Source organism: Myroides profundi (assembly GCF_000833025.1).
GTDB classification, from domain to species: Bacteria; Bacteroidota; Bacteroidia; order Flavobacteriales; family Flavobacteriaceae; genus Flavobacterium; species Flavobacterium profundi_A.
In genome coordinates this window covers 1441785-1499455 of the sequence record NZ_CP010817.1, presented here as the reverse complement: position 1 = coordinate 1499455, position 57671 = coordinate 1441785, and the positions used below count along the sequence as shown (strand labels likewise).

At 30.2% G+C, this 57671-nt stretch carries 53 protein-coding genes (2 of these 53 cut by a window edge); 14 read left to right on the top strand and 39 right to left on the bottom strand.

All coding sequences use genetic code 11. The annotated features are described in order from the left end of the window. From MPR_RS06630 to MPR_RS06520, 23 genes are all read right to left on the bottom strand, one after another. Positions 1-541, bottom strand: the 5' portion of a protein-coding gene (locus MPR_RS06630) for a phosphoribosyltransferase (RefSeq protein WP_041890550.1). It extends 443 nt beyond the left edge of the window; only the first 541 of its 984 coding nucleotides appear in the window; the start codon lies at positions 539-541; the stop codon falls past the left edge of the window. A gap of 200 nt (positions 542-741) precedes the next feature. After that, on the bottom strand, positions 742-1740 hold the full coding sequence (locus tag MPR_RS06625; protein ID WP_041890547.1) for a helix-turn-helix transcriptional regulator: 999 nt from the start codon (positions 1738-1740) through the stop codon (positions 742-744). A gap of 10 nt (positions 1741-1750) precedes the next feature. Next, positions 1751-2539 carry a hypothetical protein gene (locus MPR_RS06620; protein WP_041890544.1) on the bottom strand — a complete coding sequence of 263 codons (789 nt, stop codon included), beginning with the start codon at positions 2537-2539 and terminating at the stop codon, positions 1751-1753. Positions 2540-2544: 5 nt separating this feature from the next. After that, positions 2545-3741: a reverse transcriptase family protein gene (locus tag MPR_RS06615; RefSeq protein ID WP_041890541.1), complete on the bottom strand. Its 1197-nt coding sequence runs from the start codon at positions 3739-3741 to the stop codon at positions 2545-2547. A 441-nt stretch (positions 3742-4182) separates the two neighbouring features. Continuing rightward, the gene (locus MPR_RS18790) at positions 4183-6171 is read right to left on the bottom strand and encodes a tetratricopeptide repeat protein (protein WP_139177135.1); all 1989 of its coding nucleotides are present in this window, start codon (positions 6169-6171) and stop codon (positions 4183-4185) included. A gap of 78 nt (positions 6172-6249) precedes the next feature. After that, positions 6250-6966: a CBS domain-containing protein gene (locus MPR_RS06605; RefSeq protein ID WP_041890538.1), complete on the bottom strand. Its 717-nt coding sequence runs from the start codon at positions 6964-6966 to the stop codon at positions 6250-6252. 1 nt (position 6967) lies between these two features. Further along, the gene (locus MPR_RS06600; protein ID WP_041890534.1) at positions 6968-7936 is read right to left on the bottom strand and encodes a hypothetical protein; all 969 of its coding nucleotides are present in this window, start codon (positions 7934-7936) and stop codon (positions 6968-6970) included. 4 nt (positions 7937-7940) lie between these two features. After that, positions 7941-10451, bottom strand: coding sequence for an AAA family ATPase (locus tag MPR_RS18105; protein WP_052472652.1), 2511 nt, complete (start codon positions 10449-10451; stop codon positions 7941-7943). Between the two features lie 18 nt (positions 10452-10469). Beyond that, complete coding sequence (locus MPR_RS06590; RefSeq protein WP_041890531.1) at positions 10470-11288, bottom strand: PD-(D/E)XK nuclease domain-containing protein; 819 nt, start codon at positions 11286-11288, stop codon at positions 10470-10472. 17 nt (positions 11289-11305) lie between these two features. After that, positions 11306-12733, bottom strand: a complete 1428-nt coding sequence (locus MPR_RS06585; protein ID WP_041890528.1) for a DUF8370 family protein — start codon at positions 12731-12733, stop codon at positions 11306-11308. Positions 12734-12739: 6 nt separating this feature from the next. Next, positions 12740-14017 carry a hypothetical protein gene (locus MPR_RS06580; RefSeq protein ID WP_041890525.1) on the bottom strand — a complete coding sequence of 426 codons (1278 nt, stop codon included), beginning with the start codon at positions 14015-14017 and terminating at the stop codon, positions 12740-12742. A 152-nt stretch (positions 14018-14169) separates the two neighbouring features. Then, positions 14170-15042, bottom strand: a complete 873-nt coding sequence (traN, locus tag MPR_RS06575; RefSeq protein WP_041890522.1) for a conjugative transposon protein TraN — start codon at positions 15040-15042, stop codon at positions 14170-14172. 22 nt (positions 15043-15064) lie between these two features. Further along, entirely contained in the window at positions 15065-16351 is a 1287-nt protein-coding gene (gene traM, locus MPR_RS06570) for a conjugative transposon protein TraM (protein WP_041890519.1), read from the bottom strand. Positions 16352-16628: 277 nt separating this feature from the next. Beyond that, on the bottom strand, positions 16629-17252 hold the full coding sequence (gene traK, locus MPR_RS06565) for a conjugative transposon protein TraK (RefSeq protein ID WP_041890517.1): 624 nt from the start codon (positions 17250-17252) through the stop codon (positions 16629-16631). A gap of 31 nt (positions 17253-17283) precedes the next feature. Continuing rightward, a complete protein-coding gene (gene traJ, locus MPR_RS06560; RefSeq protein ID WP_041890515.1) occupies positions 17284-18279 on the bottom strand; it encodes a conjugative transposon protein TraJ in 996 nt (331 codons plus the stop codon). 3 nt (positions 18280-18282) lie between these two features. Then, entirely contained in the window at positions 18283-18891 is a 609-nt protein-coding gene (locus tag MPR_RS06555; protein ID WP_489884325.1) for a DUF4141 domain-containing protein, read from the bottom strand. Between the two features lie 111 nt (positions 18892-19002). Further along, positions 19003-21489 carry a TraG family conjugative transposon ATPase gene (locus MPR_RS06550; RefSeq protein ID WP_041890509.1) on the bottom strand — a complete coding sequence of 829 codons (2487 nt, stop codon included), beginning with the start codon at positions 21487-21489 and terminating at the stop codon, positions 19003-19005. Next, positions 21473-21817: a DUF4133 domain-containing protein gene (locus MPR_RS06545; protein WP_041890506.1), complete on the bottom strand. Its 345-nt coding sequence runs from the start codon at positions 21815-21817 to the stop codon at positions 21473-21475. Before MPR_RS06545 ends, MPR_RS06550 begins: the two co-directional genes overlap by 17 nt. Before the next feature lie 11 nt (positions 21818-21828). Beyond that, complete coding sequence (locus MPR_RS06540; protein WP_006263328.1) at positions 21829-22137, bottom strand: DUF4134 domain-containing protein; 309 nt, start codon at positions 22135-22137, stop codon at positions 21829-21831. 168 nt (positions 22138-22305) lie between these two features. Further along, complete coding sequence (locus tag MPR_RS06535; protein WP_041890503.1) at positions 22306-22812, bottom strand: hypothetical protein; 507 nt, start codon at positions 22810-22812, stop codon at positions 22306-22308. Positions 22813-22815: 3 nt separating this feature from the next. Further along, positions 22816-23103, bottom strand: coding sequence for a DUF3408 domain-containing protein (locus tag MPR_RS06530; RefSeq protein ID WP_041890501.1), 288 nt, complete (start codon positions 23101-23103; stop codon positions 22816-22818). Next, entirely contained in the window at positions 23103-23528 is a 426-nt protein-coding gene (locus MPR_RS06525) for a DUF3408 domain-containing protein (protein ID WP_041890499.1), read from the bottom strand. The genes MPR_RS06530 and MPR_RS06525 overlap by 1 nt, the downstream gene beginning before the upstream one ends. Before the next feature lie 11 nt (positions 23529-23539). After that, on the bottom strand, positions 23540-24307 hold the full coding sequence (locus MPR_RS06520; RefSeq protein ID WP_041895229.1) for a ParA family protein: 768 nt from the start codon (positions 24305-24307) through the stop codon (positions 23540-23542). A gap of 782 nt (positions 24308-25089) precedes the next feature. Here MPR_RS06520 and MPR_RS06515 point away from each other — a divergent pair. From MPR_RS06515 to MPR_RS06505, 3 genes are all read left to right on the top strand, one after another. Beyond that, the gene (locus tag MPR_RS06515; RefSeq protein WP_041890496.1) at positions 25090-26163 is read left to right on the top strand and encodes a hypothetical protein; all 1074 of its coding nucleotides are present in this window, start codon (positions 25090-25092) and stop codon (positions 26161-26163) included. Between the two features lie 173 nt (positions 26164-26336). Further along, a complete protein-coding gene (locus MPR_RS06510; protein WP_041890492.1) occupies positions 26337-27101 on the top strand; it encodes a DUF5457 domain-containing protein in 765 nt (254 codons plus the stop codon). A 206-nt stretch (positions 27102-27307) separates the two neighbouring features. Beyond that, a complete protein-coding gene (locus MPR_RS06505; protein WP_041890489.1) occupies positions 27308-28336 on the top strand; it encodes a DUF4062 domain-containing protein in 1029 nt (342 codons plus the stop codon). Positions 28337-28696: 360 nt separating this feature from the next. Here the strand turns inward: MPR_RS06505 and mobB are convergent, their stop codons facing one another. Further along, positions 28697-29965 carry a conjugal transfer protein MobB gene (mobB, locus tag MPR_RS06500; protein ID WP_041890486.1) on the bottom strand — a complete coding sequence of 423 codons (1269 nt, stop codon included), beginning with the start codon at positions 29963-29965 and terminating at the stop codon, positions 28697-28699. 3 nt (positions 29966-29968) lie between these two features. Next, positions 29969-30397 carry a plasmid mobilization protein gene (locus tag MPR_RS06495; protein ID WP_002992190.1) on the bottom strand — a complete coding sequence of 143 codons (429 nt, stop codon included), beginning with the start codon at positions 30395-30397 and terminating at the stop codon, positions 29969-29971. Between the two features lie 166 nt (positions 30398-30563). Here MPR_RS06495 and MPR_RS06490 point away from each other — a divergent pair, with 166 nt between their 5' ends. Beyond that, complete coding sequence (locus MPR_RS06490) at positions 30564-31268, top strand: HAD family hydrolase (RefSeq protein WP_041890480.1); 705 nt, start codon at positions 30564-30566, stop codon at positions 31266-31268. A gap of 99 nt (positions 31269-31367) precedes the next feature. Here MPR_RS06490 and MPR_RS06485 read toward each other — a convergent pair whose 3' ends face one another. Then, on the bottom strand, positions 31368-31835 hold the full coding sequence (locus tag MPR_RS06485; RefSeq protein WP_041890477.1) for a YbaK/EbsC family protein: 468 nt from the start codon (positions 31833-31835) through the stop codon (positions 31368-31370). A gap of 166 nt (positions 31836-32001) precedes the next feature. Between MPR_RS06485 and mobC the strand changes: the two genes are divergently transcribed. Together mobC and MPR_RS06475 are read left to right on the top strand one after the other, a co-directional pair. Next, a complete protein-coding gene (gene mobC, locus MPR_RS06480) occupies positions 32002-34005 on the top strand; it encodes a conjugal transfer protein MobC (protein WP_041890474.1) in 2004 nt (667 codons plus the stop codon). Positions 34006-34205: 200 nt separating this feature from the next. Further along, a complete protein-coding gene (locus MPR_RS06475) occupies positions 34206-34676 on the top strand; it encodes a JAB domain-containing protein (protein WP_041890471.1) in 471 nt (156 codons plus the stop codon). A gap of 32 nt (positions 34677-34708) precedes the next feature. Here MPR_RS06475 and catA read toward each other — a convergent pair whose 3' ends face one another. After that, the gene (gene catA, locus MPR_RS06470) at positions 34709-35353 is read right to left on the bottom strand and encodes a type A chloramphenicol O-acetyltransferase (protein WP_041890468.1); all 645 of its coding nucleotides are present in this window, start codon (positions 35351-35353) and stop codon (positions 34709-34711) included. Between the two features lie 128 nt (positions 35354-35481). Continuing rightward, the gene (locus MPR_RS06465) at positions 35482-36366 is read right to left on the bottom strand and encodes an IS4 family transposase (RefSeq protein ID WP_235280669.1); all 885 of its coding nucleotides are present in this window, start codon (positions 36364-36366) and stop codon (positions 35482-35484) included. 598 nt (positions 36367-36964) lie between these two features. Here MPR_RS06465 and MPR_RS06460 point away from each other — a divergent pair. Then, positions 36965-37492: an antirestriction protein ArdA gene (locus tag MPR_RS06460; RefSeq protein WP_041890465.1), complete on the top strand. Its 528-nt coding sequence runs from the start codon at positions 36965-36967 to the stop codon at positions 37490-37492. A 186-nt stretch (positions 37493-37678) separates the two neighbouring features. Beyond that, on the top strand, positions 37679-37870 hold the full coding sequence (locus MPR_RS06455; RefSeq protein ID WP_041890462.1) for a hypothetical protein: 192 nt from the start codon (positions 37679-37681) through the stop codon (positions 37868-37870). Between the two features lie 63 nt (positions 37871-37933). On the opposite strand, the gene MPR_RS06450 is transcribed toward MPR_RS06455, so the two are convergent. The 3 genes from MPR_RS06450 to MPR_RS06440 all read right to left on the bottom strand — a co-directional run bounded on the left by MPR_RS06450 (position 37934) and on the right by MPR_RS06440 (position 41720). After that, positions 37934-39997, bottom strand: coding sequence for a type IA DNA topoisomerase (locus MPR_RS06450; RefSeq protein WP_041890459.1), 2064 nt, complete (start codon positions 39995-39997; stop codon positions 37934-37936). 11 nt (positions 39998-40008) lie between these two features. Beyond that, on the bottom strand, positions 40009-41322 hold the full coding sequence (locus tag MPR_RS06445) for a DUF3945 domain-containing protein (protein WP_041890456.1): 1314 nt from the start codon (positions 41320-41322) through the stop codon (positions 40009-40011). A gap of 101 nt (positions 41323-41423) precedes the next feature. Further along, a complete protein-coding gene (locus MPR_RS06440) occupies positions 41424-41720 on the bottom strand; it encodes a helix-turn-helix domain-containing protein (protein ID WP_041890453.1) in 297 nt (98 codons plus the stop codon). Positions 41721-41911: 191 nt separating this feature from the next. Here MPR_RS06440 and MPR_RS18990 point away from each other — a divergent pair, with 191 nt between their 5' ends. Together MPR_RS18990 and MPR_RS06435 are read left to right on the top strand one after the other, a co-directional pair. Beyond that, positions 41912-42037, top strand: a complete 126-nt coding sequence (locus MPR_RS18990; RefSeq protein WP_006256852.1) for a hypothetical protein — start codon at positions 41912-41914, stop codon at positions 42035-42037. A 147-nt stretch (positions 42038-42184) separates the two neighbouring features. Further along, entirely contained in the window at positions 42185-42475 is a 291-nt protein-coding gene (locus tag MPR_RS06435; RefSeq protein WP_041890451.1) for a hypothetical protein, read from the top strand. Between the two features lie 5 nt (positions 42476-42480). On the opposite strand, the gene MPR_RS06430 is transcribed toward MPR_RS06435, so the two are convergent. Continuing rightward, positions 42481-42840, bottom strand: coding sequence for a helix-turn-helix transcriptional regulator (locus MPR_RS06430; RefSeq protein ID WP_006256855.1), 360 nt, complete (start codon positions 42838-42840; stop codon positions 42481-42483). Between the two features lie 1194 nt (positions 42841-44034). On the opposite strand from MPR_RS06430, the gene MPR_RS06425 reads away from it, so the two are divergent. From MPR_RS06425 to MPR_RS06415, 3 genes are read left to right on the top strand one after another with little or no spacing between them, the layout of a single operon-like run. Further along, complete coding sequence (locus MPR_RS06425) at positions 44035-47082, top strand: SusC/RagA family TonB-linked outer membrane protein (RefSeq protein ID WP_041890449.1); 3048 nt, start codon at positions 44035-44037, stop codon at positions 47080-47082. 10 nt (positions 47083-47092) lie between these two features. Next, positions 47093-48457, top strand: a complete 1365-nt coding sequence (locus MPR_RS06420) for a RagB/SusD family nutrient uptake outer membrane protein (protein ID WP_041890446.1) — start codon at positions 47093-47095, stop codon at positions 48455-48457. Next, complete coding sequence (locus MPR_RS06415) at positions 48447-51035, top strand: alpha/beta hydrolase family protein (protein ID WP_041890443.1); 2589 nt, start codon at positions 48447-48449, stop codon at positions 51033-51035. Before MPR_RS06420 ends, MPR_RS06415 begins: the two co-directional genes overlap by 11 nt. A 33-nt stretch (positions 51036-51068) precedes the next feature. Here the strand turns inward: MPR_RS06415 and MPR_RS06410 are convergent, their stop codons facing one another. The 5 genes from MPR_RS06410 to MPR_RS06385 all read right to left on the bottom strand — a co-directional run bounded on the left by MPR_RS06410 (position 51069) and on the right by MPR_RS06385 (position 55326). Next, positions 51069-51362 (bottom strand): DUF6520 family protein, encoded by a 294-nt coding sequence (locus tag MPR_RS06410; protein WP_041890440.1) that lies wholly within the window; start codon positions 51360-51362, stop codon positions 51069-51071. 56 nt (positions 51363-51418) lie between these two features. Further along, positions 51419-52888 carry a MauE/DoxX family redox-associated membrane protein gene (locus MPR_RS06405; RefSeq protein ID WP_041890437.1) on the bottom strand — a complete coding sequence of 490 codons (1470 nt, stop codon included), beginning with the start codon at positions 52886-52888 and terminating at the stop codon, positions 51419-51421. A 74-nt stretch (positions 52889-52962) separates the two neighbouring features. Next, positions 52963-53628, bottom strand: a complete 666-nt coding sequence (locus tag MPR_RS06400; protein WP_041890434.1) for a response regulator transcription factor — start codon at positions 53626-53628, stop codon at positions 52963-52965. Beyond that, positions 53621-54385 carry a sensor histidine kinase gene (locus MPR_RS06395; RefSeq protein ID WP_041890431.1) on the bottom strand — a complete coding sequence of 255 codons (765 nt, stop codon included), beginning with the start codon at positions 54383-54385 and terminating at the stop codon, positions 53621-53623. Before MPR_RS06395 ends, MPR_RS06400 begins: the two co-directional genes overlap by 8 nt. 626 nt (positions 54386-55011) lie before the next feature. After that, a complete protein-coding gene (locus MPR_RS06385) occupies positions 55012-55326 on the bottom strand; it encodes a hypothetical protein (protein ID WP_041890425.1) in 315 nt (104 codons plus the stop codon). 184 nt (positions 55327-55510) lie between these two features. Here MPR_RS06385 and MPR_RS06380 point away from each other — a divergent pair, with 184 nt between their 5' ends. After that, on the top strand, positions 55511-56347 hold the full coding sequence (locus MPR_RS06380; protein WP_041890422.1) for an RteC domain-containing protein: 837 nt from the start codon (positions 55511-55513) through the stop codon (positions 56345-56347). A gap of 34 nt (positions 56348-56381) precedes the next feature. Here the strand turns inward: MPR_RS06380 and tnpA are convergent, their stop codons facing one another. Beyond that, complete coding sequence (gene tnpA, locus MPR_RS18480) at positions 56382-56528, bottom strand: IS66 family insertion sequence element accessory protein TnpA (protein ID WP_235280611.1); 147 nt, start codon at positions 56526-56528, stop codon at positions 56382-56384. Between the two features lie 522 nt (positions 56529-57050). Next, positions 57051-57671: the 3' portion of a hypothetical protein gene (locus tag MPR_RS06375; protein ID WP_041890419.1), read on the bottom strand. It continues 135 nt past the right edge of the window; the window shows 621 of its 756 coding nt (coding positions 136-756); the start codon falls outside the window, past its right edge; the stop codon is at positions 57051-57053.

Sequence of the window (57671 nt, the reverse complement as noted above, 5' to 3'; positions counted from 1 at the left end):
ATGCGATAATTAAAGAAAGAACTATTGAGCGTATACCTTTTTTAAAATCATAAACAAATTCAGACTGAATTTTACCAAATATAGGATCAACTAAAACATCTTCACTATAGTTCGATTTATAATCAAATAAATAATCAAATTCACAGCTATCTCCTTGATGAGTTCTAAAATCAGGTACTAGTGCACATAGTTCTTTGTATTTTGAAATAGGTAAAGACTTATCTATTTCAATCATATCAGACTCTACTGAATATTTTTCTCCCTCATTTAATTTATCTACAATATCTACAACAAAATTACTATACTCTAAATCTTTAAAAAGAATAATATTATCTTGTAACACTTGTAGGTAAAAACTCAAAAGTTGATAATCATATTTAGTTTTTATTTTACCAAATTCTCTAAGACATTTATGCAACTCTTTAATTATATTGTCCTTTTCTGCCTTAATAAATTCAATTTTCTTTTCTTGAGTTAAATCTGATTTTCCTACTAAATAGATCTTTACAAATACATTGCTTAACTTGTTATTATTTCTCATAACATTTATATTTTTTGATTAATATCATACTATCTCTTAGTATGACATTGCAAACTTATAGTCCATGTGTGCAGTGAAACTTCACACTTAAACAAAAAATAAAATACTATTTCAAAATCATTATAAATAAACTAGTTACAAGTTTTTAATAAAAAAATCCTGAGAGAAGTTCTTTCAGAATCTTTATCAAGTTAATTAAATTAGTTATATCTGCTTAAAGATTCTTCTAGAATCTGTTTTATATCATTTTTTAAACTCTCTGGAGATAACACCCTCATTGCATTGCCATAAGAGAGTATTTGCTGTTTAAGCTCATAATTGATCTTAACCTTAATGGTTAAGATATTATCCTTAATCTTTTTTTGAGATTGATGAAATGGTTTTGTTTCTATATAAGGGATAATATCATCAGACAATTCTATTTTAACTTCTTCAGCTTTATTTTCAATAAAATTAGTAACCCCTATAATCTCTTCGAAATAATCCTGGTTAAAATCTATATCACTCTTGTAATAACATTCATTGGCTATTGCTATTTTTTTTATGCGATCTAAAGCAAAGTTTGTAAGCTGTTTTTTACTTTGATTCCAAGCAAACAAAAACCATCTATTGTTGTATTGTTTAAGATATTGAGGAGAGACAATAGTTTTTTCATCCTTTTTTTGTTTAAAACTCTTATAACTGATCTCTAATGTCTGCTTGTTTTTGATATAGTTATATAAATCTCCTAAATAATTAATACCGATTAGATCAATATTTTCTTGAAAACTTATAAAGACTTCATGATTTAATAAAGCTTCATGCTCAGAATCAAACTTAACTTTTAATTCTTCGATCCATGCCGTATCCCCTAGCCCTTTAACACGTGATAAAACCATTAAAGTATCAGTTATTTGGTCCCTCTCTTCCTTGGTTAATTCTTGTTTTTCAATACTAAAGCCTTCCTCTTCATAGCGATGATATCTTTTTTTTCCATTTGGGTAAGTTTCTATAGGAGCTAAAAAACCTACTTCACTTTTCATAAACTTGATATCATCATATATTTGACGACGTGAAACACTCATTGGCTTTCCAAAGTATTCGCTTAACTCTAAACAACAAATCTCAATCAAATCCTCTATATAAAATTCTTTATAAGGATTAGAAAAACATTTATCTAATATTTTATAACGAGCATATGCATTTTTATTTATAGCCATAATCTAAACTTTATTCCTTAGTAATTCCACTTACAAACTGTTCTAATAAGTAATAGAATTTAAAATAATACTGTGATTGATTAGAGTTTATTTTATTGATTGTGTTTTCTTTATACTTCGATTTATTAACACTACCTCTATGAACCTGATTTCTACAAAGATAAACCTCTCCAAAAAGAGTCAAAAGTTGATTAAAATGATTAAATAGCTTATACTTACCTACAGTCTCATTAAACATGAACCTATACATAACAATATTGAACTTTTGATTAGGATACCATTTAATCTCTAGCTCCTTCTTTGCTCTTAAAACCATCTGTTTTTGAGTAATAAACTCACTGCTTATTGGGGTATAGATTAAATATTCTTGATTCTTTTTAGGGTCGTATTTTATCCCCATTCCTTCAATCACTTTTAGTGAATCTCTCTCCCAAGTTGGCTCTATTTCATCTTTAAATAAAGTATTTATGATATTCTCAAACTGTTGGTACGTAGCAACTGCAAAACTATAAAAGTCATTATTGCGTCTTGCTCGCTCCATGGCAATAAAATCAAGAATTAATTCTTCTTTAATATGTGATGTCTTAAAATCAGAATAAAATCCTTCTGCTTGTTTTCTTAAATTCTCTTCTAAACAATACTCATAGATATCCAATAACATAGCATCATCAGCTCCCTTTATTAAGTAACCATCCTTTTTTAAACTATATAACAACTCAGAGAACATCCAAGAGTTCTCCTCTTTTTGCATTAACTTAGATGTAAAGTCTATAAACTCACGTAATTTTTTAGTATCCATCCTTACTATTTAAAAAATAAATTCATTGCACTCTCTATATCACCTTGTTTGATTAATAGACTAATTGCTTTTTCAAACTTAATATCTTCTGAAGACTTCTTCTCTGTTAGATTCTCCTCTATCCTACCTGCTTTAATTAAACAAGCTCTTAAACGCTGATTTAATTTTATATAAGTTGGATCCTCTTGCCCCTTAACGTGTTTTAAAAATTCTATTTTTCCTTTTAAAACATTGGCTAGGTCATATTTTGCATTTAAAGGTTTTATTTCACTCTTATCAAAAATTGATTGAGCTTTTTCTAAACCATATTTCTCAATATAATGAATCCACATTCTTAATTGTTTAATAAACCCTTTGTGAACATTGACTTTTTCATTAACAACAAGTCCAGTAATTTGTTGCCTAAAAGCTTTAGACTGCATTCTAGTCTTGTCTTTATTTATCTCAAAACCTTCTTTTGTTATAATACGATCCAGTTCAGCTATGAAGTCTTTATTTTTACTAAAATCAAAATCACCAGAAAAAGTAATATCATCAGCATAACGAGAATAAAGCAGATTAAAGCGCTTGGCTAGTCCCGTTAGTTTGCGATCTAATCTATAAGATAAGATATTGGTTAATGTTGGAGAAGTTGCAGCTCCTTGAGGAAGTACTGTTTTTAATTCACCATTAATATCTAAAGGATGAGTACATAGACATGCAATAAAAAAAGCTAAAGACTCCTGATTTTTTGAAAAATCAAATGGAACATTAAAAAAACCAAACTTTACTCTTTTTAAATCAAAACAATAAAAATAATCTTTAAGATCTATATTATAAACATAAGAATGATTTAAATGATACTTTGCATTATCAACTATAGAGCGATTTTTAACAAACCCCATAGCTGCTTGATGAGGCTCAAACGAGCATTGCAAAATAAGATTTAAAGCTTTTAGAATTTTATTTAAAATAAGATGAGGGGAATGTATTGTACGTTTAGAACCTGACTTTTTTAAAATCTCAAAACTAGTATAGCGATCTTTACATACATTAGCATTAGCATAGTATGTTAGAGTTTTTAAAGAGATATATTTAAACTCTTTAGTCCCATTGTTTTGATATTTAATAGACTTATTAATCACTTTTAATAAGTCCTCTTTTGTATTAGCCTTTAAAAATAATCTTCTAAGCTCAATGACTTGTTCCTGTTCTAGTTTCATATTTAATATAAAAAACCTGCTTTTCCTTTATTCTAATAGTATGACTTTGTCAACAAATGATGTCAAGAAAAATACAATGATGATGTATTAAATCTTCATTAATTCTCTATAAATAAATTCAATACTGAGCATTGTGTTTTAAAGTAGTAAACTACTCTAAAACCAGATACCGATTATTGCTTCAATCCAAAAGGATATTGGCCAGTATCCAAAATTCAATAGTAGAAAAACAGGTTTAATTAAAAAATAGGCTTTTAATAAGTCTATTAATTTTTAAAGTATAAATGTAGATAAATACAAAGATTTCTACAACTAATACTTTTGTTTTATTAGGTGATTACTTTGATTCAATGATTAAGCTTTAATAACTAAAATAAAGAAACTTCAAGATATAAGAAGTTACTAAAATTTAAAAAGAATACTTTTGATACTCTTCTTTGTCTATAATGATTGTGCTAACTCATATTCTTTTTTAAATGGCATTCCAAGTTGATCTAGCATCTCAGGTAAAGCTATTGCCCATGAGACATAATAATAGGCTAGTACTTTATAACCTGAGAATATTTTATTTGGTATAGCCGGTAGACTATATCCATCTTTTTGAGGATCAATACCTGCCATTCCAAGTGTTGCCCAATCTATAGCGAGTTGTTTTACTTTAAATAAATCTAAGGCTTTATAATAGTTTAAAGCATCAACCATAAACATAGTTACAGCTAAATTTATACTATCACTTGTGTGAGTCTGATTAAATAAGGCTTGCGCTTTATCTTGCCAAGATTTATCTTCGTTTAAACTATAAGGATCTTGCTCTAATTCTGCTAATAACTCATCGATAGTCATCTTAGATAATTGATTCTGAGTATCATTATCCTTTACTTTGTTTATCTTATTATTTGGGTCAGGTTTTAACTCAAAATATTGACTGATTTTAAGATCATCTGCCCAGTTTTGAACTAGTTCATATTCTTCTGCAGGTTCTCTGTCTGATCTATACTCTATAAATTCGTTATAGAAATCCTTTGCTTGATCTAACTCTTGCTTAGTTGCTTTAAACGCTTTTATAAGATCAATCTTGTATAGGTCTTTAAACAGTAAACCATGCACTAAGTTTAAAACCTTAGTAATCTGTATAATATTAGCAGGAAATAAATCAAGTACTCTTTGATTAGTCACTGACTCTATTCCATCGGTAATAATATTAACTAAAGAAAGAAATTGACTTGCTCTAAAGTCTTTAAACTCACTATAAATCTTGTCTTCAATAAAAAGATCAATAGGTGTATTATATACTAAAAGGTTTGTGCCATCAAACGCCATCTTTGAGATTTCTCCCAGAGCGCTTTCTGGATATCCCTTTGCTAAAAGCTCATGAAAATCATCTTGATACTTCTTAATAAAAAGCTCTTCTTTATCATTAGATGTAGTAAAAAGTAGATTTGCATTAACCTCTCTAGCTTGAAGGATAAAATCTAAATGAATCAGTTCATGTAAAACTAAATGAATCCCTGATCCATGAGATTCTTTATATTTAACAAGGTGAAAGTCTCTATTGTAGTTTTCTGCTATTTCTATCTTAGCTGTTACTTGTAAAGATTCATCTATTTCAATTTTGATAGGCTTTTTAGCTCGTTTTTCTAGTTCTTGTATATATCTATCTAGATCTTTAATACTAATCTGTTTAGATATCTTATTTGCTGCTCTTTGAGCTAGATCAGAACTACTTTTAAGAATATCTCTGTTTTCATTAGCGTACTCCCAGGCCTTTAATGCGTAATTAAATGCTTGTTTGTTATTATTTACATTAAAATAATAGATAGCTAAAGATAGATTAGCATTAGGATAGTTCGGTTCTATATCTAAAGCTTTATATAGATACTCTACTCCTTCTTCTAAGTTTTTTTGACAAAGTATACTTCCTAAATTACTAAGCGTTATATAATCTTTATTATCTAATCTAAGTACTTCATTATAATAGGTTTTTGCAGTATCTATATCTTTTAAATAGCTAAACTGGATGTTTCCCATCATAAGTAATGCCCACTTATTTTTAGGATCTAAGCGAAGAGATTCTATCAAAACATCAATAGCCTTGCTATTATCGCCTGATTCTGATAAAAGCTGACCATAGATACGGTATATCTCTGATGAGATTAATTGTTTTTCTATTAACGATTCAGCAAATGAAATAGCTTTTATGTATTCTCCCTTTTCACTTAAAATAACTAGCTTTTTTTCTGCTTGTTCTATTTCCTTTAATTTATTAGAATCAATATGGATTTTAATAAGATCTCCAGTTAACTCAACTATAGGTTTTAAACCATTAATAGTATAATACTGCTCTACTTCTTTAATTAAAGTAGTTTGGTCTTTGCTAAAGCTTGGAAATAATAAGTAAAAGTATTGATCTAATTTAAATTCTATTGACATAACTTGGGTACTCTGATAAATAAGATTGTAAAGATACAAAACTGATAAGGATATTAATTATAATTAATCAACTCCTCCCTATCTAGTAGATACAATATTAGCAATATCTTCTATTGTTATTAATCCTAAGGGTTTTTCTTTTTCTTCTCCATTCTCAGTTATGAAAAGAACATCTAAGTTTCGTTTAGTTTTCTCGATTTGATCTATAAAATATTGATAGGCTGTATAAATATCACAATTCCTTGAAATAAATTTATAGTTTTTTTCAAATTCAATTGAACCTAATAAATCCTTGGCTTTAGGAGATTCTATTACAATCTCTCCATTTATAATATTATCTGCTAACCATCTTGATATTGTATTAGTATTTATAAGTTCAATAACATAGCCATCTTTATCAAATACAGGAAATTGAGAAAAAGACCTATCTTTCATAACTTTTAAAATCCTATCTATCGTTTCTTCTTCAGTAGTTCCTTCTACTTTGAATTGAAAGTTAGGTATTACTTTTTGAGGATTCAAGATTTTGTGATACAGCAACTCAAAATCAATTATAGCTTCATCATTTGGCTGGGCTATTATTTGCTCATTTTTCCCTCTTGGAGTATGGCTTATAGCATTCCTTAGTTTGCCATAGCTTAATAATTTATCAAGATTTTTCTTAATAAGAGGATCATTACTTTCTCTTACTTTCTTTGAATAGTCAACATATTTATCTCCATCATTTCTTTTACTAGTTAAAAAAGCATCAAGTTGATTATATATATCTATAAATTTCTCTGCATTAGTCATCATATTAGTCCTCTAATTTTAATAGTTCTTCAATTATATCTGATTTAAACTTACTAAAAGGTCTTTTATGATATTCTGATTCATTAGTCTTAATACCAAAAAGCATTTCATAAGTTTCTTCTTTAGTTATTCCTGTCTTTTTTAAGAATTCTATCATTTGATTCAGATGATTTCCTCCATACTTCTTTCTTAAATTGTATAAGTCTCTGAACTCAAAATTGCAATGTGCTGAATAAATTTGTGCTAATCTATTTTCTGCAATTGTGTTTTTGGCTTTAATATCATCTGCTTTACTAAATGTAATATCAAAACTATTAGTCGAATCCGTATATTGATAATTAAACTTAAACACATTATTTTCTTTAAAATAAGGATGATATAGTTTATCATAATTATAACGCCACCAATGCTTGTTTTTTCCACTTCCTTTTAGATGATTACATCTAGGGCAAACTGGTATCAGATTATAAAAATTAACTCCTAAAACTGGAAAATAAGTTTTAGGCATAAAGTGATCTAATTGAGCTCTTGCATGAGAATCTACAACCTCTAGTGTATAATTAATATTACATGATAAACATGTATTGACATTTAAAAGATTTAAAAATCTCCTACCACATTTTTTTTGAAAAAAATCCTTATAAGTTGATTCTACAATAAACTCAGTTAACTCTTTATGTGTCCTTAATAATAATCTATAATTGTTTATAATTACTGGCTTAAGTGTTTCTGAAGTCCCCTGAATTAGATTGTCCAAATTATTTTGTAAAAAGATTCTTAATGGAAGAGACAATTTTTTATAATATTGTCTTTTTACAAATCCTCCATCTTTTTTTTGCTCTTTACATGACTCACAATTAGGTAATGTACATTTATGATTATTAGAACTTCGATCTAGCTTATGAACAAACCAACATTTTAATACTTTATAATGATAATCTTTTGCCTTGTTATAATTTTCAATAAAAATCATCTATCTAGTTTTTGTGATTAAACATCTTCTCGTTCATTTTTAAAAGCATTTCCTGCATTTTAAGCCTAACTAATGGTTCACCAATTAACTTAAGTTGGTTTGTAATCTCTTGGCTAGAATAGTTAGGTATCTTTTCTAATTTATCTTTAAAATGTTTTAGTAAAGCTGTATAACTCTCTTTTATTTCAATATCTGAAACAGATAAGTTTTTTTCATCTTCTTCAAGCTCCTTGATTTTAATATTTAAGTACATAAGGTTTATTAATTCACTTATTCTTTTATTAGCAAATTCTCCAACAGTTCCTTCTTTTAAGAAGAACTCATTGGCTAGAAGGTCGTGTATATTTGCACCAAAAGAATTTACTGTTTCTTTGTCCTTGATTTGAACACCTTCTTCTAATTTCAAAATATTTTGACTAGGAATATCAGATAAAATAAAAGGAGAATGAGTACTAAAAATTACATTTATATTCATAGGATACTTTGTGTCTTCAGTAAAAAAATTTAATGTTTCTATTAACTGATTAACATATTTTCTTTGGTATTCAGGATGAAAGTAAAGTTCTATTTCATCAAAAATAAGATTGATGTTTTGATATCTACCTCCCATATTATATGTAGATCTTAAATTAAATAAGTTGTAAGTTATATTAAGTAAGGAATAAATCATTTGTTGTTCTCCAGAACTTAGATTTGAAAAAGAAAACAAATCGTTAGATTCTGATTTTTTAAGATTTACTTTTACATCAAAAAAAGCTAAAGGAACCTTATCAATTCTGTCTGATTCTATAAAATCGTTTTTAACAATAACTTTAGTTAGATTTAATTCTTTATCAAACACTGTATCAGCTATCATTCTTTGAAATGTACTATCATTAAAATAACTTAAGACTTGCCTAATTTTAAAAGCCCTATGGCTCTGATCATTAGCTATTTTTTGCAAAAAAAAGTCAAGCTGATTCATTCTCTCTCGCTTGTATATTTTTTCGAAATAATTCACTACTTTATTTAAGAAATATTCTTTTTCTATTACATCTACAACAAATATATTTTCTAAAAAATCACTTAGAGGTTCAACGTGATTATCAGTCAACATTTCTCTCCCTTTTAAAGAATGTCCTGGTGCTAATACTCTACGAAACATATTAAAATACTTCTTTAGTATCTTCTCTATTACTAAAATATCTGATTTATATAATAATTCTCCACTTAATTTATAATTAAGTCCTTGAACAAAATCTTCTTTTAATTTTTTAAAATTATCACTTAAAGTAAGGTCACCATCAAAAAGGTAATTGAAATCTTTGTAAACACTATAAGTTTTTGAAATTTTTTCTATTTTTTTAAATAAATATAAAAAAGCCAAATATTGTAACTCAACTATAGTTAAACTATCCTTTTTTGAGGAGATAAAGAACTCTTTTGTAAGTCTTTTTGTAACATTGGTTTCCCAAAATTGATTTAATTCATTAAAACATTCTTTAGATAATCTAAACTTATTTGATATTAAACTTGTGAAAGATTTAATATCTATACTTCCGAAATTTTCCTCTAAGAAAACAAAAATATTCTTAAGTATAATATCATTGTCAAATATCCTTTTTTTTATTTTTTCTGGAGAATTAGCATATTTCCTGCCCTCTTTAACTGGATAATCAGTAAATTGTTGCTTATGTGTGTCAATATAATAATCTACACTTTCAAGTTTAATATTATCTAGTAAGTTTTGATTTTTAATTACAAAATGATTAATGATTAATCTTTGTTGAGCTAAGATATACTCTCTATTAACATCTATATTTCCTAAATCTCTATAAGGACTAATTGTTATAGGAAGTTCATATCCCCTTTTATTGTGAAAAAGAATCGTAGAATCAAGCCATTTATTGTCATTTAAAGAACTATTTAATCCATATAAACCATAGTTAGATATTAAAGAATAAATATTAAAACTTCTGTTATTAAAATTCTTATTATTTAATTCAATTTTCTCTTTATTAAGATAATAATCAAGAGCATTTTCACTTAATTCATCTTTGTTGTATTCTAAATAATATAGTTTAAACTTATCCCTTTTACAAATCATGTAATAACAACCAATTTTTGATTCATCTTTATTGGTTTCATTAAACTCAATGTAGACTTCAAGTACAATCTCTTTATAGTCTGAATATTCTTTCTCCTCTTTGTTAAAGAAAAAATTACGTGAGATGTTATATAAAAATATATAATATAGCTCTAAGAGGCTACTCTTACCACTGCCGTTCTGTCCTACAATAGCTGATATACTAATATTCATAGCGAAAAAACCTTCTGGGATTTCTCTTCTATATTCTATAGTAGTAGGATAATAATATAGATTATCTTCTAAAGGTAAAGCACTCTCTACATTTCTATTTGGATAAATAAAATTATATTCATTGTAAAATTGATAAGTATCATTAGGTTTTAAGCCTTTTAATAATGATTGATCACAACCTTCAAGAGGTCTTATTGCAAGTAATTTAAATGCCATTTTTTATTCCAATTTATATTAGCTTAATTTTTTAAAAGCAAAACCATTTATATTCCTAGTTTCACTATCAAAACTAACACCAAGACCAAAAATAGTTTTTTGTTCTATATTAAACTTTAGATGATATTCTTTTTCTTCTATTTGTTTTAAGGCAGCATCACTTACATCTTTACTTTTATTAAATTTAAACTCTAAAATATAAATAACATCAGAAAGACGGATTACTGCATCTATTCTTCCATTATTGGTTATTTCTTCTGATATTATATCAAACCCTAAAAGCTTTAAAACTATATGAACGTTTGAATGAAAATATCCTTCTTGAACTTTAGTAATTGCATAAGATACAGATGCTAAAATTGATTTTAAATTAAAGATGAAGCCATCTATATCTCTAACAATTAATTTGTATCTCAACTCGCTATAAGGAACTATTGCCTCATCTTTATCATATATTTGTTTAGCATAATCTATTGCTTCAACAATTTCACTAACTCGTTTTTGTAAATCGTTAACTAAATAATCTCTTTCAGTATCTTGTTTGTTTAAATCTATATATTTTTGATAGCTTATAAGATACTCTTTGAATTCAAATAAAGACCTTAAAAGAGCTTCTGGTGTCGCAAAATGCTGTGGAATAAGTTTTTCAAAACTATATGATTCTTCAAAATAAGCATGTATGGAAATAACTAGATCCATTAACTTAGTTCCTTCTTTTAATTTATACATCTCAAAGTGCCGATCTCTATGAGTTGATCTATAAAAATGAAACATAGATTCTAATCTACTTGAAAAGAATTCATAAACATATCTCTCTAATCTATCCTTTTTATTCATTATTGATTAATAGTGACTTAATTAAGGGTTATTTTTCTAATTCTATCTCTTAAAAATTGATCTAAATAGCTAAAATTCTTTTCATCATAGTTGTTTAATAAATCAATCAAGTCCTGATCTACTAATGGAATAATAAGTCCACGATCATCTTTAAAGGTATCCTGGCAGCGTTTTATAAATAACTCAAAATTATCAAAGGATCTGCATAAAAGTAGACCTACTTTACCTCTATTAGGAGAAAAACGACCTGATAATTGATCTAATTCTGGGTTTTGAGGATCAGCAGAATAATTTTTACATTCAACCACAATATAAGGACAAGGTAATTTATATTGATTTGATAAATTTAAAAAAATTCCATTTGTAGCTGCATTATCAAATGTTATATCAATTCGTTTACGACCTTGGTGTATTGCATTTTCTAAAACTGGTGTAGTAAGTAAAGGATAAAAAAGAAATTCAATAATACTTTTAATATGTTTATGATATGTATCTGCATCATTTTTTCCTGTGGATATCGATTGTAAAACACCTATTAATCGTTTAGTTATATCCTTAATACTATATTCGAAAAGCTCACTATTTTGTAGAGATTCTACTCTTTCTTTTCTTTTAAAGTTTTCAAATATTTTTGGATTATCTTCAGCAAACTTTCTTAAAAAATCTTTACTATAAGTTATTCTTTCTTTTATAGATTTTTTGGTCACATAAGGATCTCCATTTACTCTTCTTCTTATTAATGAACTATTTAAACGTATATATTCGTGTTGATAAAAATTCAAAACATAATGCTGAAAAAATCTATAAGGAGTATATACTTTTGAGAAAGAAACTATTCCTTTAGGAACAAGTATTATATGCCTTTCTTCTATAATTAATAAATCAGTTATATCTTGATTCCATTGTTGACTTTTCGAATCCCAGTAATATCCAGTTTGTTTATTAGGAGTTAATTTAATGTGGTGATAGTTACACTGATTCTTTGTATATTCTATTAAATGTTTCTTTAATATAACAGTAGCCATATCCGATAGTCTATCTTTACCGAATCCATCTATAAAAATAACGTTATCTTCAATATCCTGAATAAGACCTGTTTGTATAGCTCTACTTTGACTTAATTGACCAAATACTTCATCTGCATATGATTCTCCTACTCCTCTACCCATAGGGTTTCCTTTTGATGTACCTAAGCAGGTTTCATTAGGTTCGATAAAGTGATCAAATAAGTTTCTAGCTTTTACTAATTCTTCATCTTTTATAAGATCAATAACTTTTTGAAAAAAATTCTGAATTGTTCTATTAGCCTCATAGGACCAATTGTCATTACGTTTACTTAAAAAAAAAGGATCTATAAATAAGGGAGTATCAGTCAAGATATCTATATCAACAAAATCTAACTCGGCTTGAGTTAGATTTAAATTAAAAATTTCACTTACTTTCATGATAGTTTAAAATTTATTATGTCCATATAATAGAACATTAGAAATAATGTATCTTAATTTAAATTTTAAATCAAAATCCATATCAATCATTTCAGCTTGACCACAAATCTCAAGCAAATTTTGAAGATTAGTAATTTGTTGATCATGCTTTCTTTCAAACAAATTCTGAAGCTTTTTTACACCTTTAAACATCCCTTTTGTATTACAAACTTTCTCTTCTATCAATTGCCTAAGCTCATCTGGATTTTGAGCATTTTGATAGAATGTAAAATCTTGTTCAACTTGTTTTAAATAATCAAATAAATCTGATATTGATCCGAATAATTCCAGTAGGTTATCTTGATTTATAGTATGATTTGCAACTGATTTATTTTCTATTTTATTCTTTTTATCTCTTGTTGGGAACAAATATATTTTATTATTATCCTCACTGTTTTTAGGATAAAATTCAATACTAGTATGGACTCCTAAAGAAGCATTCCCAGTATCTTCATTTCTAATTGAAATAGAAGGTCTAAAATATCCAAGATCTTCTATAATTACCTTTTTATCCAAAGAGATAATCATATCTATTTTTGATTCCCTCAATGAGATTGATGAGATGCTAAAATTCACTTTCTTATCACTTAAATGAATTTTATTTAATTCAAGCATTGATAAAACAAATGATTCAGCTATTCCATATTCCTTATATGCTTTACTATTAATACTCTTGATGTAGTATAGATCTTTATTCTTTAAAATCCTAAATATCTTTGGTTTAGCTTCTTTTGGATATTTTTTATAATGCTTTTTCCATGATGCGTTTAAATCATCTAATAATTCACTTTTATTTAAGCTTTTTGACTTGTTTAAAGACTTTACATATTGAGATAAATTGCGGTCTTTATAAAATAGATCAAGAGAGTCATAAATAGCCACAGCCTCAAGATTTTCAATGATTTCGCCTGTATTTTCATCAATAAAAGGTTCTTTGATATTAAAGTAATAGTCATACTTCCTCTCCTCTGGATTTTCTTTTAAAAATGTATCGACTTTGTTCTCTGGTACTGTTAATCTCAATAGTTCAAATCTATCAACATACTTTTTGATTTCCTGATAAACAACATCAACTTTATTAACATTAATAAGAATATTTTGATCCAAGTCAAACTTATTAATAATTAATTCCTTTAATTCTGTATCCTTAATTAATTCTAATAGATCATTACTGAAAATATCTTTCTCTGATTCTACATTATATAAATGTTGTGTTTTCGTTTTGAAATAGACATAATTTGACATAACAATTAGGTTTTTAGAAGGTTAACTTCAAATATATCTAATTATTCCTTTTAAAAATCAAATACTCGTATGAACTTATTAAAAGATAAAACAAAGGCGTCTCATCAAAATTTAACTATTGATAAACGCCATTTATTTTAATTATAAAAAACTCATAATTTTATTTTATCTACCATCATTACATTCTTAATTTTAAAGTTTTTAATAGTGAGTTTTTGCTTTCTAATTCCATTCTTTTCATTGATTTCAATCAGAAGCATTTGCTTATCTGACAAAGTAAACTGATCTAACATAAAGACATTATCTTGTTTACTTTGACTCTCAATAATTTGAGAATTATTAAGACTTCTAATTGGTTTTAAACTCGTTTCTTGAATGGTGGTTCGTTTTGAGGTTCTTCTATCCTTGATGTTAAAGCTTACATAGTCAACTTCATATGGTAAATTGCTTTTGTTATTAATAGAGATGTGAAAGTAGAGTTTACCATCTTGAGTATAGATACTCTTTAAACGGACTTCAATTCCATAACTTTTACTTTTTATGTTTAGCTCTTTCTTGTTCTTTTTGATGATTGCTTTCATAAAAAGATCAGCCAGACTTGGACTAGTGTTTCCTAAGTTTTTGAATAACACTTCGCTTTGCTGTTTATTTATTTGTTTTTCAAACTTGGTTAAATCATAGCTCAATTGTAATGGCTCTTCTTTGTAGTTAGCACTGAAACTGTAGTATTTACCATCGTTTGTTATAACAGTAAAGTTTGTAGCTGTGATATCTTCTTTGATAGTTTTTAATCGAAGGACATTTGAAGTAGCCTCTACTTTGCTTGCTATAATGTCACTACTTCCAAGGTCCACATATTCGATGCTGCTTGGAAACAAAATATGCGTTGTTTTGTTTTGGGTTAGTTCCACTTCATAGGGTACTACCTCAGCATTTGATAGATTAATAGATTGATTGCTGTCTTGAGCGGTTACTATGTTTACTGTTAGTAAGCACAGTAGCAAATATTTTATAATTATTTTCATAATATTTTGGTTTACTTGATTATTACTCCTTAGGTACAAGAAACAGCTCTTGTCCTTGTTTTAGGGTTACTCGTTGAGCTTTTACTTTTTTTGAAAAGTAACCTGACACCCCTTGAATGAGTCCCTTGGTTAAATCTCCTGCTATTTGGTCTGAAGCAGATTTTGTCATTGAGATACTTGTCCCTGCTGTCTGTCCCATATTGGCTATGATTTCTTTTGAGGCGCTTATTTCTTGAAGGTCTAATACCTCAAGTCCTCTTTGTCCGTAGTTATCATAACCAATAAGCTCTGCTTCTATGATAGTATCTTCTATCTTAATAGAATTTACAATAAGCTCTAATCGTCCACTACTTACTTTTACTTTAGCAATAAGCGTACTTTCATTGGGTAATAAAGCTCCATTTATCACTATGCTTTCTAAGAGTCTTAGTTTGATGTAACCTTCGTTTATAATAACCTGATCTTCTTTGATACTTACTTTTATACTGTTTTTATGGGTTTGCGCTTTAGGCTCTCCTTCTGCTGTATAAAAGTTTTGATTGTTTTTAGAATTAATTGGTAATAAATCATGAAGACTCATTGGTTTGACTAAAGATGATACAATGTTTCTATCATTGCTTTGAACTACTGCAATAGCTTGTTTTTTAGTTGAGATGACTTTGGCTGTTTCTGTTTTACTTGGTAGAGTTACTTCATTTTGAGTTTGACTGTTTGGTAAATACTTAGCTGCCATCTGAAAAGACTTTTCCATAAGCTCTAATTGATTGTCTATTGTAATAGTAGTTGGAGTATCTTTTTGTTCTAATTGTCTCTCTAACTCTTCTATTTGCTTTTTAAGACGATCGGTTTCCGGATTTTCAGTACTGCTGTAAAAACTACCTAGCACATCTTGAGTTTGCTTGTAGTTTTGATAAGACCGCTCATAGGGAGTGTAAGTTGGTTCTACATTATAATCTTGATGAGTATAATTGCTTGTTGACTCATCTTGAGGCTCATTCCAATAATCTGCTAAGGAGTGAATTTGATTTTCATTCTCTTGCTTTTTCTGTTCCCATAGTTCTTTTTCATAAGCTTTTACTTTATCTGTTGGCATCCCCTTAGTTGTTGCCTCAGGAACGGAATCATTATGAGTAATTAATTCCTTCTCCTCTGGTTTAAACAAAAGGTACATCACACCTAAAAACACAATGCCCATTAAAGCAAAGACAATGTGCTTTTTGTGTTTTTCTATAAGGTTTTGAATTGCCTTGTTTTCTTTGGGTATTTTCTCTATCTGGTGGGTTTTATTTGATAATTGATCTTGATTCATAATGTTTTAGTTTTACTAGTTGAGTGTGATTCTCTCTTTTGCCTATCAAGCAAATACTTAACTGGTTTTATATTACTCTGATTCACTCTACTTGATGCTTGCTTTATTTTAGAAGTAAAGCTTGTCTTTACAATAAAAAGGCAAACTAGCCCGTAGAGCGTAAAAGCGGTAAGTAATAAAACTCGTTGTCTTTTTATAGAGAGGTTATTCCAGTAAGCTTATAGTTTACTGGAATAACTGTGTCTTAGAAGTTGTAGTTTATTCATAATCTTATGTTTTAGCGTTTGACAACTTCTAAGTCTTTGTTCTCTACAACTGTAAACTTTTCGATAATAAACCCTTGCGGGTTGTTATCAGAGCGTACTGCCGAAACAAGCTGGCTACTTGTTATAAGGTTCCTTTTAGTTAGATTACTAGATCGTATGATATACTGAGTCGCATAAGTCATTGTTTTATAGGGATAGTTATTAAAGTCAATTTTAATACTATCTACCTCAATCCTTTGCTGGATATTTCCTGAAATTACGCGGCTATAGTACCCCTTTTCAAGTAAGTCTTTATAGTAGTCAAAGGCTGTTTTATCTGCAAGGTTAAATGCTCGTTGCATATTACCCTCAATGGCTGATTTTTCAGGCGAGAGGGTAAAGAAAAGCTCGTGAAACCGCCTTACGTGTTCTCTTGCCTCTACTGGCCTATTTATACTTGCGTCTTGAGAAAGAGCAAGCATAAGGGATTTACCTTTGTCAAGCACATAGATTTTCTCTCGTTGCTCTTTTGCAAAGTCATAGCTTTTGTAGATAGAGAATCCTACTACTATAAGGCAGACAACTGCAAATACAATAGCGTAGAGTCTTATCTGTTTAAAGCTATTTTCTATATTTCGAAGTGATTTAAATTCCATCTTTTTGTTTTTAAAATGATTACTAACTCTTTTACTTTTTAATAAGCTGTCCAGCTATATTTCCTGTTGAGGCTCCTGCTGTCGCAGTTGCCATATTAGCTGTTGTTGAGGCAGTCTTATTCATATTGCGCATAAAGTTTCCTGCTCCTCCTGCTTGAATGATCCAGCTAGTAACTGTAGGGATTGTAAAGTATCCCACAATGCCAATAATCATAAAAATCACATATATTGTATTTGAGGTATCAGGGATAAAGTTTGGATCTGAAAGCAACAGCATATCTCTTTCAAGAATTAAGGATTGAATTCTAGCTAACATTGCGCTAAATAAATCCGCTACAGGAAGCCAGAGATACACGCTTATATACCGCGTGAGCCACTGTAAGAGTGTAGATTCAAAACCGCTCCAAATAGAAATGGCAAACGCAATAGGCCCTAATATGGACAGCACAATTAAAAAGAAGGTCCGAATCGTATCTATAATTAAAGCAGAAGCCTGAAAAATCATCTCTAAGATCTCTCTAAAGGCATCTCTTAGATTCTTTTGGAAATCATATTGCCATTTCTCTAAATACATTCCTGTCATAGTGGCTAGATCCGAGGGAGACCAGCCAAGCTCGTCAAGTTTTTTATCAAAGGCTTCATCTGAAATTAAATAAGCAGCCTCAGGGTTTCTTAGCATCGCTTCTTTTTCTAAAATGTCTTTCTGTTTTTGTAAAGATGTTAGATCTATAACCTGGGTTTCTAATATCTGATGTGTTCCCTTTACAACTGGACTTAAAACCGTATTTAAAGTTCCTAGAACAAGGGTGGGAAAAAACATAATACAAATCCCTAAAGCAAATGGCCTAAGCATTGGATACACATCAATAGCTTCTGCTCTTGCTAAGGCTTGCCATACTTTAATGCCAATATAAAAAAGCGCTCCAAGACCTGCTAGACTCTTAGCCACAGATACCATCTGACTTGTAAGTGGCATCATATCATAATAGAGGTTTTGTAAAACCCCATGGAGATTACTCTCACCCATAACTCACCAGTATTTTTGATTAGAAGTACCGTATAAATCAAGTACCCTTTGGGTATTGTTTTTCTTTTTAGCCCTTAAGATGCTGATTCCAATATTTTTTCTTGTGTAGTAACTAACAAGGTTGTGATATTCTTTTACTTCTTTGTAAACCCTATCTATAACATCCATTCGCTCTTTATCATTTAAAGACAAGGTTGAGCTACTTACTATCTGCTTAAGCTCCTTCACAAGTTCTGTGCTTTCTTGAAGAAGCACGGAATATCCATTAGCTATAGCTACAAGCTCCTGGGCAGAGAAGTTTGGATCATTAAGCATCTTGCCAAAGTTTTTGACATACAGCTCCGAAACGTCTCCTACTAAAAGCACAGTTTGTTGCACCTTCCTTGCGTCTTTAACAAGATTGTTTACTGCTTGGAGTTTATCATAATACTCCTTGCTCTGGTTATAGACCTTTTCTACTTCCTTGAAGTTTTTAAGCACATTGCTAACTGTAGCAGAAGTTTGCCTTATTTCATTAGCACTATTTATAATACCTTGAGCTAAATTTCCAGGATCATATACTGTCCACTGGGCATAATTCTTTATTGGTAGAATAAATAGCATCGCTATCATTACTACCTGTAATAGTCTTTTCATGGTTATATGTTTTAATTGATTGTTTACTCTACTGAATACTATTTTTTATCCTTAGAAAAGTTGGGTTAGCGTATTTTCTTATTCATGCTACTTTTCTTGTACAAGCCGCTTTATAGCCATCTCCACATTACCATCAAGCTCTTTAGCGAGGTTCATAACCTCTAATTTTTCAGTTTCTTCTGTGGTATAAGCCAGATACTCGCTGTAGCTCACTTCTGTGGCATAGACTCCTGATTGCATTCCACCTAGGCCAATCCATACTTCTTTGTAAAGGCGGTTAGGGTTGTTGTTTAGGTTTATTGAAAGGATCTGAGCTTTTTCTTTGTCAGTAAGGCCAAGCATGGCCTGTATATCATCAAACTTATTCATGTACTTGCGCTGATCAAGTAGGATCTTACAATCAGAGTTATTGATAATACTTTCCTTTACAATCGGGGATTGAATAATATCATCTACCTCTTGGGTTACTACTATTGCCTCTCCAAAGAACTTTCTAACAGTTTTAAAAAGGTATTTTAGATAGTCTGCCATCCCCTCTTTGGCTATAGCCTTCCAAGCCTCCTCAATTAAGATTAATTTCCGCTGTCCTTTAAGGTGTCGCATCTTATTTATAAATACTTCCATAATGATAATAGTCACTATGGGAAACAAAATTTTGTGATCCTTGATGGCGTCAATTTCAAAGACGATAAAGCGTTTATTAAGTAGATCAAGCTCGCTTTCTGAGTTTAATAGATAGTCATACTCCCCTCCTTTGTAATAAGGCTCGAGTACATTTAAAAAGTTAGCCAGATCAAAGTCCTTTTCTCTAACCTTCTTTTGTTCTAACTCAGCTTTGTAATCCGTTTTGATATACTCATAAAAACTATTGAAACTTGGTTTTAAATTGCTTGTTTGAAGCTTTTGGATATAGCCACTAACAGCGTTTGAAAGCGCTACTTCCTCAGCTCGTGAGGGCGGCTGGTCATAACGCTTCCAAAGCGTCAAGATGAGCGTTTTAATACTCTCTCTTTTTTCAATATCAAATACTCCGTCATCAGTATAAAAAGGATTAAACGCAATTGGGTTTTCTTCAGTATAAGTGAAGTATACACCATCCTGTCCTTTTGTTTTGCCTTTAATTAATTCGCATAAGCCTTGATAAGAATTCCCAGTATCAACAAGCAGTACATGAGCGTTTTGCTCATAGTACTGCCTTACCATATGATTGGTAAAAAAACTCTTGCCACTTCCCGATGGCCCCAAGATAAACTTGTTGCGGTTGGTGATAATTCCCTTTTTCATCGGTAAATCCGATATATCTAAATGAATCGGTTTACCAGTAAGCCGATCTGCCATTTTAATTCCAAAGGGTGATAGCGAGTTTTGATAATTCGTCTCCCCTGTAAATAAGCATAAGGCAGGTTCTATGAACGTAAAAAAGCTCTCTTCACTTGGAAAATCTCCGCTATTTCCAGGCATACCTGCCCAGTAAAGTGTCGCAGCATCTACTGTATTGTGTCTTGGTACACACTCCATAGAAGCGATAGCACTTCCTGTATCGTTTTTAAGCTGTTTAAGCTCACTTGGATTATCTGACCATGCCATTACATTAAAATGAGCTTTTATAGATGTTAGCCCCTTACTATGAGCTTCATTTAAATACTCTTCTATCCACTGCTTGTTGATTTGATTCGCTCTACTGTATCTAGCAAGTGAGTGCATATTTTTAGCTGACTTTTCAAACTGCTTTAGATTGTAATCACTATCTTCTAAAAACAAATATTGATTGTAGATATGATTACAATTAAGCAAGAGTCCAACTGGCCCTGCAAACGATAAAGCCATACTGCTTTTATCAGTTGACAGCTTCTCATAGCGTGATAAATATGATACCTCAGTAGGCAGATCATCTGTGTTTGAAAGGGTATGTAAAGAAAGTCTATTATCTCCTACTCTAACCTTATCGCTACTTATAGCTATATCTTGAAGACTTCCTCTTTTACTAGGACTTAGCGTTAAATACTGCTCTAAAAGTCCACTTTTATCTTCCGAGCCAATAATGTCTTCTTCAGATAATTTAGTTAAGTGAATCAGTCCACTATCATTTACTATCTTTTCAAGCTGAGTCGTGGCTTCTAAAAAGCTTTGAACCGAGTCTTTATCTCTTATTTCTTTAGGAATCAGTTCTCCTCTTGTAAGTGATGAAAAATTGCTTTGGCTTTTAATTCGTTCCTTGGTTGTCTTTGTAATAAAGAGATAACAGCTGTGATTAAGATAAGGGCGCTCATTAAAATGCCTTTCAAAGCTTCTACTTAAATAACTTTGCTCTGCATCACTAAAATCTGCCTGATAGCTTTCTTTTATAAACCAATCTTGTTTGTGAATAACCGTAAACTCAGGCAATGTTTTAATAGCCTTATGCCACACGCTGTGAATAGTTTCATACTCCTTATCTGAGATGGTAAATATCTCAGGTAAGATAACTTTATAACAAACCGTGATATCTGCTTGTTTGGAGACAATACAGTTGTTCTCCACTGATAGAATTGGAAACATCCGCTCTAATGTATTTGTCTTAGCTGTATTTCTCATAGTTTCTTTGTTTTAAGTTTCTACTTAAATACCCTTTGATATCTTTTCTTGAGATAATGTACCTTGGAAAATATTTTCTTGCTTGAAGTTTCATAAGACCATACTGACCGTATTTCTTATTTAATGAAAATACTTTGTAGATCAGATAACCCGATAGTCCAAGACCAAGGGTTAAACAAATAAGATTGTTTACCCCTGCCATATACAAAACCATAACAAGAATAAGATTCCCTAAAAGTCCACCTGCAAAATAAAACAGGTACTGAGCCTTGAGTCCTTTAAACTCAACACTGGCTCCAATGCCTTTATTGATACTATACTTTTTCATAAGCGCATCTTTTAAAGGAAGAATGATCTTAGAATGGTAGCCGCTACAATTAAGAAAATACAAGCCCCAAACCAGCTTGCTGCTGTCTTGCTTGTATCGGGATCACCACTTGAGAATTTATTGTAAACCTTTACCCCTCCAATAAGACCAACCACTGCTCCAATAGCATAAATTAGTTTAGTGGCTGGATCAAAATAAGAAGTAACCATTTGGGTGGCTTCTGTGATACCAGCAGCTCCGTTTCCTTGAGCCAGTAGCGGTAAACTACTTAGTACAACTAGTAGTAATAATAGCCTTTGTTTGATTGTTTTTGTTTTCATAAGAATGACATTTATTTGGTTATAATCATGCCCTTTGCATGATACTTTGGTAAATGTCTTTGGAAAACAGATTAAGGCATTGATTGTGGAAGTTTGGGGACGCACATGGCGATAAGATGCAATGAAAAAGGCGTTAAGTATGGTTTACTATAACGCCTTTAGGCTTCTTTACACAAAATCATTAATATTAAAATCCTCATTATATGTTGGTTGTTCCTTTTTGGGTGATTTTTTGCTTAATGATTGGTCTAATAGTTTTGCTATTGTCTTAGCAGAATCAGGCATTGCCTTTTGCAGTAACTCAAGTAAATCAGACCCTTCAATCTTTTTAGCTGTTTTAATTGTAGTATCACTAATTAATTCTTCTTCAATAGAGTTTACAAACCTATTAAGCTCATCCATACTTACTCTCTCTGTAAACTCATTATCTAAAGGTTGTAAGTCATTACTTAGCTCTTTTTCTTCCTCCTCTAAATCAATTTCATCTTCTTTAGTTAGATATAATGATTGCTTTAGCATAATTGGTTTACTTTCTCCTATGATACTTACAGGGACATCTTGTTTAAAAGATAGCTCTTCTGTTTTAGATTGGTTCTCTTTTTCAATTGGTTTGTTTTTATTTAATAACATAAGAGCTATAATAATAACAAGACTGATTATTATGACTATTTCCATAGTCTAGAAAATAGGTTTATACTTCTGGTTAAACTTTTCTACAATCGTCTGTGAAAACTCCTCAAAATGGTTGTCTAATAGATTATCTAAATAAGCATAAATAGAAACCTTGTCCTCTCCTATTACCTGAATAATACGAGTGAGTTTTTCATGAAACTCTGGTCGGATGTAAACCGTTTTACCATCTCTAGCTCTAGTTGATGTTTCTTTTAAAAAAGTCTCTACATAATTCTCTTTGCTCTTAGTAACTTGCATTGGAGCAGATTTTCTAAAGTGTTTGAATTTTCTCATTATAAAATAGGTTTAAATTTGTCATTAAAATATTGGGTAATCTCTTGGCTATACTCTTTTAAATGCTGTTTTAAAATATTGTCTAAGTAAGAATAAAGCGTTGTTTTTTCTTCTTTAGCCAGTTGGATAATGCGAAGTAGTACTTCGTGATATTCAGGTCGTATATAAACCACCTTCCCTGCTCTTGTTGATGGAAAGTCATTAATCAAAAAGAGTTCTTGATATTTAGTAATTGAGGTCTCTTTCTTTGTTTTTTTCTCTTTTGTTTGTGATGCTTGTTTTTGTATTACAGGTTCTATTTCAGCTGTCTTTTTAGTTTTTGTTGTAGCCTCTACTTTTATATCACCACTCATAATATTCATTAGATAGTCCTCATCTACTAATTCTTTCTGAGATTCTTGTTTGGAAGTGTTTTGCTCTTTCATTGATTGAGAGTTTAAAGATTAGTAATAGTTAAGAACTCCTCTATAAATGCCGATAGATTAGTTGTTTTCATATGATTAGTGTCAGTAGGTAGCAAACTTGATCGAAACACATACCTGCCTTTAGCTTCTTTTTCTTTTCTAAAGCGTTTACTGTCTTTTATCCTTGCATGCATAATAGGAAGATTCAATTGATTAATAACTGTTTCGTAGTTATCATATAAATCAGTCTTTTCCCTCCCATCTACTTGATTCCAGAAAAGCCAGAGCTCCTGTTTAACAGAGCTTTGTTTGTTTTTTGGTAGTTCACCAAAGGCTTTAGTAAAACCTAAAGTGCTTTCCACAACCAATCGATCTGCGATAATTGGGCTAAAGATGTAATCCATACTATTTAAAGTAGATAATACACCTTTAGTGTTAGCCGTTCCTGGTAAATCAAAGAATACAACATCAAAGACTTGATTCAACTCTTTCATTGTTTCTTCTGCTATTTCTAAAGCGTCATCAGCTTTACATTTTACAATGGAGTATGCTTTCTTTTTGAGTATCTGAAACTGCTTAATAGCAGCTTGTTTGTAATATTCATTTTGCATGATACTATCCTTATCACGCTCTCTCATATGAACTAAACTGTTCTGAGGAAAATCACAATCTAAGACAAGTACATTATAGCCTAATCGATAATGTAGTTGACTTGCTAAGAGTGTTGTTAAAGTAGATTTACCTACTCCGCCTTTTTGTGTATAAAAGCTAATTTTTAAAGGTTGTTTTACTGTTTCCATATTGTACATTTTAAATGGTTTACATTTTTCGTTATGGATAGTTGTAAGTTTTAGTTTGTTTAAAACAAAATGTTTGTCTTTAACAAAGTGATGTTTGATTTACTGCTTTGCTTGTTTAAAGCTTTACATCGTATTTTAAATGAGTATGCTTTACCATTAAGTTGAGCTTGTTTAAAATGACCTTTCCTACTTTACCAAAACAATGTTTACTTTAAACTTTAGCTTTTTCGTTTTTTTACAACCTTGTAAACAGGTTCCTTTAAAAAACATAAACCGTAAAAACTGTTTTATGTTTTTCAAACATTACACTTTTATTTTTTTACTGAAAAATCATTTTAAAAAAGTTTTAAAGCGCTATTTAAAAGACAATTGCAAAACTTACTTTACTATCTTACAGCAAAGAAAGTATATATACAGATTGAAAACTTTAAATGGAATTTTAAGGCTACTCTTGGCACTTTAGTGTCAAATAGTGAGTGATTTACTAATATGAAATCACTTTAGATTTTACTTTATAAAATGTATTTATATCTAAATAAGTTACTGCAAAAGTAACAGCAAGTTATGTTTTGAGGCACTCGAAATAAGGTTCGAGCTTTCAAAACTACTTGCTCTTGCAGAGGGCTGGAAAACTACTCCGAAGTCGTGGTTTTTAGTTGAAATAGTAGATAGACTCAAAATATTGAGTGGTTTACGGATTTCCGTAATAAAATTTAAGAAAAGTTTATTATGTTTGAAAGAAACAATCTTAGCAGTAACCTTAAATACGATACATAAGACAAATGAGAGAAACACCAGAATTTATAGATACATATTCTGACGACCTACTTTATCTGATAGACTTAAGAGACAGTTATTTGACCCACCCAGGTAAAGTAGTAATTGACTTTTTATTTCAAGCTTCTATTTCACGACTATTTTGTGTTTTTATGATAGGAGGAATTGAAGCTATGATTGAAAATTGGAAAGAAAGGGACACTAATAACATCTTAGAACCTTACTTTGCTAAATCAAGTAATGAAGACAGAATTACTGCTTTAAGTAATAGCTTTAAGACAAACAGAATTGACGTAGATGAAAAAATACTAAAGCAATACTTGGCAATAAAATATGTAAGAAATACTATTGTTCATAGTGGTTGGAATGAAAACCAAAAGGATTTTATTACTGAGCAAGGTTTTCCTACGGACACAAGGAAACTGACAGATGATCATTTACAAATAATGTATGCTGTAAATAATGAAATGATGATGTATATCGCATCAATTCAATTAAAAAATTACATCAAACTTGGCGATTATAAAAAACTTCCTGACTACAAAAGGTATTTCACAAAAAATCAACTTGCTGGATTCTTATGGCAAAATCTTGAAAAGATTAATTCTTTAATTGGCCAAAATAAGGAAATAACTCAAGATATGCTAGAAGAAGCATTGTATGATTGGAGTTTGTATAAAGAGTTAGTTTTGACAAATCATATTGACATCAGTAAGTTAGAAAATAGTTCTCTAATTCTGCAAAAACTTGTTGACGAAAGAAAATACTCTAAAATACCAATTGGATATCTTGACTTTGAAAGAATAAGCTCCACTGAGATAGAAAGTGATGAATTTTTAGAATTTCTAAGTGAAGTTTTGAATTTAAAAAAAGAAGAAGTTCTTAATTTTATCGAGGCATACAATGTTGCAAAGAAATGTTATGAAAGGATGAAAAATATAACGGCAAGTTCTCTCTTGAAAAAATTGTCTAAGTCTGAACTTTCCATTTCTTCTTATAACATTGAACAAGAAGCCGAACTAGCCGAAAAAACATTTAAGCTTGGACGACTATATTATGACTACGCAGAACAGAGATAAAAAGGCTACTGCTAACAAGGTTTTTGAAATAGTAAGGCAAAACTGCAAAGTTCAACGGTGTTTCTTCGGTTTAACTTTTTTGCAAAATTGAAGATTATTACTTCGATTACCCCACCATTACCCCACCAAAAAACGTTAGGCGACATTATACCAAACTTAACATTAAATACAGAATGAATCAATCAAAACTTGAACAAAAGTTATTAAAGGATTTATACCTTAACAATCCTAATAGACCCTTAGAATATACATTCTCTGAAATTTATAGTTTTTTTGATTTTCAAGAATATACAGAAGAAGAAATATTAGCAATTGTCAATAATTTAGTTGAACGAAAATTTATTATTTATAAAAGAGAAATGTATTCTCTTTCAAGAGATACTTTTTTAAAACTAAAAGACAAATACAAATTCTCAGTACTTTTAAATTCTGAATACGGAAAACTTATTGTTCCTCTAATGGTAAGTATAGTTGTTACTATAACATCTTTAATTCCAAATTTATCTGAATTATTTACATCTAAATCTTCTGATAAAGAAAAAATGGAAATTCAAATTAAAGAATTAAAAAAGCAATTGGAATTTAGTATAAATGAAACTAATTTAATTATTGATAGTTTAAACGTAAATAAAACAACTCTAATTGAAATAGAAGTTCAACAACTAAAAATTGAAAATAAAAAAATTTTACAAAATATAAATGCTCTTAACTCCTTATTGGAAGAAAATCCTAAAAAATTTGTTGAAATAGCTAACCTAAAAAGAGATATTGAAGATATTAAAAAGGAACAAAATTCTAATAATGAATCTTTACAAAGAGAAGTTGACAGAATCTCATCATACAATAATACATTAATTGCATTTATGATTACATTCTTAGTTGCATATATTGGACTAGGAGTTTTTAATTTAGTAAGAAAAAATGAATCAATACGATAACATAGGTTTAGCGTAACGGGGTAAATGATAAAGTGAAAGTTTTCAGTTTTCTATGTCTAAAAAAGCCAAATAAATTGACTTTTTGTCTTAAATTCATCAAATGAATCGGCTTTTACTTACTGTGTTGCTAAATTGAAACTTTTCGCTTCAATTTACACCACTGACGCTAAGCTCCGATACGTTGTTAGTAATTATAACCAAAAATAATGGATAAAAAATATCAAGTCTTTGTTAGTTCAACCTATACTGACCTTTTAGAAGAAAGACAAGAAATAATGCACGCTCTTTTAGAATTAGACTGTATTCCAGCTGGAATGGAATTATTTCCAGCGTCTAATGAAGACCAATGGAGTTTGATTAAAGGAGTAATTGATGATTCAGATTATTATATTGTTATCGTAGGAGGCCGTTATGGCTCTTTGGGTTCAGAAGGTGTTAGCTACACAGAAATGGAATATCGTTATGCTTTGGAGAGTGGAAAACCTATAATAGCATTTTTACATAAAGATCCTGAATCTATTCCAAAAAAACATACTGAAAAAACTACAGAAGGACAACAAAAATTGGATGATTTCAAACTTATAGTCCAACAAAAGATGTGTAAATATTGGGCAACTCCTCAGGAGTTGGGAAGTGTTGTTAGTCGCAGTTTAATCAGTCTACAGAAAAAATTTCCTGGCATAGGGTGGATTAGAGGAAATGTAGTATCTAGTTCAGAAGCAAATATTGAAATACTAAAACTTAAAAAAGAAATAGAAACACTCCAAAATAAACTAAATGAAGCTAGGACTAAAGCTCCAGATGGTAGTGAAAAATTTGCTCAAGGTTCAACAGAAGTAGAACTGAGTTTTTCCATTAAATATGGAGATTATCGTTCTTCTGCAAGAAACTACAACAGAAAGTTCACTACTAATTGGAATGAAATTTTTTATTGGATTTCACCCTCTATGATTGATGAATTATCAGAAGAGCAATTTAAAGCTTCTATAGATAAATTTGTATATAATAAAACTTATGCAAAAATAATAAAGGAAGAAACATTTACAGATGGAGGGAATTTTTATTCATATGCTTTATTTGAAAGCGATTATCAAACCATAAAAGTTCAATTAAGAGCTCTTGGTTTGATAACAAAAAGCAATAAATCAAGAAGTATAAAAGATAATGGGACATATTGGTCTTTAACACCTTTTGGTGATGAGGTAATGACTAGACTAAGAGCAATTAAAGCATAACTGCTCACAACAAGTGTTTTGCAAAGTGACTAGTTAAGAAAAAAACTATCTTTTGTATAAAATCAATTATTAAATAGTACATTTGATATAGAATCAAACAATTCCAATCATAGTTTAAAACTTTCGTAATTAGGTGCGCACGACAATTAAAAAAAGTAAACACCCCTATTTATAAAGCATACGAAGTAAAAGAGGCTAACCCTCTTTCTCCACAACATAAATAGGATTATTACCTATTAAAAGTTTCAAAACAATAGAAAAGCCTGTAACTCATTCAGTTTACAGGCTTTTCTATTTGACTTAGATATTTATTTGTTTTAAAAGTGCACAAAATAAAGATGTCTAATTAGGTGCGCTATCTCACAAAGATCTTTTTTTTCTTCTTTTGATCCTTTTCTCAAAACTCAACTCTTCATAATCTATCTCTTGGTTATTGTTTAAAAGATTAAACAATGATAAAAACTCATCATTATTAAAATTGGTAGTATCAGAATGTAAATGCTCAAACATTGGATGTAACTCGTCTGATTCATTAGTATTAGCTTGTTGAGAAGGTATTAAAATTGAATTGGTATAATCTTCTGCGTTACTCCACTTTTTATTTAGTGTATTAGCAGATAGCTCTTTACTTAAATCAGAACCTTTATAGACACTTTTAGAGTTGTGATCGATAAAAGTTACGCCATAGATACGATTGTCTTTGTTTTGGAATAAAACAACGTTTATTCCGTGATTTAAAAGTTCTCCTTTAAACTCTTGTTGTGAATTTGTTGTATTTAACGCTATCTCAATTGTATGTTTAAGGTTCTCTTTATTAGGTAAAGATTTTAGTTTTTCTTTTGATGTTTTAAAGTGACTTTCAAGATTTTGATAACTTGCATTTTTTCCAAAAAGGGAAGCCTTAAAAGGATTACTTACCTTCTCTCCTATTTCATTTAAAGCAAAGTACACTAAACCGTGTTTGGTTTGTCCATTGTAGGAAGCTTCAACCTTTTCTGATCTGATGTTAAATAGGGATAATAAAGCATTATAACTTGTTAGACTATCATACTTATAATACTTGGGTAGATATCGTATTACTGAGGCTATTTGAGCTTTTAAATTATGTTTGGTATAATCAACTGGTATAAATTGAATCTGTTTAGATTCCTCTTTTGTTTGATTTATAGAAGAGGTTAGATTAAACTTCTTTTCAATATCTCTACAGGCTTTCATTGATTTTAAATGATCATATTTATCATCAATTTTCTTTCCTTCTAAATCTGTACAGACTGTTACGATATGAATGTGTTCTCTTTCTATATCACTGTGTTTATAGACAATGTAAGGTTGATTTTCATAGCCCATACTATTCATATACTGCTTCGCTATTTCATTTAAGGTCTCGTCTGTTAATTTATCATTGGGATTCGGATTCAAAGAAATATGTCTTACAACTTTCTCTGTCTTGTTATTTAAAAGTAGATAAGGCTCAAGGTGTTTATAAAGTTGAGTGATGTAGTTTGAAGTGTTATTTGGTTCTGGTAGATTATTTGTAAACAAAACAGAACCTTGTCCTTTATCAACTTTTAATTGATTGTAGGACAAAGCTCCTATAAGATTACTTCCTTTACCAATCTTAGCTATCATAACTTATAGATTAGTATTTAAGTGCTTGTCTTCAAACTCTTTGGTTAGCTTGATAATGTAATAGCAAAGTTTTGATAAATCTTTGGTATACTCTTCAAGTTTTGAAATAGAACGTTTGGCTCTATTTTCTGAGAAGTACTGGTTACAAAGTTTTACAATTTGGTTGTAGTTCACTCCTACTGCTCTAAATTGATTAAACAGTTTAGTTAGTAATCCGTGATATTGCAAAGCAGCAACATCTACTTTTACTGTTTTAACTTGTCTATCTAAAAGCATAGAAACAAGAAAGCTTGCTTTGTTTGTCATTCCTGATGATGCAAACAAAGCAAGCAATCGTTGGTTTTCAGATTCAGTGAGTCTAAAAACATGTCTGTATTTTTTAGGATTGGATTTTAGTTTTCTTCCTCCTTTGTTTTTAGTGGTAGTTTGCATGGTTTCTTATCTTGATTTTTGTCAAAATAGGAAATACTTATATCGCTAAACTTCTAATGGCTCTTAGAGGTCGTATTTGGAAATAATCAAACACTCTTTTAATTTTTTACTTATAACTTTGTACTTTAGTCTTTGGACGAAATAAATTTATAATAAACACATAACTATGAAAATTGATGCTATTCTTTGGGATTATGATGGAACATTAGTAAACTCTGTTCCTAAAAATATTGATATTACTAAAGAAATATTAGCTAAGGTCGCCCCTAGATTAACAAATGAGAATCTTCCTATATATTTAAAATCTGAAAGTCAATATCATATTGCTAATCACCAATCCAAAAACTGGCAAGATTTGTATGTAAATTATTACAGAATGACAGAGAGTGAAATGCTTGAAGCGGGTACTCTTTGGACTGAATATCAATTAAAAAACACAACCCCTGTCGAATTGTTTTCTGATATTAAACAAACTATTACACAAATTGATTTACCTCAAGGTATTTGCTCTCAAAATTCATCAAATAATATACTTAAAGTTTTAAGATCAAATAACCTTCAACATAAGTTCAAATCTGTTATTGGATATGATGATATACCAAATAATATGCAGAAACCTAATCCTTTTGGAGGACTAAAATGTTTAGAGCAAATCTTTACTAACTTCTATAATAAGAACATTATATACATTGGAGATCATGAAGGAGATGTAACATTTGCTAAAAACATAAAAAAAGAATTAAACAATAATGGTACAGTCATTTCTATAGCTGTAAAGTATAGCAATTCAGACACAAAAAACTGGAATGACAAACCTGATTATGAAATCAACACACCACTTGAATTAATCACACTTTTAAATAGTTTTTAACTGATTCTTGAAATATTACTAAGATGTTTGCTTTTGATAATACGAAGAAATAACACTTAAAATTATAGGTTACAAGTAATTACTCGTAACCTATAATTTTTACTTTGTCACAGATACCCAATCAACAAAATCACACAAGTCAATCAATTCTTCTTGTTTTAGTTGAACGACGGTATTAGCGCTACCTCCTGCTGGATAGAGCACTTGGTGTCTTTTTAAAGATTCATCAAAGTAGACTTTGGTTGATTCTTTTACCTTAAAAGGACAGACTCCTCCTACTTGGTGACCTACTAACTTTTCTACATCTTCATATTTAAGCATCTTGGCTTTGATACCAAAAGTGTGTTTAAAAGTTTTATTATCTATTTTACTATTTCCTGAAGCGACGACCAAAATAGCGGCTCCCTCTTCTGGGGCAAAAAGCGTTATACTCTTTGCTATTTGGTCACTATCACAACCAATCGCAATTGCAGCTTCTCCTACAGTAGCTGTACTCTCCTTAAATTCAATAAAACGATCTTCAAAGCCCTTGCTTTTTAGATAGTCTTTCACTTTTAAATGGTTCATAATAATTAATATTGGTTTTTAAAAATAGGAATTATAATACAATTGACAAGTTTTAATAATGTAGGTTTGTTATCAATGGAGGTCAAATAATACTACCTAGTGCCATTTCAATTAGTGTTCTTAAATCTACTTTTACTTTAAATCGTTAATCTTAATTACATTTATTATGCAATCAGAAGACGATTTAAAAGCGCTTGCTAAAATCTTAGCATTTATGCGAGCAGTAAGTATTTTAATTATGCTTATGCACTTATACTGGTATTGTTATTCTTTCTTTTTAAGTATTGGAATAACACACACTGTTGTAGATCGAATACTAGTAAACTTCAACCGAACAGCAGGACTGTTTTCTCATTTACTTTATACTAAACTCTTTTGTTTGGTTTTACTTTCTTTAAGCCTGTGGGGAGGCAAAGGCGTAAAACATGAAAAGATAACAATCTCTAAAATCATAAGTGTTTTTACAGTTGGTTTTAGTTTGTTTTTTTTCAACTTCTTCTTACTTGATTTTGGATACGCTTGGAGCGCGATACTGTATATAGCAAGTACCTTCTTAGGGTATATTTTACTTCTTGTCTCAGGAGCTTGGATTAGTAGGCTACTAAACGATAACCTTATGCAAGATGTATTTAATTTTGAAAATGAGAGTTTTATGCAAGAGACTCGTCTTATTGAAAATCAATACTCTGTTAACCTTCCTTCAAGGTTCTATTACAAAGGAAAATGGAATAGTGGTTGGATAAATATTGTTAATCCATTTCGGGCGACTATCGTTCTTGGTACTCCAGGTTCTGGTAAATCTTATGCTGTGGTGAATAACTTTATCAAACAACAAATTGAAAAAGGATTCTCGATGTATATTTACGATTTTAAGTTCCATGACTTATCAACTATAGCTTATAATCACTTGTTATTACACAAAGATAAATACGCTATTGTTCCCAAGTTCTATGTTATAAACTTTGATGATCCAAGTCTCAGTCATCGTTGTAATCCGATTAACCCATCGTTTATGACAGATATATCTGATGCTTATGAATCAGCCTATACCATAATGCTTAACCTTAACCGCTCATGGATACAAAAACAAGGAGACTTCTTTGTAGAATCTCCAATCATACTCTTAGCAGCTATTATATGGTTTTTGAAGATTTATCAAAATGGAAAATACTGTACATTCCCTCACGCTATTGAACTACTTAATAAAAAGTATGCTGACGTATTTACTATTCTTACCTCCTACTCTGATTTAGAGAACTACCTCTCTCCTTTTATGGATGCTTGGGAAGGAGGAGCGCAAGACCAATTGCAAGGGCAAATAGCTTCTGCTAAAATACCTCTATCTCGTATGATATCACCATCACTATACTGGGTAATGACAGGGGATGATTTTTCGTTAGATATTAATAATCCAAAAGAACCTAAAATACTATGTGTAGGAAACAATCCTGATCGTCAAAATATTTACTCTGCTGCTCTTGGGCTTTATAACTCACGTATTGTAAAACTCATCAATAAAAAAGGACAACTTAAAAGCTCTGTTATCATTGACGAGCTACCTACTATCTACTTTAGAGGACTTGACAATCTTATTGCTACTGCCCGTAGTAATAAAGTAGCGGTATGTTTAGGATTTCAAGATTTCTCACAACTTAACAGGGATTACGGAGATAAAGAGAGCAAAGTAATTCAAAATACAGTTGGAAATATCTTCTCAGGTCAAGTAGTTGGAGATACAGCTAAAGCCCTATCAGAACGCTTTGGTAAGATACTTCAAAAGCGTCAAAGTATTTCTATTAATAGAAATGATCGTTCTACCTCCTTCTCTACCCAGCTTGATACACTTATTCCTGCTTCTAAGATATCAACCCTTACCCAAGGAATGTTTGTAGGGGCTGTGTCTGATAATTTTGATGAACGTATAGAGCAAAAGATATTTCACTCAGAAATAGTGGTTGATAATGAAAAGGTATCTCAAGAAATGAAATCTTATCAAAAGATACCTCAGATAACTTCTTTTATAAACGCTAAGGGTAATAACACTTTAGATGAAACGATTCAAGCTAATTATAGACAAATTAAACTTGATATTGAATCAATTATAGAATCAGAGCTAAAACGCATTGAAAACGATCCTGAATTGGCTCATTTGATTAATAAGAAGAAGTAAACTTATCTTCTAGTTCTTCAGGTTAATAGTGGTTTTATTTTTTATCAATTATCTCACTAAGCAAGGTAATGCTCCGCGGTTCACTTTCAAAAAATTCCCCCATAAATGCTTGACCTTGTCTACGCTTTATTGCGTTGCTTTTTGAGCTTGCTTAAGCATTACCTGTAGCTGCTCCATAATTAATTAAAAAATATAATATTATGGAATCTACAGTTTTAAACAACAATTGGTTAGTGGCATCAGAGATAGAACTAATCTACAAATCTAAAGTTAAAGCATCACAAAGACCAAGAATTGACTCTTCTTATTCTGCTTTTGAAGTAGCTTTAAAAGCATGGGATGAGAATAAAATTGAACTATTAGAACAATTTAAAGTACTTATGCTTTCAAACAATAATAAAGTACTTGGTGTACTTGAGATATCATCAGGTGGTATTACTGGAACAGTCGTTGATCTTAGATTGATATTTGCTGCTTTACTAAAGTCTAAAAGTACAGCTATGATCCTTGTACACAATCACCCTTCAGGGAAATTACAACCAAGTGATGCGGATAGACAAATCACACAAAAGATTAAACAAGCCAGCAATATTCTTGATATTGCTCTTTTAGATCATTTAATAATAACACCTGAGAGTTATTACTCTTTTGCAGATGAAGGCGTCTTATGACGCCTTATTTTTTATTATATAGTCAATAAATCTTATTTCAACTCTTCTAAATTATCACATAGCTCTTGTAAGCTATGTAGTAATTTAGCGACATGAAGTCCATCGCATGTCGCATGATGTACTTGTATTGATATAGGCATCAATATTTCTTCATTGTTTTTAATATACTTACCCAATGTAAAAATTGGAGCAAAATAATCACCAAAACCAGGTACATTTAAATTAAATCCATCAAAACTCACCCAAGGAATCATAGAAATATTAAATATATTCTCTATTTCTTTTTGTGGTGACATTGAGTAATCTCCTTTATATTTCTCATATACTCGATCATACTCTTCTAAAAAGGTTTTAAAATCTCCTTTATACACAGAACATAATTCTGAGAATGTCTCTGTTTCAGGATGCATAATAGTATAAGCTGGGTTAACAGTATCCCACTGTATTAACTCTCCATCCTTCATGGCAAATTTAAACTCAGAATGCTTATTAACCGCTTTAGTTATTAAGTAAATAATCGTAGGGTAGAACTTGTACTCATGTTCTCTTATAAAGAGTATCACCTTACTTATATCTATTTTAGTGGTTAAACTAAACCCACATCTCAATTGGTTTTTAAAGTGATAAAAATGCTCTTTTCTATTCCAAGACTCTACATCAAATTTTTTATAGTTCATTTCTAAATTAGTTATGAAAACAAAAATATAAATATCTTTCTAAATTAGATTTTCACAATTCTTGAAAAGCCACTAAATCAACTCAAAATGACATCTTAGTTGACTAAAACATCTTAATATCATTTTCCCTAAGTACACGACAAAAAACTAAAGCAATTGATATTTAAAGGGTTGTATTCATTTTTAGAAAGTAATAATCTTGATAAGTAGTCAAGTCCAAGTTTAAATACACTAATAAGCCTATTGCCATGATTCTTGATTTTGATAGGTTTTATAGTGTCAATATAGTCCCCAATCTTATAGCACCACACAAAAGCGATCATCACTAACATGAGTAGTTTTTCAATTCTATCTATTTTTTTCAAGTGTGTATCTTCTATATTAAAGCCACTAGACTTGAAGGCTTTAAATAGTGTTTCTATCTGCCATCTTATTTTGTAAGTATCTAAAGCTTTCTCTGGTTTATTAAAACCTATGATTATACAGAAGTCTATTTTACCATCTGTTATCACTTTAGTTCCAGAGATATAACATAGCTGATTATGAATTCTAACAATCTTGTGATACTGTCTTGTTTGACCAGGTTTTAAGTTATTAAATAGATGAGAAGCTGTTATTTCTTTCTGTTTACTATACAAGTAAACCTTGAAGTTATTTCTAATACGAATGTAATATTTAATTTGCTTATCATTTAGATAGCTAATCCAATCCTCTCCAACAAATTCTCTATCTGCTAATACACAATTAATACAATCTTTACCAAACCAATCAATAAAAGTATTAATGAGTTCTTTTCGCTCATTTGTATTTGAATTACCTCGTTTATCTAACATTTTAAACAGTATTGGAAAACACATATTCTTATAACTAATACCTAGCATTAAGATGTTTATGTCTTGTTTACCAAACTTCCAATTGGTGCGATCCATTACAAGAACATAGGATTCCTGGGTAGGAATAAGCCCAAAGATAAGTCTTGAAATCCATTCCAATTTTAAATCAACTGAGGATATAAAGCGCTGAATACGTCTATAGTTACTACTAGTTTCAGCACAGTTGTCAAATCCCAGTTGATACTTTAGAAAAATTCACAGACTTTACTTTGCATAGAGAGACGATAAACAAACAAATAAGTCGGATCCTAGCTAACCCTAATTTACCTTTAAAATTGGCTTTTATAGTTGTTAGAAGTTCTGTATTTTTGTACTCTAGGCTGTTGTTCGTTTTTAAAGACATTCTGTAGGAGGAAAACTTTAATATACTGAATATCAGCCTTTTTTGCAAATCACTCCTCCCTTTATTTCTCTTAAAATCAACTAATTAATACTTTTGTCGTGTACTAAGGTATTTCGGGACCTATTAATATAGATGATAATCAAAATGAGTTATCAAAAATAAAAAATTTAAGTGATTCAAAAACATTCCAACCATTCACTACCAGTATAATAAATATTTTTCCATATAAGGATAAGTCATATCTATTAGTTGCTCAACACAAAGATTTTCCTCATTCTATGAGCGTATTTATCTTGTAAAACATGCTCGTAGCTAAAAACCAAAACATAAGTGCCATGAAATTAATCAGACCCTAAGGTCATAATACTATTTATCATGGAAAACTTAATGCACTCAAAAGTTTATGTTGGTACTTATGCTAAGTATAACAATGGTTCAATTAAAGGAGATTGGATTGAGCTAAGTAACTTTAGCTCTATTGAAGAGTTTTATGAATGTTGTTCAGAACTACACGCTGATGAAACAGATCCTGAATTTATGTTTCAAGATTGGGAAAACATTCCTTCTGAATTAATCTCAGAAAGTAGCCTTTCAGAAAATACCTTTTCAATCATTGAAAAAATATCCGATTTAGATTATAAAACTTTAGAAGCTTTTGCAGCTTGGATAAGTATAGGTAATCACGATATTGAATCTGATGATATAGACTCGTTATTTGAATCATTTGAAGATGATTATCAAGGATATTATAACTGTGAAGAAGATTTCGCTTATCAAATCATTGATGAATGTTACGATTTGTCTGATTTTGTAAAGTCATACTTTGATTATGACAGCTTTGCTAGAGATCTATTTATGAGTGATTATACTTATGAAAATGGTCATGTATTTAGAAATAGTTAATTGATTATTTCAATTAGTTTACATAATAAGAAGTTATCTGAATCAGATAACTTCTTGTTTTACTTTATTAGTTTTAAACGGATGGGTTTAAAATTTATTTACTTTTGTTTTCTCATTGTTTAATAAGCTTAAATAAGTACAAACAAATCAGTACTTCTTATCTTACCAAATAGTAATACAAAAAATATGAAAAGAATAAAACACTTAGGTATTTTAGCCTTAATGGCTTTACTTTTAGCTTCTTGTTCTGTACACGTAAAATCACATGGGAATAACGATGTACCTCCTGGACAAATGAAAAAAGTAACAGGATCAAAGTCAGCTAAGCCTTATGCTCCTGGACAACAGAAAAAACATGCTAAAAAGCATAAACACTAATAGATATAAATCAAAAGGAGTTACCTAGTTTTAGATAACTCCTTTTGATTTATTTAATTTTAGTTACTTGTTTTTAAATTCAAATCCAGTAGTACAATCTTCTTTTAAGATAAGGTAAGCATCGAACTTCTTCCCTGCTTTACTCACTAATCCTTTTAGGATTTTGGTTTTACCTTGTTGTATTAGGTCAGTGATATCATCAATAGTTAGTTTTACTCCACATACCTCCCTAAACAACACCCAACTACAATCAGTATCCAAACATTTCACTACCTTTTCTCTTAGTTGAAGTGTATGCCCTTTACACTTAGGACAAGATAGATGATCTGTTTCAGTGATTGGTTTAGTAGCTAAAAGCTCTACTGTTATCTCCGTAGTATAATCTTCAATTTGCCTATGGAAATCTTCCATATCGGTTTTATTCTCTTCTATGTCTTTAAAAGCAGATTCCCACTTAGCAGTTAATAGTACATCGGAGATAAGTTTATCCTTTACTATTTCATACACTTTAAATCCTTTCTCAGTTGGAACAAGCGACTTAGCTTTTCTTGTGATGTAGTCTCTTTTTAAAAGCGTTTCGATAATAGAAGCCCTTGTAGCTGCTGTTCCAATTCCAACATCTTTAATAACGCTCTGAAGTGATTTATCTTCTACCTCTTTAGAAGCGTTTTCCATAGCTGATAAAAGTGAACTCTCTGTATATAAAGCTTTTGGTCTTGTTGATTTTTCAAGAGCAATTGATTCTTTAATTTTTAGATTCTCGCCTTGTTGTAAATCAGGTAAATCTATTACTACCTCATCAGTAGTAGAAAGTTCTTTTCTTACCTCTCTCCATCCAAGTTCTATTATTGAAGAAGACTTAAAACTAAACTCATAATCCAAAACATTTAAGGTTACCTCTGTTTGCTTTTTTACACAAGGTTCAAATACTGTTTCCCATACTCTTTGAGCAATCAAATGATAAATGCTTTCTTCTTTAGCGTTAATCGCTGAAGGAAGTCTATCTGTAGTTAATAGTCCATGATGATCCGTAACCTTTACATCATTTACTATCTTCTTATTAAGCCTTGCCATCTTTAGTTTTAGAAGCAGGTTACTATATCTACTATCATCTGAAAGTACTTTCAATAAATTAGGAACCTCAGCCCATAAATCCTCTGGAATATACTTACTCGATGTTCTTGGATAGGTGATAAACTTCTTTTCATACAGGCTCTGAGCAATGCTGAGAGTCTCATCTGCTGAGAATCCAAAGAGTTCATTGGCTCTTTTTTGAAGTGAGGTTAAATCAAAAAGTAGTGGGGACTCTTCTCTTATTGTTTTGGTTTCTACTTTTTGTATTTTAACCTCACTTTGTTTGTCAATGAGTTTTAAAGCTTGTTCTGCTTTTTGTTTATCTTCCCATTTATCAGTTGAGAGCGATTTAAATAGTATACCGTCTTTTTGATGAATAAGTTCTATTTGATAGTACAGTTGCTTCTTAAAAGAAGTATTCTCTAAATACCGTTTACAGATAAGACTGAGGGTTGGTGTTTGTACTCTACCGAGAGAATACACCGAATCATTCATTGAAACAGTAAGTGCTTGAGAAGCGTTTATACCAACAAGCCAATCTGCTCTACTTCTACTGTGGCCTGCTCTAAAAAGTCCATCGAATTCGCTTCCTTCTCTAAGATTTTGTAAGCCTTCTTTAATAGCTTTTTCAGTTAGTGAACTAATCCAAAGTCTTTTAAAAGGTTTAGTACAGTTTAGGTATTGAAAAATATATCTTGCGATAAGTTCTCCTTCCCTACCTGCATCAGTGGCTACAATAATCTCTGAACACGTTTTAAAGAGTTTATCAATGACTTTGAGCTGTTTTAAAGCTGATGGATCAAAAGTATACTTATTTGCTTTTTTGACCTTTCTTGGAAGTAACAAATAAGACCTTGGTAAGATTGGTAAAGCTTCTCTTTTAAAACCTTGAAATCCATAATCCTCAGGCATAGCTAGTGATACTAAGTGACCAATAGCCCAAGTAACACAGTATCCTTTTCCTTCGATAAAGCCATCCTTTTTTGTTTTAGCTCCAACAAGCATAGCTATCTCCCTAGCCACACTTGGTTTTTCTGCAAGAATTACAATCATAGTCTTTAGCTTTACATTTTACGTCCTTTGCTTTTCTTTGGCTCATCCGCTTGTTTTTCTGACTGCGATTGAGCTTTTGACTGCTGTTCTTTGTTTGGATTTTGAAAAGAAAAGTCAGCTTTCTTAGTTTCTTTGTTATACGTCACATACCCTTGATAAGGATTACCTCGTTTATCTATCAAATCTTTGATGTAAATTGGTTTACCTTCCAGTAAATCGCTTTGCTGTTTTTTAGTAAGTTCTTTACCTCTAAAGGTTTTTAAATCATCTGAAAGTTGAGATTGATTTTGCGAGTTATTCTGACTCTGCTTATTGGTATTGTCAAACAAAAATTCAATATGTCCTTTAGCTGCGTTAAACTGAATCTCTGCATTAAATAGATTTCCTTTAGCCGAGGTCATTCCTTCCACAAGTAGTGGCTTTCCTTCTTTTAAAGTTTGAAGCTGTTCTTCACTTAAAACAATACCTTTTACCTCTTGTGGTAATTGCATCTTTTCAACTCTTGTAACTACAAGGTTATTAGTTAGTCTATCCACGCTTACAACCGAAGGGATCATTTCTTTAGTTGTTGGATGAACAAGATCCACTACCCTACCCATATTCCCTGTTTTTAAAAGATTGTGTTTGTCTTGTTTGGAAAACTCATGTCCATAAAGAGGTACATTTAAATTGGGATACTTCTTTACTCCTTCAAGAGCCATAACCACTTTACCTTCTTCGTTTTTTTGCAAAGACAGTCTTGCATCCAAAGAAAACACGGCAGAACCTAAATCTAAATTTACAGCTACTAAATCCTTGGTTTTATAACCTTGCAAGAGTGGTTCTAACAGATCCATTTCTTGAAGCTTTTCTTTTGAAAGCCCAAGTCTTGATAATGAATCCCAATCAATATCTTTAATATCGAACTTGTTAGAATTATACTGTCCCTCTTCTTTTGTTGGTTCAGCTACTTTATTTTCTTTCTTTGGCTCGTTACCAATTTCTGTTATCTCATGTTTTAAAAACAGCTCGTGAGTTGGTCCTGTTTGATTGAGTTCTTTTTGCATTTGATTAGCCATCTTAATAGTCAATAGCTCCGGAACTCTAAAAAAAGTAAACTGCGTTGGGTTTTTAAGTTGGCTGAAAAAATTAGAGAAGAAGTTGGAAAAGAAATCTCCGTTACGATCAACCTTTAAAAATTGATTTTGATTCTTTTTAGTAGCTGGAACTGTTTCAAGTTTACCATCTTTATCCAGTCCCTTTACTACCTGAATCTTGTTTTTTGTTTTGTCATTCACAAGAAGCACATCGTGCTCTACTTGTCTTTGTGTGGTTTCTGTACTCATAATACCTAGTTTTAAATGGTTAAAAACTTAAAACTAAAGCCAAGAGAGCCTGCTTAGTAAATAGTATGCTTTAAAGGTTACTCTTGGCTTTTAGCAGCTATTTACTTCTTGCGTACAGGATGTTTAAAACATTCTCTGATAAACTGATTGACATCAGAACGTTTGTAGTAAAGCTTACCACTAATTGTATAATAAGGAAGCTTACCATCTGAGCGGTAACGTTGCAGTGAGCGAGGGCTTATTTTAAAAAGTGCCATTACATCTTGACTGTCTAAAAGCTCTTCTCCATCTATAGTTTGAGTTTTTATAGGGAGCTCTTTTATATGTTCTGATAAATGATCGAAGCGTGTCATAATACGCTCCATCCATAAAAGGAATTCTATGCGATCTATATTCATAATGTTAGAATTTAATGGGTTAATTAAATTTGTTAGCTAACATTACAAAGATTAAGAGTTTGACAGAATAAATCTGCCAAGCTCTGCCAATGGGTGGCATTTTTTCGCTAAAAATATTCGCAAATAAAAACTAAATCATTTAATAAGTTTAATTAAATTATTGATTATTAACTTTTTAAAATCAAAATATTATGGGATTAAAACCAGGACCTAAAAGAACTGCTATTTCAACAGGTAAGCCTGACAGACGTCAGAGAGACAATAAAGACACTCCAGGCAATACGCCTTCTCTTAAACCACCTAAACGCAGTAAATAGGACACTAAGATTAATTAAAAAGCACTGTTTTGGAAAACGGTGCTTTTTAATTAATAGTTCTATAAACATCAATGCAATAAATTATCTGATTTTTTAAAAAACTAACAATTAATTCTTTATAAAAAAATTCAAATAAATTTCATTCATATGGCTAATTTTATATTAATAGTAGGTATTTTATCCCTAGTTCTTGGAATAGGACTCATATATTGGATAAATAGAAGAAAATTCTATCGTCGAAACGTAGCTGGTCTGGAAGGTTTTTCTAGTTTTGAAGCCTCTGTGTTTATACGCCTCTTAGAACGAATAGGCAAATGGTTAGCCTATGCTTTAATTCTTTTGAGTATCCTCCTATTTCTTGTTTACAAGAGTGAGAAGAAAAGGATTGAAAGAAAACATGAAGGTATGAAAACTGAAAAAATTATCTCTGTTCAATAAGTGTATTACTCAACGCAATACAGAGCATTTATTCTATCTTCATATTTAGCATAAAACCTTCTTTTATTTTCATTTAGCTTAGTCTCTAAAGTAAAGCACTCATTTTTCAAGTTGATCAAAACTTCTCGATCCTTTAGCTGAAATAAATCAATAAAAGTCACATTTAAAGTATTGGCAAGTTTAAAAATAAGAGCCCAATTACTAAAATGCTCTCCTCTTTCTAATCTACCAATAGTAACACTCTCACTTGCCACTAATAGGCTCAAATCTTGTTGGGAAAGATTCTTTTTGAGTCTAGCCAATCTTAATTTTAAACCTATATGAACATTAATAATCTTAACTTCTGTCTCAGTATATTTTTTCATATAGTAAAAATCTTTAAAGTGCAATACATTATTCGATACAAATTTGTATTGAATAAGAAATTTGCATATATTTGTATTAATATCAGATTACATTAATTCCAATCTGTATGTCTTAATGACACTTAAAATATTAAGCTAAAGCTTATTTGTTTCTCAACTTGAAAACTGGCACTTTTCTATTAAGTACAATGAGAAAATAAGTATCTTAGCCCATGACCTAGGCATGGGCTCACTTATTCATTGTACGGGTATGCCAGTACCTCAAGTTGGATAATGTGAGTACCCATGCCAACTTATTTTATATAGGTTTGTCATTTACTTCTCACTTTATTGAAATTCTTAAGTTTCGCTTTATATTAAACATACTACATACCTCTTATTCATACCGTCTCCCAATTAGGTATATAGAGGTTTAAAACAAAGGTGGATTTGTTTAGTGTTCGTTATTTTATGAATACTTGCAATACCTTATCTATCCTTAATGGACTTATCGAATGTTCTATTCGAGATTTTTTCAATTATTACATTTTATTAAACAACAAACAATTAGTAACTAAACTCACATTTAGCCTATGATTAAACTTTAGTTTAACTAAATCTTATCGATGTAGATTGATTTGACATTAACTCTTTAATGTTAGATGGCTACCCTATTACCTATTTAGTTAGAGTTATAACACATTTTACGCTAGGTCTAAAAACAGTTTTTAGATGCGTACAGGATAACTATTGCCTTTATCACACATAAATATAGCTCGTTCATCCATTCGGCTAAAAGGCAATAAAGATTAGTTAGTAAGGAAAAACGCTATGAAAAAAGTCTCTCCTACTGTTTATTTAATAATCTATTAATCACTTGTAAAACTATTTAATTATGGAGAAAAACCGCTTGCTATAGGGCTTTAGCCTAGGTGGTTAATTATAGGTTTAGACCTTAGTAGGCATTTAAACAAACAAAAAACAGTATAGTTTAAAGGGAGTTTTAAACTGTACTAAAAGTCCATGACTATCCCTTTGCTCTAGTTTGCATTTTGGGAGACGTGCTTTAGAGCTTGGGGATAGTTTTTATAAAAATATATATGAATTAAATATTACCAATTAACTAACCATTGATACAAAGACTTATTTAAGTACTACGGCAATAAGAATCTTAAGGATTTAAAGTCTTCTTGTATCATATTAACTATAACAATTATGAAAACTCAATTTTTAACCAATACTGGTTATGGGGTAGTTTTGCTTTTAAGTAGCCTTACTATATACCCTACTTATGCCGTATCTAAAGATAGTCTATTTCATTTAGATTACCAAAAAAGAACAATCTCTGGAACTGTGAGTGATAACTCAGGAGTACTTATTGGAGCGATTGTTCAAGTAAAAGGAACCGATGTAGCTACAACTACAGATTCAAGCGGAAAATACTCTTTAAATGCTTCTAGTGGGGATATCTTAGTTATCTCATATATCGGATATAAAACTAAAGAGATTGTTATTACAGCTAACTTAATTTATAACATTAATCTTTTGCAAGATGAAGACGTGCTATCAGAGGTAGTAATTAACGCAGGTTATTACTCAGTAAAAGACCGTGAAAAAACAGGAAGTATTGCTCGCGTGACTGCAAAAGATATAGAACTACAACCTGTTATTAATCCACTTCAAGCTATTCAAGGAAGAATGGCAGGGGTAAATATTACTCAGAACACTGGAGTCCCTGGTGGAGGTTTTGACATACAGATACGAGGTAGAAATAGCCTTCGTGGTTACAAAAACAATGCTATTAATGGAAATGCTCCACTTTATGTTATTGATGGAGTTGTCATTCCAAATAGCAATTTGGTAAATACGACAATCTCAAGTGATATACTTCCAATGAGTGATGCTAATATATTAAACTCTATTAATCCTTCAGATATAGAGAGTATAGAAATATTAAAAGATGCTGATGCAACAGCTATATATGGTTCTCGTGGTGCTAATGGAGTTATACTTATAACAACTAAAAAAAACAAATCTGACAAACTGTCTTTCTCAATCTCCTCTTCTACATCTTTTAGCAAAGTAGCTAGTAAAATGAAACTTTTAAATACAGATCAATTTAATAAAATGAGAGATGATGCTTTCCTAAATGATGGTATTACAACCTACCCAGCATCTGCCTTAGATATGAATGGTACTTGGGATAGAAATAGATATACAGATTGGCAAAAAGAACTTATTGGTGGTACTGCTCAAAGTCAAAACATACAATTAGGTGTTAGTGGAGGAAGTGAAACAACTCATTTTTCAGCCTCAGCTAGCCAAGGCACACAAACAACAGTATTTCCAACAGACAAAGGTTATAAAAGAAATACATTTTTATTTAATGTAAATCACAGTAGTAAAGATGGAAAGTTTCAATTAAACTCATCAACTAATTATTCATTGCAAAGCAATAATCTAATTGCAACAGATTTAACTTATAATACACTTACTCTTGCACCTAATGCACCTAATTTATACAACTCTGATGGAACTTTAAACTGGACGTTTTCGGGAGACACAAATCCTGTATCATCAATGCAAGAGACATATCATAACGATAATAACAATTTAATATTAAACTTGAATTTAAGTTATGAAATACTTAAAAGAACTTACTTAAAGTTAAGTGCAGGTTATACCAAAACAAATTCAGATGAAAAAAGGTTGACCCCACATACTATCTATAATCCAAGTAAAAAATATACCTCTGAAAACTCTAGTTCTACAAACAGCATTAGAGATAACAAAACTTATATAGTAGAGCCCCAATTAAATTATCTCGCAACCATAGGACACAAAGTAAATTTAAATGCTCTAGTTGGACTAACCTATCAAGAAAGCGAAACTAGTGCTTTGCATTTAACAGGTTCCAATTTTCAGAGTAATGATTTTATATCCAATATCTCAGCTGCTAAAACCAAGAATATTATCCAAACTGCTAATATACAATATAAATATGTGGCTCTATTTGCTCGCTTAAACTTAATGTATGATAATAAATACATTCTTAATATTACAGCACGTAGAGATGGATCCTCTCGTTTTGGAGATAATCATAAGTTTGGAAACTTTGGGGCAATTGGGGCTGCTTGGGTATTTTCGAAAGAAAACTTCCTTAAAGATTCTTCATGGCTTAGTTTTGGAAAACTTAGAACAAGTTATGGAACTTCAGGTAGTGATAATATAGGAGATTACCAATATTTAGATACCTATAAACTAAATCCAAATAAATATGATGAGATTACAGGTTTAACTCCTTCAAGATTATATAATCCAAATTTTAGCTGGGAGAAAACTAAGAAACTAGAAACAGCATTAGAACTTGCTCTATTTAATGATAAAATACAAATTGATATAGCTTGGTTTCGAAATACATCTTCCAATCAATTAGTAGGTGTCCCTCTTCCTGGCACAACTGGATTTTCATCTATACAAGACAATCTACCTGCTACTGTCGAAAACAAAGGCTGGGAACTTACTTTAAACTCTACAAATATTAGAAATAACAATTTTAGTTGGACAACAAGCTTCAATATATCATTCCCTAAAAACACATTACTTTCTTTCCCTAATCTTGAAGGCTCTACCTATGCTAATCAATTTGTAGTTGGAAAAAGTACTAATCTAAGAAGGCTTTACAATTTTGAAGCAATAGATCCTCTTACAGGTTTATATCAATTCACAGACTATAATAATGACGGTAAAATCACTGCTGCTTTTGATAAAGAAAATATTCAAGAGATCAAAACTCAATATCATGGAGGGATTCAAAACACATTAAATTATAAAAACTTCAATCTAGACTTTTTATTTCAGTTTGTAAAGCAGACCAACTTTAATCACAATTACAACCTAGTTACTCCAGGGGCACTTGGAAATCAACCAATAGAAATACTCAATAGCTGGTCTTTAACTAATCCAAACAGTCAATATGGTCAGCTTACAACAGGATTAAACTCTTCAATAAACAACGGAATCACAAACTTTAAGAGTAGTAATATGGCAATTGGAGATGCTTCTTATATAAGATTAAAGAATATATCATTGACTTATACTCTAAGAATTCCAAAAATAAAAGTAGAATCATTACGCCTTTATATTCAGGGGCAAAACTTATGGACTATAACCAATTATTTTGGTCTAGATCCTGAATTTACTGTCGTTGGTTATTTACCTCCTCTAAAAACTTATGCCTTTGGTGTTCAATTAACCTTTTAAAATTGTAATTATGAGAAAACTATTTTATACATGCTGTTTCATAACAGTACTACTAGCTTTTACATCATGTGATGATATGGTGGAAATTGACCTTCCAACAGATCAATTAAACACTGATAATGTATTTATCGACAAAAGAAGTGCTCTTTCTGCATTATCAAATCTCTTTATCAATCTTAGAGAGTCCTCAATCTATAGTGGTAATCCTCAAGGCTTAGGAACACTCCTAAGTTTATATACTGATGATCTACAAGATCTAAGTAATTCACCTATATCAGACAATTTTCTACTATATAATAACATTTTAGATCCTACTAGAAGTATTCTTGCTAATACTTGGAGTAACTCATATGCACATATATACGCAATTAATGCTTTTATTCAAGGAGTTGAGCTTTCCTCTGGAATTACTAATGAAGATAAAGATGTCTTGATTAATGAAGCTTACATATTAAGAGCCTTGTATTACCAAAATTTAACACTGTTATTTGGAGATATACCCTACACCACCACAACCGATTATAATGCTAATACTTTTATAAAAAAAACATCATACACTGATGTATTAAAAAAGATTGAAGAAGATCTACTAAAAGTTACAGAAACTATTTCAGATAACTATAGGTCAAATGATAAATATTATCCTAATAAAGCAGTAGTAGAAATACTTCTTGCTAAAAATTATTTGCTTCAGAAAAAGTATACTCTAGCAGAAACATTATCACGAAAAATTCTAAGTAATGCGCAATATTCTTTAGAATCAGATTTGAATAAAGTATTTAAAAAAAATGCAAAGAGTACTCTTTGGCAATTATCCAATAGTTCTCCCACTGCCTCTACTTATGAAGCAAGGAACTATACTATTTTAATTAATAGTTGGCCTTATAGATTACATCCTAACTTATTAGAAGCATTTAGTGATGATGACTTAAGAAAAAAGAATTGGATCAAATCATTTCTAGCAACTGGTGATCTATTTGCTTATAAATACAAAAACATCCCTCCTACCAATACTGATGAATGTTCTGTGTTATTTAGATTAGAAGAAGCTTATTTTATTTTAATAGAAAGTCTTATTTATCAAAATAATGAAACAGAAGCTATAGTATATCTAAATATAATAAGACAAAGAGCTGGATTACCTGCATTAAACAATACACTTAGTAAACAGCAAGTGCTTACTGCAATGCTTGAAGAGAGTAGAAAAGAATTTTTTACAGAGCATGGTAGAAGATTTTTTGACCTAAAAAGGAACAATATGTTATCTATTTTGAAAACGATTAAACCTAATTGGCAAGATAAACATGCATTGTTACCTTATCCTGAAAAAGAACTACTTATTAATCCTAATTTAAATCCACAAAATGAGTACTAAACTAAATCAATTTCTTTCTTTTTGCTTTTTGATTTTAATCTGTTTGTCTGTAAAAGGACAAATAATAACAGATAGTATCTTATATAGCGAGTTAAGTAATCAACTCCTCTCTAATGATGGAAAATGGGCAACTATTAGAAAACATTATAATTTTGATATTAAAAATGATACTACTTTTATTGTAAACACAAATGGAAAGGTACTTCTAAAGGAAAAAACTATAGCTCAGTATAAGCTTTTCAGTAATGACTTACTAATAACTTATAATAGTTCATCAAATAGTATTATTATTTTTGATCCTAATGTATCAAAAAGGCAACTTATTAGTAATGTGTCAGATCCAATTTACATAAACAACCATTCTTTAATTTTATACTTAGACATTAAGACAAACAAATACAACTTAGTCAAAATTACAAAGGATAGCTATAAACTAATCTGGAGTCAAGACAAAAAGTTGATACAATACCTTAAAGTTAGTGATAACCAAGAAGTTCTTTTTGCTCAGAAAAACAGCCTAGACAACACTCTAGAAATTATAAATCTACAGAACTTCGATAAAACAATCAATCACAGTATTTCTTATCCCATTAAACATGTTTTTTGGGATAAGAAATATCCTATTGCATTTATTAGCCCCAATATCGTTTCACAAAACAACTACCCTTTTATTACTTTTTTAAACTATAAAAACAACTTTGTTCAGAAACAAATATTAGATAAGGACTCTCATTTCACATCCTTAGAAGCTCTGAATGAAACTAGTTTTAAAATTAAAAAACGATATCTTATTGGTGAAAAATCTTATAATCCTAAAGAATTAGAAATTTGGAGTACGAATGACCTTTCTTTAAATCATAAGAAAAACATCAGTAATTCAACTAAACTATATGGACAAGAAACTCAAATCTATAATTACTCTACTGCAAATCTTAATCAGTTAAAGGTATTAAAGGATTATGAAACAATTAAACTAAACAGTAATACTTTACTACTCTATAACCCTAACCAATATCATGATTATACAAATTCTTGGAATGCAAAGCCAAGAGACTTTATACTTTATGATATAGACACGCAAAAAACACATACAATCGTCAAAGCCTTAGCTAATCCCTCAAATACTACAAGTATTTCTCCATTGGGAGGTTATTTTGTATACTACCAAAATGACTCTATAAACTTCTACAACGTGCAGACAAAACAAGTAGAAAATTCTTTTAAATATGAAGAGCCTAATGCAAAAACAAGAGTTTTTAGAGAAAAAATAAAATACTGGTCTGATGATGAAAAATTTTTCTTCTTTAACTCAAATTCTAATCTACTAAAATACAACACTCTAACAAAGAAATTAGAAATTATAAAAGAAAATAAATCTAAGTCAGTTAAGTATAGTATCTTAAATAAGGTAATCACTAATACAAACAATAATAGTGATATACATTCTATAACAATTCAAGATTACTCCAACTTACTAATTGCATCATTTGATGTTGAAAAGTCTACCTTTTCTCTTATTAAACTTAATAAAAACCAAGAGAGAATAATTATAGATAAAACAAAAAATCACATCTCTAGAGTTATATATAGTAAAGACTTTAAAACAATAACATATGCTTTAGAAAATCACAATATGCCTAAAGACATTTATGTGTATAAAGACGGTACAACTAAACTGCTATTAGAAAACGGTATGCCTCAAAGCTTATTTAATTGGAAAAAGCAAAAAACAATTACTTACAAAGATAGATTCAATAATAGTTTAAAAGGTATTTTATACTATCCTAAAGATTTTAATACTAATAAAAAGTACCCTATGATTACTCATATTTATGAATTACAAAACCATTTAGGAAACAGATTTACTTATCCTACGTTTCTTAATAACGATGGATACAATACTAGCTTACTACAAGAAAACAACTACTTCGTTTTTCTTCCTGATATTTTAGATACCAATCAAGGTACAGGGCTTTCTGCATTGCATTGTGTAGAAGAAAGTATAAAAACAGTATTACAAGAAGAAAAATCAATTGATAAAGAGAATCTTGGTTTGTTTGGGTTTTCACATGGAGGGTATGAAACAAATTTTATTATTACCCAAACAGATCTTTTTAAAGCTGCTGTTAGTGGTTCTGGGAATGTAGATTTAATTCGATCTTACTTTTCTTACAATGAAAATTTCATTTCTCCTTTTTTCTTTCAGTTTGAAAATGGTCAATACAAAATGCCTAAGACCTTTAAAGAAGATAAAGAGCTCTATATTAAAAATTCTCCTATTATGTATGTTGACAAAATCAAAACACCATTACTTACATTTACAGGAAAACAAGATGAAAATATCCACTGGGGACAATCAAGAGAGCTTTTTATTGGAATGCTTCGTTACAATATCCCTCATATTGCTTTGTTCTATAAAAATGAAGGACATGGTTTGATAAAAAAAGTTAATCAAATAGATATTACAAAACGAACAATGAGTTGGTTTAATTATTTTCTAAAAGATGAAAACTCCACAAGTACTAACTGGATTATAAATAATACCTATTTCGACAAAGAAAGAATATTATCACACTAAAAAAGAACGCCCTCTAAAGGGCGTTCTACATCACTATTCTGTTTTATATAACCTTAAGGTACAAACAGTCTGATTTAACTCCTCATCAAACTCCATCCCATATAGATTGTGTTGTAAACTTGGAGCTTCTTCCCAAGTACAAGCCTCAGAGCCATTAATATCACAAGAGGCTATTCTTGGAGTACAAGTAACTCCTTTAGAATCTATCTGCTGATATGCAGGAACTGTTAAAGCATTATTTTTCATTGCATTTGTTGCAAACGCGCTTCCGATAGCAAGAGCAAATACACCGATTGGCAATCCTGCTGATTTTAAAAATCTTTTCATAATTAATAAAGTATTATTGGTTAATAGCTTGTTTTAAAAGTTAAGCTAAACTTTACTCAAAACTTGTCTGTCAGTGATTTGGCCAGTCTATAACGTACAAGTTTTTGGTCAAACAAACCATAGATGTAATGGTCTGTGACAATTAAATCTATAAGCTTATCTTCCCCTAGGTGGTTGATGTAAAAGCTTGCGATATAACTGTCTTTTTTAAAGTCGTAGATATCAACAATACTAGCTTGTTTCCAGATTGCTTTGGACTCCTTTTGTCCAAGAGAGTTTGATACAATAAACAAGAGATTGTTTTTAACTACTACCTTTTGATTTATAGCGCTCATTGGAGTTGTCATTTTATGCTCTCCTGATGCTAATTTAGCGGCTGTAATAAGGGCGGTTTGGGTTGTGTCAATAGTATTTTGTCTGTTTAAGAGCTCTAGACTAGAGCTAGTTAAAACGTACTGATTCTTATAATAATAGGTATAGATTAAAGTCTTGTTTTCTTTGCTATAACAAAAACTACCATCTGTGTCAAATACTCCATCGGAGTTACTCTCTAATAGTTTAGAGTTAATAGAAACTCTTGGCTTATTGTTTATATTGATAAGCCCTAGTATGTGTTTATAATCTTTACTGCTTTGACTCTTTATAACAATTAAGGTAGAATCTATTGGGATGTAGTCTGAAAAATAAGCTTCTTTAAAGCTAAATATTTCTGTTTGTTTTGTTTTCTCAGTTGTGTTTAATTGTCCTTTATAAACTATAGGAATTGAACCGTCTGCTAAATAGAAATAAGGATAGACTGTCCTTAGTTTTAGATAGGTGTATTTAAACTGAGTTGAATCTATTTTTATAGTATAATCCTCTCTTTGCATTAAAGAATCTACACTGATAAATATAAGTGGAGATTTACTATTACCTAGATACACTTTGTCTTTATAGTATCCTGAGATGTAAAAGGTGTTTACCTTTAAATCCAAGGTATCCTCTTCTGCTACTCCATGAGGCAAATATCTTCTTATAAAAGGGTTCTCTTTTTTTATAATGTGTTCAGATGACACAAAAAGAAGTATGACCGTTAGAATACTTACTAGCGTAGTTACGATAGATAGTAAATAGAATCGTTTTGGTTTATCTTCTGTATAAAATATACTCAGCAGAATTAAAACACTAGTTATTATATTAAACCACAGATGTTCATTCCAACCTAGTTTTTCTAGTACTCCTCCACAAGAACAAGGAATAAAGTCACTGTAGTTTAATATTAAGTAGATATAAATGGTAAATGCAACCATAAGACCATAACTTAAGTATAGTCCTAAAAGCCTTTTAGTTCTTAGAGTAAGTAAAAAAGCAATAACAAGCTCTGATATTACAACTAGATAAGCGATAATACCAGCATACATGCTTAGTAGTGGGGACTGAGTAAGTTGTACTTTAAACTCTTCAAATGTAATTAGTTTACTTATTGCTGCATAGACAAAAAGTAGTACAACAAAATAACGTACAATAAGGACATACTTGGCTTTCATGGTGGTTGCATTTTGGGATATCCCAAATCTACAACTCACAGTTATTCAAATCAATACGTGATTTCACGGTATTTTTACCGTGTTTTCCTCTCTTTATTCTCTTTCTCATCGATATCCTCAATATAGTGCCAACGTAGTGCATAGAGAATTACTCCTATAAAATTACTAGAACCTGTTCTATCCATCAAATTTTCTTTCATCTTTTCAATAGTACGCGGGCTTAAATTAAGCTTATCTGCAATTTCACTAAGGGTAAATTGCATTGCATAGAGTTTTATTAGCTCAATTTCTTTACTTGTAAAAACAACTTCCTCACTATCTTTTTGCTCTTTGACTTTACTGACAGTATCTTGTATTTCTATATCATAATATACTCCGTTTGTATACACGCAGTAAATAGCTTCCTTAAGTTTAGAGAAGGAAATATTTTTGGTTAAATAGCCTGATATATTATATTTAAGCATTCTTTTTATACTACGGTCATCACAAAAACTTGTGAGTATAAGTACCTTGACATTTGGATGGTTTTTCTCAAGTAAACTAGCCACTTGATATCCGTCCATAATTGGCATGGAAATATCTAAAAAGACAATATCAACACTAATTCTTTTTAGTTTTTCTAATAGTTCAATACCATTAGAACAGTCAAATAAAACTTCAATATCTTCTATCTTTGAAAATACGTTTGAAAAATTTTGTCTAAACAATCTGTGATCGTCAACTATAGCTATTCTAATCATTACTTTGTTTATTAAGTGTTATACTAATCTGATTACCTTTACTGGTAGATTCATGGCTAAACTTAGCCTTAATCTGATCTATTCTTGTCTTTATATTATAAAGTCCAAGTCCCACACTTATTGATTTTGCATTAAAATCATACTCAACCCCATCATCAAGCAGATATAAAACTAGATCGTATCTACTCCAAACAAGGTAGATCTCAACAAAACTTGCCTTGCTGTGTTTAAGAATGTTCTGGGTGAGTTCTTGTACAATTCTATATAACTCTAACTTTTGAATATCACTTAAAACAAAGCTTGCAGTTGTAGAGTTAAAATCAAACTTAATACTAGTTACTTTAGACACTCTGGTTACATAGTTATTTAAAAGCTCTGTTATTGTGTTGTCTTTGATAAGAGGTGGGGATAAATTATAACTGATTCTAACAGCTTCCTCATAACAAAAAATTATTCCATCGTATAAATCAACCTTTACTTTGGCTATTTCTTCTTGATCTTCACTAAGATTTAAAAGAATCATAAGGTTTTTTAAGTTCCCAAGATCACTACAAATTCCATCATGTAGTTCTTTGGCCACTCTTTCTCTTTCTTTGTGTTCTACAATTAAATTAGTTCTTAATTGCTTTGTTAATATTTCATTTTGATATTGATTGATTCTTTTTTGGTAAATCACAACAATGATAACTACCATAATAGCCAGTGAAATCATAATAAAAGTGCCTAGCCAAAAAAACAATTCTAGTTTATTCTCCATATGCCTAATAATAATGTTATTCTTAAAATCAAATTGGCAAGTACATTAACTAGCCAAAAATCACCAATATATAAATCATCCTTGTCAATACAACTTATAAGCATAAACAAAGAAATAGTTGTACTATAGTAGAAAAACAAGCCCATAATAACATAGAAAAGACCTTCTTTGTATAGCTTTAATATCTGTTTTTCATTAGATATCTCTCTAATCCATAGAAAGCTACATACCAAAACAAATAAAGTGATATAGGTCTTGTTAATACTAGTGGATAAAAAAACTGATTTAGTATTAAAATAAAAGATTGACAAGACATAGAACAAAAGAAAAAGACCTAGAGAAACTTTAAAAAAAGCTTTAGGTCTTTGTCTTATACAATGACTAAATAAATAATATAAAGCACTAAACTCTAAAAAGGAATATATCTGATACCACCAAAGAACACTTACCTTTAATTGTAAACTAACAACACATTCATACAAAGATGAAAATGCCATAAGGCTAATTAAAGGCACAACAGATCTACTAGGTATACTTTTGTGTTTTCTACCAGATATAAACAGCACAATAGGCATACAGCCCATAAGAAGTGTTGCATATAAGAGTATGCTGTATAACATAAATCATTACTTGTTCAGTTTACTGTCTTTAGGACATAAAGGAGGACAAATAACAAGGTGATCAACAATAACACCATTTGTTAAATCCTCTGCTGCTTGGTCCACTCCTACTAAGACTAAATTTACTTTGTTAGCTTCTTTATCTAAACCTGGATAAATACGAACTCCTATACAACCGTTTTGAGACAGTAGTTCGTTTAATTTATTTGTTCCAATAAAGTAACTCTTAGGTAAATCAGGATTGTTTTCCTGGTAAGAGTGTGTAAGTTCTACAGCCTTTTCTAGGCTAATTTGATCTGCACTATTTTTAGTAACTTCCATAAAATTAAGTATTTAAAAATTAAAACATAAATATTTATAATTTTAAAACAATTTGCAATACGTGTTTTCCGCATATTTTACAGTGTTTTCACGTATTGACTTCTAGTTTTGATTTATTTTATTTTAAAAGGGCTAATACTATAGGTTTTTAACTCGGTGCATAATTAACCAACACTCATTAATTATGACACTAAACACACAGCACAAAAGCGTATTAAAACAAATCGAATCAAAGGAAATTGAACTAAACTTAATTGATTCAACTTCTATTTCAAAAGCTTACGAGATGATTCAATTCTTAAGACTTTTACTTATGAATCTAAAAGAAGAAATACTTCAAGTAGGGTTCAAAAATCAAAGAGACGAGATTGATTTTTTTAAAGTAATTAAACCTCAAGTCCTAGGCAAACTAATCTTTTATAATAAGATCTATTCAATAGAAATAAGCTGCCCAATAGATATTGTTATTAAGAATAAATACTATCATAAACATCTACAAGAATTAAACCTGGAGTATAAGAAGTATTTTGCTCACAATGAATTTTATAAATACTATAATGCGAATCGTTCAGACAAAGACATAGAATATTTTACTTTGGGTAAAACAGATTTACTCATAGGGATAAATAGCTTTATCTTTGAAATAGATGCTCTTTTCTCCACCTATTATGACTATAAAATAGCTCGTATAATAGCTCATGATTTACTTCAAAACTACCTTCATCAAAAAATACAAGAATATGATATTAGTACTAATAAGATAATATCATCTAACTTAGTGTGGTCAGAATCTCAAAATGCGCTCATAGAACTTATCTACGCACTTTATCTATCAGGGTCTATTAATAATGGTAAAGGAGAAATACGCAAAATAGCAGTACTGTTTCAACAGCTATTTGGTATTAAGCTTTTAGATATACATCATGCCTTTCATAGAATGAAAACAAGAGCTAAATCCAAAACATCTTATTTGGATAAATTAAAAGAAGTGTTAGAAGATCATATGGATAAAAATTACTAATACTTCAATCATAAGGGGGACAATAACTATAACACTATCTTATATTTACGTTATAAAAGTCTACATTAGTTTGAAGACATACAGCCAGCTTAATTCCAACACTTTCACAATACTTTGATTGTGTCAATCCACTTGCTTGCCAATCCTCTACATGAGAGTACATAATTTCTTGTTTGCTCATCTCTTTATTATTTAAAGCAAACTTACTTCCTTACATTATATTATGAAACATGCACTTGCTCGGGCGGATACGTTGCATTTATTTGTTGAATCTAAGAATCATTTAATTTATAAAACAAACTTTATACGATAAAATTAACTTTGTTATGAAAGGTAATACTTTGCGTTCAAGCTTTTTATACAAAAAAAAGCTCTTAATATTAAGAACTTATACAATTCTTGGTGAAAGAATAATAATTAAAAAAGCACTTACTTAGTCCAAACTAAATAAGTGCTTTTTTACTCTAATCAGTTATTACCTTAATCTCATATTCATAGTCTGAGGCCGAGCGTAAAATAAGTCTTGTTTTTAAGTCTTTTATAACTCCTCTTATTCTATTTATTGAAGAATTTTTTCTTACAAATAATTCTACTCGAATTGTACAACATTCATATTGTTTAAAATTCTTAAAATATAAATTTAGGTTTTCTAAATACTATCTTCAATTAAATTAGTTTTTAAAATTAGACTCTGTATCTAAAATTATTTGTATTTTTCCTTAAGAACTGCATCATAATCACCATTTAATAATTCCTTACTTCTTTCCCATTTAATAGGTACTATATTACTTTTAATTTCCCCTATATAAAGTTTATATGTAAGCCCTTCCCAATTTAAATCATTATAATAACTCTCTAATTGTTTTCCTTTTACCATCATTTTTAAATTATTAACATCATCCTCAATTACCTTATAAGTATATTGTAAATATTCTAGAGAAGAAATATTATTTAAAGTATGAATATCACATATATGAAAATAATTTTTAACAAACTGAACAGGAACTGTCAATCTAGCATAAGCTTTGGGTGCTAAAAAAACAAAGTCAATATTGACTGAATTTATTTCATCCTTTAATATTGCATTGCTAATATTTGTCTGTTTTGTAAAACAGTGAATCAACTCCATAGTAACCATCTCACATGATTGCAAATTCTTATCTAAAAAATTTTCTTTAATTGAAAATTTCCCCATCGTAAGTGTTTTCTCTCCGTGTTTAAGAAAACTATTGTTCCAAATAAATCGATCTATAGATGTATCTATTGGAAAGTAATACGCTGTATCACTATTATTATAAAACTCAACTGTGATTAAGCTATTATT

Coding starts and splice junctions, on each gene's coding strand:
- MPR_RS06535 (WP_041890503.1), bottom strand. CDS start 22,812: ATGGAAATAGTCATAATAATCAGTCTTGTTATTATTATAGCTCTTATG.
- MPR_RS06580 (WP_041890525.1), bottom strand. CDS start 14,017: ATGTCAAATTATGTCTATTTCAAAACGAAAACACAACATTTATATAAT.
- MPR_RS06380 (WP_041890422.1), top strand. CDS start 55,511: ATGACACTAAACACACAGCACAAAAGCGTATTAAAACAAATCGAATCA.
- traM (WP_041890519.1), bottom strand. CDS start 16,351: ATGAATCAAGATCAATTATCAAATAAAACCCACCAGATAGAGAAAATA.
- MPR_RS06415 (WP_041890443.1), top strand. CDS start 48,447: ATGAGTACTAAACTAAATCAATTTCTTTCTTTTTGCTTTTTGATTTTA.
- MPR_RS06505 (WP_041890489.1), top strand. CDS start 27,308: ATGGATAAAAAATATCAAGTCTTTGTTAGTTCAACCTATACTGACCTT.
- MPR_RS06485 (WP_041890477.1), bottom strand. CDS start 31,835: ATGAACCATTTAAAAGTGAAAGACTATCTAAAAAGCAAGGGCTTTGAA.
- MPR_RS06420 (WP_041890446.1), top strand. CDS start 47,093: ATGAGAAAACTATTTTATACATGCTGTTTCATAACAGTACTACTAGCT.
- MPR_RS06625 (WP_041890547.1), bottom strand. CDS start 1,740: ATGGCTATAAATAAAAATGCATATGCTCGTTATAAAATATTAGATAAA.
- MPR_RS06620 (WP_041890544.1), bottom strand. CDS start 2,539: ATGGATACTAAAAAATTACGTGAGTTTATAGACTTTACATCTAAGTTA.
- MPR_RS06520 (WP_041895229.1), bottom strand. CDS start 24,307: ATGGAAACAGTAAAACAACCTTTAAAAATTAGCTTTTATACACAAAAA.
- MPR_RS18790 (WP_139177135.1), bottom strand. CDS start 6,171: ATGTCAATAGAATTTAAATTAGATCAATACTTTTACTTATTATTTCCA.
- MPR_RS06555 (WP_489884325.1), bottom strand. CDS start 18,891: ATGATAGCGATGCTATTTATTCTACCAATAAAGAATTATGCCCAGTGG.
- catA (WP_041890468.1), bottom strand. CDS start 35,353: ATGAACTATAAAAAATTTGATGTAGAGTCTTGGAATAGAAAAGAGCAT.
- MPR_RS06440 (WP_041890453.1), bottom strand. CDS start 41,720: ATGAATATAGATCGCATAGAATTCCTTTTATGGATGGAGCGTATTATG.
- MPR_RS06455 (WP_041890462.1), top strand. CDS start 37,679: ATGAAAAGAATAAAACACTTAGGTATTTTAGCCTTAATGGCTTTACTT.
- MPR_RS06540 (WP_006263328.1), bottom strand. CDS start 22,137: ATGAAAACAAAAACAATCAAACAAAGGCTATTATTACTACTAGTTGTA.
- MPR_RS06525 (WP_041890499.1), bottom strand. CDS start 23,528: ATGAAAGAGCAAAACACTTCCAAACAAGAATCTCAGAAAGAATTAGTA.
- traK (WP_041890517.1), bottom strand. CDS start 17,252: ATGGAATTTAAATCACTTCGAAATATAGAAAATAGCTTTAAACAGATA.
- MPR_RS06510 (WP_041890492.1), top strand. CDS start 26,337: ATGAATCAATCAAAACTTGAACAAAAGTTATTAAAGGATTTATACCTT.
- MPR_RS06475 (WP_041890471.1), top strand. CDS start 34,206: ATGGAATCTACAGTTTTAAACAACAATTGGTTAGTGGCATCAGAGATA.
- MPR_RS06550 (WP_041890509.1), bottom strand. CDS start 21,489: ATGAGAAATACAGCTAAGACAAATACATTAGAGCGGATGTTTCCAATT.
- traJ (WP_041890515.1), bottom strand. CDS start 18,279: ATGGGTGAGAGTAATCTCCATGGGGTTTTACAAAACCTCTATTATGAT.
- MPR_RS18105 (WP_052472652.1), bottom strand. CDS start 10,451: ATGGCATTTAAATTACTTGCAATAAGACCTCTTGAAGGTTGTGATCAA.
- MPR_RS06590 (WP_041890531.1), bottom strand. CDS start 11,288: ATGAATAAAAAGGATAGATTAGAGAGATATGTTTATGAATTCTTTTCA.
- MPR_RS06400 (WP_041890434.1), bottom strand. CDS start 53,628: ATGATTAGAATAGCTATAGTTGACGATCACAGATTGTTTAGACAAAAT.
- MPR_RS06585 (WP_041890528.1), bottom strand. CDS start 12,733: ATGAAAGTAAGTGAAATTTTTAATTTAAATCTAACTCAAGCCGAGTTA.
- MPR_RS06495 (WP_002992190.1), bottom strand. CDS start 30,397: ATGCAAACTACCACTAAAAACAAAGGAGGAAGAAAACTAAAATCCAAT.
- MPR_RS06445 (WP_041890456.1), bottom strand. CDS start 41,322: ATGAGTACAGAAACCACACAAAGACAAGTAGAGCACGATGTGCTTCTT.
- MPR_RS06435 (WP_041890451.1), top strand. CDS start 42,185: ATGGCTAATTTTATATTAATAGTAGGTATTTTATCCCTAGTTCTTGGA.
- MPR_RS06615 (WP_041890541.1), bottom strand. CDS start 3,741: ATGAAACTAGAACAGGAACAAGTCATTGAGCTTAGAAGATTATTTTTA.
- MPR_RS06490 (WP_041890480.1), top strand. CDS start 30,564: ATGAAAATTGATGCTATTCTTTGGGATTATGATGGAACATTAGTAAAC.
- MPR_RS06460 (WP_041890465.1), top strand. CDS start 36,965: ATGGAAAACTTAATGCACTCAAAAGTTTATGTTGGTACTTATGCTAAG.
- traN (WP_041890522.1), bottom strand. CDS start 15,042: ATGAAAATAATTATAAAATATTTGCTACTGTGCTTACTAACAGTAAAC.
- mobC (WP_041890474.1), top strand. CDS start 32,002: ATGCAATCAGAAGACGATTTAAAAGCGCTTGCTAAAATCTTAGCATTT.
- MPR_RS06515 (WP_041890496.1), top strand. CDS start 25,090: ATGAGAGAAACACCAGAATTTATAGATACATATTCTGACGACCTACTT.
- MPR_RS18990 (WP_006256852.1), top strand. CDS start 41,912: ATGGGATTAAAACCAGGACCTAAAAGAACTGCTATTTCAACAGGTAAG.
- MPR_RS06410 (WP_041890440.1), bottom strand. CDS start 51,362: ATGAAAAGATTTTTAAAATCAGCAGGATTGCCAATCGGTGTATTTGCT.
- MPR_RS06530 (WP_041890501.1), bottom strand. CDS start 23,103: ATGAGAAAATTCAAACACTTTAGAAAATCTGCTCCAATGCAAGTTACT.
- MPR_RS06450 (WP_041890459.1), bottom strand. CDS start 39,997: ATGATTGTAATTCTTGCAGAAAAACCAAGTGTGGCTAGGGAGATAGCT.
- MPR_RS06605 (WP_041890538.1), bottom strand. CDS start 6,966: ATGATGACTAATGCAGAGAAATTTATAGATATATATAATCAACTTGAT.
- tnpA (WP_235280611.1), bottom strand. CDS start 56,528: ATGAGCAAACAAGAAATTATGTACTCTCATGTAGAGGATTGGCAAGCA.
- MPR_RS06430 (WP_006256855.1), bottom strand. CDS start 42,840: ATGAAAAAATATACTGAGACAGAAGTTAAGATTATTAATGTTCATATA.
- MPR_RS06600 (WP_041890534.1), bottom strand. CDS start 7,936: ATGATTTTTATTGAAAATTATAACAAGGCAAAAGATTATCATTATAAA.
- MPR_RS06545 (WP_041890506.1), bottom strand. CDS start 21,817: ATGAAAAAGTATAGTATCAATAAAGGCATTGGAGCCAGTGTTGAGTTT.
- MPR_RS06425 (WP_041890449.1), top strand. CDS start 44,035: ATGAAAACTCAATTTTTAACCAATACTGGTTATGGGGTAGTTTTGCTT.
- mobB (WP_041890486.1), bottom strand. CDS start 29,965: ATGATAGCTAAGATTGGTAAAGGAAGTAATCTTATAGGAGCTTTGTCC.
- MPR_RS06395 (WP_041890431.1), bottom strand. CDS start 54,385: ATGGAGAATAAACTAGAATTGTTTTTTTGGCTAGGCACTTTTATTATG.
- MPR_RS06385 (WP_041890425.1), bottom strand. CDS start 55,326: ATGGAAGTTACTAAAAATAGTGCAGATCAAATTAGCCTAGAAAAGGCT.
- MPR_RS06405 (WP_041890437.1), bottom strand. CDS start 52,888: ATGAAAGCCAAGTATGTCCTTATTGTACGTTATTTTGTTGTACTACTT.